At 68.4% G+C, this 56,907-nt stretch carries 47 protein-coding genes, 1 tRNA gene and 1 pseudogene (2 of these 49 only partly in view); 23 read left to right on the top strand and 26 right to left on the bottom strand.

Annotated elements, in window-relative coordinates; all coding sequences use genetic code 11:
* The 6 genes from M5C98_RS07895 to M5C98_RS07920 all read left to right on the top strand — a co-directional run.
* Positions 1-777 carry the final stretch of an ABC transporter substrate-binding protein gene (locus tag M5C98_RS07895; protein ID WP_272552040.1) on the top strand. It extends 843 nt beyond the left edge of the window, so the window shows 777 of its 1,620 coding nt (coding positions 844-1,620); the start codon falls outside the window, past its left edge; it ends in the stop codon at positions 775-777.
* A 37-nt stretch (positions 778-814) separates the two neighbouring features.
* The gene (locus tag M5C98_RS07900) at positions 815-1,771 is read left to right on the top strand and encodes an ABC transporter permease (RefSeq protein ID WP_272552041.1); all 957 of its coding nucleotides are present in this window, start codon (positions 815-817) and stop codon (positions 1,769-1,771) included.
* Between the two features lie 20 nt (positions 1,772-1,791).
* On the top strand, positions 1,792-2,679 hold the full coding sequence (locus M5C98_RS07905) for an ABC transporter permease (protein WP_272552043.1): 888 nt from the start codon (positions 1,792-1,794) through the stop codon (positions 2,677-2,679).
* Positions 2,680-2,681: 2 nt separating this feature from the next.
* Entirely contained in the window at positions 2,682-4,316 is a 1,635-nt protein-coding gene (locus M5C98_RS07910) for an ABC transporter ATP-binding protein (RefSeq protein WP_272552044.1), read from the top strand.
* 30 nt (positions 4,317-4,346) lie between these two features.
* Positions 4,347-5,435 (top strand): tartrate dehydrogenase, encoded by a 1,089-nt coding sequence (locus M5C98_RS07915; RefSeq protein ID WP_272552045.1) that lies wholly within the window; start codon positions 4,347-4,349, stop codon positions 5,433-5,435.
* A gap of 149 nt (positions 5,436-5,584) precedes the next feature.
* The gene (locus tag M5C98_RS07920) at positions 5,585-7,054 is read left to right on the top strand and encodes an NAD-dependent succinate-semialdehyde dehydrogenase (protein ID WP_442867276.1); all 1,470 of its coding nucleotides are present in this window, start codon (positions 5,585-5,587) and stop codon (positions 7,052-7,054) included.
* A gap of 152 nt (positions 7,055-7,206) precedes the next feature.
* Here the strand turns inward: M5C98_RS07920 and M5C98_RS24770 are convergent, their stop codons facing one another.
* Positions 7,207-7,374, bottom strand: coding sequence for a hypothetical protein (locus M5C98_RS24770; RefSeq protein ID WP_442867244.1), 168 nt, complete (start codon positions 7,372-7,374; stop codon positions 7,207-7,209).
* Positions 7,375-7,678: 304 nt separating this feature from the next.
* Between M5C98_RS24770 and M5C98_RS07925 the strand changes: the two genes are divergently transcribed.
* The 3 genes from M5C98_RS07925 (at position 7,679) to M5C98_RS07935 (ending at position 10,451) form a co-directional block, all read left to right on the top strand.
* Complete coding sequence (locus M5C98_RS07925; RefSeq protein WP_272552047.1) at positions 7,679-8,671, top strand: hypothetical protein; 993 nt, start codon at positions 7,679-7,681, stop codon at positions 8,669-8,671.
* A complete protein-coding gene (locus M5C98_RS07930) occupies positions 8,659-9,771 on the top strand; it encodes a hypothetical protein (RefSeq protein ID WP_272552050.1) in 1,113 nt (370 codons plus the stop codon). Before M5C98_RS07925 ends, M5C98_RS07930 begins: the two co-directional genes overlap by 13 nt.
* Positions 9,772-9,941: 170 nt before the next feature.
* Positions 9,942-10,451: a hypothetical protein gene (locus M5C98_RS07935; protein WP_272552051.1), complete on the top strand. Its 510-nt coding sequence runs from the start codon at positions 9,942-9,944 to the stop codon at positions 10,449-10,451.
* 200 nt (positions 10,452-10,651) lie between these two features.
* Here M5C98_RS07935 and M5C98_RS07940 read toward each other — a convergent pair whose 3' ends face one another.
* A complete protein-coding gene (locus tag M5C98_RS07940) occupies positions 10,652-11,203 on the bottom strand; it encodes a putative quinol monooxygenase (RefSeq protein ID WP_272552052.1) in 552 nt (183 codons plus the stop codon).
* Here M5C98_RS07940 and M5C98_RS07945 point away from each other — a divergent pair.
* Both M5C98_RS07945 and M5C98_RS07950 read left to right on the top strand, forming a co-directional pair.
* Positions 11,202-12,116 (top strand): AraC family transcriptional regulator, encoded by a 915-nt coding sequence (locus tag M5C98_RS07945; protein WP_272552053.1) that lies wholly within the window; start codon positions 11,202-11,204, stop codon positions 12,114-12,116. The two genes, M5C98_RS07940 and M5C98_RS07945, sit on opposite strands and share 2 nt — an antisense overlap.
* Before the next feature lie 405 nt (positions 12,117-12,521).
* Positions 12,522-13,067 carry a GNAT family N-acetyltransferase gene (locus M5C98_RS07950; RefSeq protein WP_272552054.1) on the top strand — a complete coding sequence of 182 codons (546 nt, stop codon included), beginning with the start codon at positions 12,522-12,524 and terminating at the stop codon, positions 13,065-13,067.
* 42 nt (positions 13,068-13,109) lie between these two features.
* Here the strand turns inward: M5C98_RS07950 and M5C98_RS07955 are convergent, their stop codons facing one another.
* The gene (locus M5C98_RS07955) at positions 13,110-14,036 is read right to left on the bottom strand and encodes a LysR family transcriptional regulator (RefSeq protein WP_272552055.1); all 927 of its coding nucleotides are present in this window, start codon (positions 14,034-14,036) and stop codon (positions 13,110-13,112) included.
* Positions 14,037-14,200: 164 nt separating this feature from the next.
* Here M5C98_RS07955 and M5C98_RS07960 point away from each other — a divergent pair, with 164 nt between their 5' ends.
* Positions 14,201-15,076: a pirin family protein gene (locus M5C98_RS07960; protein ID WP_272552056.1), complete on the top strand. Its 876-nt coding sequence runs from the start codon at positions 14,201-14,203 to the stop codon at positions 15,074-15,076.
* 56 nt (positions 15,077-15,132) lie between these two features.
* Here M5C98_RS07960 and M5C98_RS07965 read toward each other — a convergent pair whose 3' ends face one another.
* The gene (locus M5C98_RS07965; RefSeq protein WP_272552058.1) at positions 15,133-15,849 is read right to left on the bottom strand and encodes a Crp/Fnr family transcriptional regulator; all 717 of its coding nucleotides are present in this window, start codon (positions 15,847-15,849) and stop codon (positions 15,133-15,135) included.
* Positions 15,850-15,960: 111 nt separating this feature from the next.
* Between M5C98_RS07965 and M5C98_RS07970 the strand changes: the two genes are divergently transcribed.
* The 3 genes and pseudogenes from M5C98_RS07970 to M5C98_RS07980 all read left to right on the top strand — a co-directional run bounded on the left by M5C98_RS07970 (position 15,961) and on the right by M5C98_RS07980 (position 18,288).
* Positions 15,961-16,560, top strand: a complete 600-nt coding sequence (locus tag M5C98_RS07970; RefSeq protein WP_272552060.1) for an HD domain-containing protein — start codon at positions 15,961-15,963, stop codon at positions 16,558-16,560.
* 68 nt (positions 16,561-16,628) lie between these two features.
* Positions 16,629-17,396: pseudogene (locus M5C98_RS07975) on the top strand (class II aldolase/adducin family protein).
* A 13-nt stretch (positions 17,397-17,409) separates the two neighbouring features.
* Positions 17,410-18,288: a bile acid:sodium symporter family protein gene (locus M5C98_RS07980; RefSeq protein WP_272552061.1), complete on the top strand. Its 879-nt coding sequence runs from the start codon at positions 17,410-17,412 to the stop codon at positions 18,286-18,288.
* Between the two features lie 136 nt (positions 18,289-18,424).
* On the opposite strand, the gene M5C98_RS07985 is transcribed toward M5C98_RS07980, so the two are convergent.
* From M5C98_RS07985 to M5C98_RS08020, 8 genes are all read right to left on the bottom strand, one after another.
* Positions 18,425-20,059, bottom strand: a complete 1,635-nt coding sequence (locus tag M5C98_RS07985; protein ID WP_272552062.1) for a methyl-accepting chemotaxis protein — start codon at positions 20,057-20,059, stop codon at positions 18,425-18,427.
* 215 nt (positions 20,060-20,274) lie between these two features.
* Positions 20,275-21,522 carry an MFS transporter gene (locus M5C98_RS07990; protein ID WP_272552063.1) on the bottom strand — a complete coding sequence of 416 codons (1,248 nt, stop codon included), beginning with the start codon at positions 21,520-21,522 and terminating at the stop codon, positions 20,275-20,277.
* A gap of 43 nt (positions 21,523-21,565) precedes the next feature.
* Positions 21,566-22,396, bottom strand: a complete 831-nt coding sequence (locus M5C98_RS07995; protein ID WP_272552064.1) for a putative hydro-lyase — start codon at positions 22,394-22,396, stop codon at positions 21,566-21,568.
* Positions 22,397-22,594: 198 nt separating this feature from the next.
* Positions 22,595-23,503 (bottom strand): LysR family transcriptional regulator, encoded by a 909-nt coding sequence (locus M5C98_RS08000; protein WP_272552065.1) that lies wholly within the window; start codon positions 23,501-23,503, stop codon positions 22,595-22,597.
* Between the two features lie 28 nt (positions 23,504-23,531).
* Positions 23,532-25,259, bottom strand: coding sequence for a phosphoethanolamine transferase (locus M5C98_RS08005; RefSeq protein ID WP_272552066.1), 1,728 nt, complete (start codon positions 25,257-25,259; stop codon positions 23,532-23,534).
* Positions 25,260-25,335: 76 nt separating this feature from the next.
* A complete protein-coding gene (gene fghA, locus M5C98_RS08010) occupies positions 25,336-26,217 on the bottom strand; it encodes an S-formylglutathione hydrolase (RefSeq protein WP_272552068.1) in 882 nt (293 codons plus the stop codon).
* Positions 26,214-27,140, bottom strand: coding sequence for an alpha/beta fold hydrolase (locus tag M5C98_RS08015; RefSeq protein ID WP_272552070.1), 927 nt, complete (start codon positions 27,138-27,140; stop codon positions 26,214-26,216). The genes fghA and M5C98_RS08015 overlap by 4 nt, the downstream gene beginning before the upstream one ends.
* A 32-nt stretch (positions 27,141-27,172) precedes the next feature.
* Entirely contained in the window at positions 27,173-28,279 is a 1,107-nt protein-coding gene (locus M5C98_RS08020) for an S-(hydroxymethyl)glutathione dehydrogenase/class III alcohol dehydrogenase (protein ID WP_272552071.1), read from the bottom strand.
* A gap of 359 nt (positions 28,280-28,638) precedes the next feature.
* On the opposite strand from M5C98_RS08020, the gene M5C98_RS08025 reads away from it, so the two are divergent.
* From M5C98_RS08025 to M5C98_RS08035, 3 genes are all read left to right on the top strand, one after another.
* Positions 28,639-29,622, top strand: coding sequence for a GlxA family transcriptional regulator (locus tag M5C98_RS08025; protein WP_272552072.1), 984 nt, complete (start codon positions 28,639-28,641; stop codon positions 29,620-29,622).
* A gap of 147 nt (positions 29,623-29,769) precedes the next feature.
* Complete coding sequence (locus M5C98_RS08030; RefSeq protein WP_272552074.1) at positions 29,770-33,150, top strand: PAS domain S-box protein; 3,381 nt, start codon at positions 29,770-29,772, stop codon at positions 33,148-33,150.
* 151 nt (positions 33,151-33,301) lie between these two features.
* Complete coding sequence (locus M5C98_RS08035; RefSeq protein ID WP_272552075.1) at positions 33,302-33,508, top strand: hypothetical protein; 207 nt, start codon at positions 33,302-33,304, stop codon at positions 33,506-33,508.
* A 158-nt stretch (positions 33,509-33,666) separates the two neighbouring features.
* Here the strand turns inward: M5C98_RS08035 and M5C98_RS08040 are convergent.
* Positions 33,667-33,743: transfer RNA gene (locus M5C98_RS08040), tRNA-Arg, on the bottom strand.
* A gap of 226 nt (positions 33,744-33,969) precedes the next feature.
* On the opposite strand from M5C98_RS08040, the gene ybaL reads away from it, so the two are divergent.
* Positions 33,970-35,715: a YbaL family putative K(+) efflux transporter gene (gene ybaL / locus M5C98_RS08045; protein WP_272552076.1), complete on the top strand. Its 1,746-nt coding sequence runs from the start codon at positions 33,970-33,972 to the stop codon at positions 35,713-35,715.
* A gap of 152 nt (positions 35,716-35,867) precedes the next feature.
* Here the strand turns inward: ybaL and M5C98_RS08050 are convergent, their stop codons facing one another.
* The 3 genes from M5C98_RS08050 to M5C98_RS08060 all read right to left on the bottom strand — a co-directional run bounded on the left by M5C98_RS08050 (position 35,868) and on the right by M5C98_RS08060 (position 40,875).
* Complete coding sequence (locus M5C98_RS08050) at positions 35,868-37,754, bottom strand: M14 family metallopeptidase (protein ID WP_272552077.1); 1,887 nt, start codon at positions 37,752-37,754, stop codon at positions 35,868-35,870.
* 171 nt (positions 37,755-37,925) lie between these two features.
* A complete protein-coding gene (locus M5C98_RS08055; protein WP_272552078.1) occupies positions 37,926-38,960 on the bottom strand; it encodes an endonuclease/exonuclease/phosphatase family protein in 1,035 nt (344 codons plus the stop codon).
* A gap of 58 nt (positions 38,961-39,018) precedes the next feature.
* Positions 39,019-40,875 carry a DEAD/DEAH box helicase gene (locus tag M5C98_RS08060; protein WP_272552079.1) on the bottom strand — a complete coding sequence of 619 codons (1,857 nt, stop codon included), beginning with the start codon at positions 40,873-40,875 and terminating at the stop codon, positions 39,019-39,021.
* Positions 40,876-41,275: 400 nt separating this feature from the next.
* On the opposite strand from M5C98_RS08060, the gene ettA reads away from it, so the two are divergent.
* Entirely contained in the window at positions 41,276-42,937 is a 1,662-nt protein-coding gene (ettA, locus tag M5C98_RS08065; RefSeq protein ID WP_272552080.1) for an energy-dependent translational throttle protein EttA, read from the top strand.
* A 51-nt stretch (positions 42,938-42,988) separates the two neighbouring features.
* Positions 42,989-45,418, top strand: coding sequence for a DUF1631 family protein (locus M5C98_RS08070; RefSeq protein ID WP_272552081.1), 2,430 nt, complete (start codon positions 42,989-42,991; stop codon positions 45,416-45,418).
* On the opposite strand, the gene M5C98_RS08075 is transcribed toward M5C98_RS08070, so the two are convergent.
* The 10 genes from M5C98_RS08075 to M5C98_RS08120 all read right to left on the bottom strand — a co-directional run bounded on the left by M5C98_RS08075 (position 45,405) and on the right by M5C98_RS08120 (position 56,109).
* Positions 45,405-46,916, bottom strand: a complete 1,512-nt coding sequence (locus tag M5C98_RS08075) for a TAXI family TRAP transporter solute-binding subunit (RefSeq protein WP_272552082.1) — start codon at positions 46,914-46,916, stop codon at positions 45,405-45,407. The genes M5C98_RS08070 and M5C98_RS08075 overlap by 14 nt on opposite strands.
* Complete coding sequence (locus tag M5C98_RS08080) at positions 46,913-47,923, bottom strand: P1 family peptidase (protein WP_272552083.1); 1,011 nt, start codon at positions 47,921-47,923, stop codon at positions 46,913-46,915. The genes M5C98_RS08075 and M5C98_RS08080 overlap by 4 nt, the downstream gene beginning before the upstream one ends.
* Positions 47,924-47,957: 34 nt before the next feature.
* Positions 47,958-48,389 (bottom strand): copper-binding protein, encoded by a 432-nt coding sequence (locus tag M5C98_RS08085; RefSeq protein ID WP_272552084.1) that lies wholly within the window; start codon positions 48,387-48,389, stop codon positions 47,958-47,960.
* Positions 48,386-48,919, bottom strand: a complete 534-nt coding sequence (locus M5C98_RS08090) for a DUF411 domain-containing protein (protein ID WP_272552086.1) — start codon at positions 48,917-48,919, stop codon at positions 48,386-48,388. Before M5C98_RS08090 ends, M5C98_RS08085 begins: the two co-directional genes overlap by 4 nt.
* Before the next feature lie 125 nt (positions 48,920-49,044).
* Positions 49,045-50,460, bottom strand: coding sequence for a multicopper oxidase family protein (locus tag M5C98_RS08095; RefSeq protein ID WP_272552087.1), 1,416 nt, complete (start codon positions 50,458-50,460; stop codon positions 49,045-49,047).
* 1 nt (position 50,461) lies between these two features.
* Complete coding sequence (locus M5C98_RS08100; protein ID WP_272552088.1) at positions 50,462-51,919, bottom strand: TolC family protein; 1,458 nt, start codon at positions 51,917-51,919, stop codon at positions 50,462-50,464.
* Entirely contained in the window at positions 51,916-52,332 is a 417-nt protein-coding gene (locus M5C98_RS08105; RefSeq protein ID WP_272552089.1) for a hypothetical protein, read from the bottom strand. Before M5C98_RS08105 ends, M5C98_RS08100 begins: the two co-directional genes overlap by 4 nt.
* A 94-nt stretch (positions 52,333-52,426) precedes the next feature.
* A complete protein-coding gene (locus M5C98_RS08110) occupies positions 52,427-52,957 on the bottom strand; it encodes a hypothetical protein (RefSeq protein WP_272552090.1) in 531 nt (176 codons plus the stop codon).
* Between the two features lie 67 nt (positions 52,958-53,024).
* Complete coding sequence (locus M5C98_RS08115; protein ID WP_272552091.1) at positions 53,025-53,651, bottom strand: YitT family protein; 627 nt, start codon at positions 53,649-53,651, stop codon at positions 53,025-53,027.
* A gap of 280 nt (positions 53,652-53,931) precedes the next feature.
* Positions 53,932-56,109 carry a heavy metal translocating P-type ATPase gene (locus tag M5C98_RS08120; RefSeq protein ID WP_272552092.1) on the bottom strand — a complete coding sequence of 726 codons (2,178 nt, stop codon included), beginning with the start codon at positions 56,107-56,109 and terminating at the stop codon, positions 53,932-53,934.
* A gap of 78 nt (positions 56,110-56,187) precedes the next feature.
* On the opposite strand from M5C98_RS08120, the gene M5C98_RS08125 reads away from it, so the two are divergent.
* Both M5C98_RS08125 and M5C98_RS08130 read left to right on the top strand, forming a co-directional pair.
* Positions 56,188-56,649, top strand: coding sequence for a MerR family transcriptional regulator (locus M5C98_RS08125; protein ID WP_272552093.1), 462 nt, complete (start codon positions 56,188-56,190; stop codon positions 56,647-56,649).
* A gap of 109 nt (positions 56,650-56,758) precedes the next feature.
* Positions 56,759-56,907: the 5' portion of an MlaE family ABC transporter permease gene (locus M5C98_RS08130; RefSeq protein WP_272552094.1), read on the top strand. 655 nt of this gene lie beyond the right edge of the window; 149 of the gene's 804 nt are visible here — the first part of the coding sequence; its start codon is at positions 56,759-56,761; its stop codon lies off the right edge, out of view.

The raw sequence follows: 56,907 nt of genomic DNA on the forward strand, positions 1-56,907 counted from the left end.
GTGGCACGGGTCAAGGGCACGCCCGGCTATGCCATCTTCACCACGCAGTCGGGCCAGTACTCCGACCTCATCCTGCGCAAGGACATGGGCCCGGGCGCCAACCCCGACTTCATCCTGGCGATGAAGTACCTGTTCGACCGCGAGCAGATGAAAAAGAGCATCGCACTCGACTACGCCGTCATCGCCAACGACCAGCCCATCGACCCCACCAACCGCTTCTACTTCAAGGACCTGCCGCAGCGCGCGTTCGATCTTGACAAGGCCAAGTTCCACCTGCAGAAGTCGGGCGTGACGGGCAAGGTGCCGGTGGTCACCTCGCCGGCCGCCATGTACTCGACCGAAACCGCGCTGCTGCTGCAGCAGTCGGTCCAGCGCATCGGCCTGGACCTGGACATCAAGCGCATGCCGGCCGACGGCTACTGGTCCAACCACTGGCTCAACAGCCCGGTGGGCTTCGGCAACGTGAACCCGCGCCCCAGCGCCGACACCATCCTGACCCAGTTCTTCAAGTCCGACGCGGCCTGGAACGAGTCGCGCTGGAAGAGCCCGCAGTTCGACCAGCTGCTGCTGGCCTCGCGCGCCGAGACCGATCTGGCCAAGCGCCGCCAGATGTACGCCGACATGCAGACCATGATCCACCAGGACGCGGGCATCGGCATTCCGCTGTTCCTGGCCAGCATCGACGGACATTCCACCAAGCTCAAGGGCTTGTCCCCGATTCCGCTGGGCGGCCTGATGGGCTACTCTTTCGCCGAGCACGTCTGGCTCGAAGCCTGACGCCCCGCACGCCCCGAGCACTGGAAGCCGCCGCGCCATGAACCGTGTGATTCTCAAGCTCCTGGTCCAGCGGATCCTGCTGGCGCTGCTGTCCCTGCTGGCGGTCTCGGTGATCGTTTTCTCGATCACCGCCGTGCTGCCGGGCGATGCCGCGCAGGAGCAGCTGGGCCAGGACGCCACGGTCGAGGCCCTCGCCGCGCTGCGCGCCCAGATGGGGCTGGACGTGCCGGCCCCGCTGCGCTACCTGCGCTGGCTGGGCGGCATCGTGCGCGGCGACCTGGGCCAGTCGGTCACCACGCAGATGCCGGTGGGCGAGCTGGTGGCCAGCCGACTGCCCAATTCGCTGCTGCTGGCGGCCGTGACCGCGCTGTTCTCGGTGCCCATCGCGCTCACCCTGGGCATCGCCTCGGCCGTGTGGCGCGGCTCGTGGTTCGACCGCCTGGCCTCGTCGGCGGCGGTGGCCGTGGTGTCCGTGCCCGAGTTCCTGGTGGCCACGCTGGCGGTGCTGGTGTTCGCCGTCAAGCTCAAATGGCTGCCCGCGCTGTCCTATGCGAGCGACATCGAATCGGTGGGGCAGATGCTGCGGGCCTTCGCCATGCCCGTGCTCAGCCTGTGCTGCGTGATCGTCGCGCAAATGATGCGCATGAGCCGCGCCGCCGTCATCGACCAGCTGGAGGCGCCCTACATCGAGATGGTGCGCCTGAAGGGCGCCTCGCCCCTGCGCATGGTCATGGCCCACGCGCTGCCCAACGCCATCGGGCCGATCGCCAACGCCGTGGCGCTGTCGCTGTCGTACCTGCTGGGCGGCGTGATCATCATCGAGACCATCTTCAATTACCCCGGCATCGCCAAGCTCATGGTCGATGGCGTGACCCAGCGCGACATGCCGCTGGTGCAGACCTGCGCCATGATCTTCTGCGCGGGCTACCTGATCCTGGTGACGGCGGCCGACGTGTGCGGCATCCTCGCCAACCCGCGCCTGCGCCACCGCTGACCACACCGAAGGGCCGCCCCATGGATTCCCTGACCCACCCTTCCAGCCCGCCCGGCGCCCCCGCCACGCCGCGCCACCCGGTGCGCCGCTGGCTCTCGGGATTCGGCGTCTCCGGCCTGATCGGCCTGGCGGTGCTGCTGTGCTGGATGCTGGCCGCCCTGGCCGGCCCCGTGCTGCTGCCGGGCCCGCTGCAGGCGGGCGGCGGCTCCGACGTGTTCGCGCCCATCAGCGCCCAACACTGGCTGGGCACCGATTACCTGGGCCGCGACATGCTGGCGCGCGTGATCGACGGCGCGCGCTACACCGTGGGCGTGGCCCTGCTGGCCACCCTGCTGGCCAGCGGCACGGGCACGGCCCTGGCGCTGTTCGCCGCCGCCATGGGCGGCAAGGTGGACACCGTGCTGAGCCGCGCACTGGACACCATCACTGCCATTCCCAGCAAGATGTTCGCGCTGATCCTGGTGGCTGGCTTCGGTTCGTCCGTGGCCATGCTGGTGGCCACGGCGGCGGTCATCTACATCCCGGGCGCCTACCGCATCGCGCGGTCGCTGGCCGTCAACATCAATGCGCTCGACTACGTCACCGTGGCGCGCACGCGCGGCGAGGGCACGCTCTACATCATGCTGCGCGAGATCCTGCCCAACATCGTCGGCCCCATGCTGGCCGACCTGGGGCTGCGCTTCGTGTACGTCGTGCTGCTGCTGGCCGGCCTGAGCTTCCTGGGCCTGGGCATCCAGCCGCCCGCGGCCGACTGGGGGTCGCTCGTGCGCGAGAACATCGGCGCGCTGCCCGACGCCGGCGCCTCGGTCATCGCGCCGGCGCTGGCCATCGCCAGCCTGACCATCGCGGTCAATCTCGTCATCGACAACCTGCCGGGCCGCGCGGCCCGCGAACGCGGAGGGCGTTGAACATGGGGGCATCCGTTGTCGTCAAAGACCTGAGTATCACCGCGGGCGACCAGACGCTGGTCGATGCTCTGAGCTTTCAAATCGCGCCCGGCGAGGTGCTGGCGCTCATCGGCGAATCCGGCTCCGGCAAGACCACCACGGCGCTCGCGCTGATGGGCTATGCACGGCACGGCTGCACCATCTCCGGCGGCAGCGTGCGCATCGGCGACGTCGATGTGCTGCACCTGGCGCCCGCCGCCCAGCGCGCGCTGCGCGGGCGCACCGTGGCCTACATCGCGCAGAGCGCCGCCGCGTCGTTCAACCCCTCGCGCACCATCATGGACCAGGTGGTCGAGCCCACCCGCATCCACGGCAGCATGAAGCGCGCCGAGGCCGAGGCCAAGGCGGTGCAGCTGTTCCGCGAACTCGCGCTGCCCGATCCGGACACCATCGGCGACCGCTACCCCCACCAGGTCTCGGGCGGGCAACTGCAGCGGCTGATGGCCGCCATGGCGCTCATCACCGACCCCGACCTCGTCATCCTCGACGAGCCCACCACCGCGCTGGACGTGACCACGCAGATCGAGGTGCTGCTCGCCTTTCGCCGCGTGGTGCGCGAACGCCGCGCCACCGCCGTCTATGTGAGCCACGACCTCGCCGTGGTGGCGCAAATGGCTGACCACATCCTCGTGCTGCGCAACGGCCAGATGCAGGAGGTGGACACCACCGCGCACATCCTCGCCGCCCCGGCCCACCAGTACACCCGGTGCCTGCTGGCCGCCGCGCGCCCCACGCCGCGCGTGGCCGAGCACTGCCGGGGCGAGGGCGAGCTGCTGCTCGATGTGCGCGACCTGTCCGCCGGCTACGGCCCGACCGACGCCACCGGCCGCCCCGCCGCGCTCATCCTGGAAGACATCAGCTTCAAGCTCTACCGCGGCCAGGCCATCGGCGTCATCGGCGAATCGGGCTCGGGCAAGACCACGCTGGCGCGCGCCATCGCCGGGCTCATCCAGCCCTGGCACGGCACCATGCTGTTCGGCAACTCGGAGCTCAAGACCACGCTGGGTTCCCGCACCAAGGAAGAGCTGCGCCGCATCCAGATCGTGTTCCAGATGGCCGACACGGCCCTCAACCCCTCGCACACCATCGAGCGCATCCTGGCCCGGCCGCTGCAGTTCTACAAAGGCTTGAAGGGCGAGGCGCTGCAGCGGCGCATCCGCGAGCTGCTCGACCTGGTCAAGCTGCCGCACAGCGTGGCGGATCGCCTGCCCGGCGGCCTGTCGGGCGGGCAGAAGCAGCGGGTCAACCTGGCCCGCGCGCTCGCGGCCGACCCCGACCTGATCCTGTGCGACGAGGTGACCTCCGCCCTCGACACCGTCGTGGGCGCCGCCGTGCTCGACCTGATGGCCGAGCTGCGGCGCGAGCTGGGCGTGTCGTACCTCTTCATCAGCCACGACCTGCACACCGTGCGCTCCGTGTGCGACGAGATCGTCGTCATGCAGCATGGCCGCAAACTGGCGCAGGTGGCGCGCGCCGACTACGACCGCGGGCCGCACCACCCGTATTACGAACTGCTGGCGCGCTCGGTGCCCGAGCTGCGCCAGGGCTGGCTGGAGGAGAGGGCCGGCGCACCGGCCGTGCTGGCCGCAGCGGCCTGACAAGAAGGCGATCCCTACCGGAGACACCCCATGCACCCCATCTTCCGCATCGCCGTGATCCCCGGAGACGGCATCGGCAAGGAAGTCATGCCCGAAGGCCTGCGGGCCATCCAGACCGCCGCCGAGCGCTTCGGCTTCGAGCTGGAATGCCGCACCATCGACTGGGCCAGCTGCGACTACTACGCCGCCCACGGAAAAATGATGCCCGACGACTGGAAGGCCCAGCTCGCCGGCGTGGACGCCATCTTCTTCGGCGCCGTCGGCTGGCCCGCCACCGTGCCCGACCACGTGTCCCTGTGGGGCTCGCTGCTCAAGTTCCGCCGCGAGTTCGACCAGTACATCAACCTGCGCCCCGTGCGCCTCTTCGAAGGCGTGCCATGCCCCCTGGCAGGCAGGAAGCCCGGCGACATCGACTACTTCGTCGTGCGCGAGAACACCGAGGGCGAATACACGTCGCTGGGCGGCATCATGTACGAGGGCACCGACCGCGAGATCGTCATCCAGGAATCGGTCTATTCCCGCCACGGCGCCAACCGCCTCTTGAAGTTCGCCTTCGACCTGGCGCAAAGCCGCGCCAAGAAGCACGTCACCCTCGCCACCAAGAGCAACGGCATCGCCATCAGCATGCCCTGGTGGGATGCCCGTGCCGACGACATCGCCAAGGGCTACCCCGAAGTCACGCTGGACAAGCAGCACATCGACATCCTCACCGCGCGCTTCGTGCTGCAGCCCGGGCGCTTCGACGTCGTGGCCGCCACCAACCTGTTCGGCGACATCCTCAGCGACCTGGGGCCGGCCACCACCGGCACCATCGGCCTGGCGCCTTCGGCCAACCTGAACCCCGAACGCACCTTCCCCAGCCTGTTCGAGCCTGTGCACGGCTCGGCGCCGGACATCTACGGCCAAAACATCGCCAACCCGATTGCCATGATCTGGTCGGGCGCGCTGATGCTGGACTTTCTGACGCAAGGCCAGGGCGCGGGAAGGCAAGCGCACGATGCCATCGTGGCGGCGATCGAAGAGGTCATCAAGACCGGGCCGAAGACGCCGGATTTGGGGGGCACAGCCAGCACCACGCAGGTGGGCGAGGCCATCGCCGCGTGCATCGCCAGGCGCTAGCCCATCGGCCCTGCTTCCTATTTGCTATTGAATTTGTAGCACGATGCCCTAGTGTTATATGCGCTGGAGCCCGATTTCATTCAAACCCCTTTTTGCCTCCCTTCCGCCTCCCTTCTGCCTCCTTCCCGGCCCCTCCCATGCCCCTGACCCTGCCCCTGAATCTCCACCGCCCCGACCTGATCCGCAGCGCCAACTTCATCGCCGGGCACTGGCACCCCGGCCCCGGCGCACGGCTGCCCGTGACCGACCCGGCCACCGGCACTGTCATTGCCGAAGTGCCCGACTCCGGCGCCCCCGAGGCCCGGGCCGCGCTGGACGCCGCCCATGCCGCCTTTCCTTCCTGGCGCCAGGTGCCGGCCAAGCAGCGCGCGGCCATCATCAAGCGCTGGAACGATCGGGTGCTGGCCCACCAGGACGACCTGGGCGCCTTGATCTCCCTGGAGCAGGGCAAGCCCCTGGCCGAGGGCAAGGGCGAGGTGGCCTACGCCGCCAGCTACATCGAATGGTTCGGCGAACAGGCCACGCGCATGAACGGCGAGGTCATCCCCGCCCCCGTGCCCGGCCGGCGCATGTTCGCCCTGAAGGAACCCGTGGGGGTGGTGGCCGCCATCACGCCCTGGAACTTCCCCGCCGCGATGATCGCCCGCAAGATCGCCCCGGCCCTGGCCGCCGGCTGCACCGTGGTCTGCAAGCCGGCCGAGGACACGCCCCTCACGTCGCTCGCCCTGGTGCTGCTCGCGCACGAGGCAGGGGTGCCTGCGGGCGTGCTGAACATCGTCACCGCCTCGCGCGAGAAGACGCCCGAGGTGGTGGACGTGTGGCTCGATGATCCGCGCGTGCGCAAGATCACCTTCACCGGCTCCACGCCCGTGGGCAAGCACCTGGCGCGCCGCAGTGCGGACACGCTCAAGAAGCTCTCGCTGGAGCTGGGCGGCAACGCCCCCTTCATCGTGTTCGAGGATGCCGATGTGGACGCCGCCGTGGACGGCTTCATGGCCGCCAAGTTCAGAAACGGCGGCCAGACCTGCGTGTGCCCCAACCGGGTGTTCGTGCACGCGAAGGTCCACGCCGAGTTCGCGCAAAAGCTCACCGCCCGCGTGGCGGCCCTCAAAGTCGGGCCGGCGAGCGACCCCGCCTCGCAGATCGGGCCGATGATCAACGCCCGGGCGGTGGAGAAGATCGAGCGGCACGTGCAGGATGCGGTGGCCAAGGGCGCCAAGGTGCTCACGGGCGGCCAGCGCCTCACCGACCTGGGCGCCACCTACTACGCCCCCACGGTGCTGGAGAACGCCGACGCGACCATGGCCTGCGCGTGCGAGGAGACGTTCGGCCCGGTGGCGCCGCTCACGCGCTTCGAGAGTGAAGAAGAAGTGATCGCGGCCGCCAACGACACGCCGTTCGGGCTGGCCGCGTACTTCTACAGCCAGGACGTGCGGCGCATCTGGCGCGTGGCGGATGCGCTGGAGACGGGGATCGTGGGCATCAACGAAGGGGCGCTGGCGGCGGAGGCGGCGCCGTTCGGGGGCGTGAAGGAGTCGGGCTACGGGCGCGAGGGCTCCACGCACGGGCTGGAGGATTACCTGTACACGAAGTATGTGTGCCAGGGCGGGCTGGGCTGAGGAGGGGCGCTGGGGTGGCGCTTTCGGTGTTGAGCGTTTCCTAAGCAGTGGTTGCAGAGTTGGTCAATTTTTGTGGCTGAATCAGCTCAACTGGCCACCTACCGGTCACCCTCCGGTAAAGCGTCGAGATTGATGACCGATCAATGAGGCTGTTAGCCCCTGTCAGGTCCGAATGGAAAACAGTTCGGCGATTTTGATTGCATTACCGCAATGGTGTCTTCTGATGTATCAAGGCCGCTTCTTATTTGACCGAAGTTTCTGCGCCACGCGTAGATAGTGGCGTCGCTGACCTTGTGCTTGTTGGCGGCCTCGGACACCATCGTGCGATCTGCTTCGCGCAGTATTGCGACTATTTTTATTCCTTGAATCGACTCTTCTTCATGGTGCTCCTCTTCGGGCGGAGGCCATCTTCCTAGCAATCAATGTTTCGGAGAAATGGGGCCGGTCATCTGACCAAGCATCATGGGGCGGCTACACGGCGGTCGACCGATTCACTTATCAAGTACAGGATCGAAGAAGGTACAGAGCGACAGCCGAATAGCGTTGTGCTTAAATTGGGCTAACACTCTACGACAGGCGTAGCTTGCATCCTGACCAGCCGCAGTTGTGGAAAAAGGAGGGGTAGTGGCGGAGACCATCAACATTGGCGAGATTGCATCACGCCTTTCGAAGGACATTTTCAAGCATTTTCTTTGGGCGACGCATCCAAAGACTGACGACAATTTCGAGTGTCTAAACGAAAAACACGTCGGGGAAGGAGGGAAGCCGAAAGCCACGCATCCCGGCGATGTCGTCTTTCACTATCGAGATCCGTATCTCGGGAAAACTGTGTATCTGCATACCGACTTGAAAAGTTATGCAGAAGATTCGATCACATCTACCCGACTAAGGGGCGCATTCAAGTCGTTGTGTATGACGATCGATTGCGCTCGATGTTCCGATTCGTGGAGAGCCAAGTATTCAGTCGATGAGGGCGAGGCCCATGAAGTCCGTGGGCTACTGTTTGTTCACAACCATGATAACGGCTATGACAAACCGTTTTACGACGCTGTAGATAAAGTCAATTTGCAGGCATTGCCGATAGCGCCCGGCACGCAACTGCACTACCTCGGACCTCACGACATTCAGCGGCTTTACAGTGTTGCGAACGACATCATTCGGCTGAAAGGCGAAGGCGAGTTACCGAGTTCTTATACCTTCTACTATCCAGACCTTGTGATGACACGTCGGCAGGGCGACGTGTGGGAGCAGTCTGCAACCGTTGAAACGTTGACGGCACCTTACATCATCATCAAGCATGCCGCCACTGAGGGGCAGTCAGCTGGCTATGTCATCTACTACAACGCGCCTGCGTCCTGCCCAGAAGAGTTTGAATACTTCCTCGACAGTCTGTCCAGATTTCAGATGTTGGAGTCCGGCGAGAGAATCTTGCTACGCGTCACCCATCCAGACGCACCAAATGACCTCAAGTCCGTTTTTCGTATGGCCCAAAAGAAGTACGTGAAGGCTTGGGGTTTTGACCCGGCACGCGAAGCGATCCTTAGTCAGATCCAGATTGAACGGATCACGAGCGTTACCAGCACCTACAACCCGGGAGACATGGGATGGCGGGAATGAAGAAGAGGGCGCATGGCCCATCGCTCTATTACGCGAGCGACAAGAACGTTTTTGATGCACTTAACCAGCACAAGGTAGATACGCCGACTGTCGTAAAGCTGTTTCAACGTCGCAATATCGTGGTTAGCAAGAAGACGCCGAGAGACGAGCTTGCGAAGTACTTTTCCACATTGACACACGACTACTATGATCACAAAGAGATAGCTGGAAGACTCGGTGTGGCAGTGAGGCGGGAGCGCACCACGTCAATGGATGTGTCGGGTGTTGGTGACATCGACGAACTGCATGGTGTCGTTGAGCAGTTGAAGAAAGAAATGGAAGCGAACGGCGACACAGTCCAAGTCAAGCGCGATGGCGACAACATCACCATCCGGGTTCAGTACTCGGAAGTCGACTACAAGCGTAGCGAGTTTTCTCAAGTCCAAGTTCGTGATGGCAGCATTGAGTTCATCAAGTCTGACGCCGGCTATGTTGTGCGCAATACGCAGAACGACTACCTCAATGGAGTTCGGGAAACGTTGCTTGCCAAAGTTGAGAGGGCAACATCTGAGCCCCTGACCAAGGTGTTCGTCGCTCTTTTTGACATTCCGTCGGCCAAGCTGCGTTCCAAGTTCTTTCACGAACTGGCAAGTTCATTGCCAAGCTTTGTGCGACGCGATGTGACGGATGTGTATGTGTTCAAAGCCAAGCCAGAGGCTGAGGACGACGGGGATGAGGACGGCGACGACGATGGCTCAGAGACCCATGTCGAGAGGGTCTTCCTGCGCGGCAGTGGAGTTAGTCGCTCAGAGATACTGAATGAATTACTCGATGAAGAGGACTACTACATAGTCAAGATGGGATGGACTGCGACCGAACTTCTAGGGGAGGGGAACGTCTACGACATCGAGGCTGGGTTTACCGATTCCAAAGACTGCTCGGGCTTCTCTTTCATTTTGAGTGGTGTGTTCCCCTTGGATGAGGGCAAAGTCTCAACAAGACGTCGACCGCCCCACAAGCATGAGACTGATGCCTTGTCGCGTGTGATCGAATCGAAAGCGAGGGACCTTGTAGCTGAGCTTCGGTCGGAGTTTCTTGCTACGCAAGCAAGGAGCGACTAATGCAAACTAGGTACCGGTGGTTTCGGATTCAGCTCCCCGCTCGAGCTCGGGACCTAGCGGCACTTGTAGCCACACGTCCTCTTGAATTGACGTCGGCGTATGGCTTCACGCGCCTACTTGACGGTGTCGGTGGTGCTTTGTACCGATTCCTATGGCGATCGCGAGTTGTAGTGACGAAGCTAGATTCCGAAGGCCTTCCAACTTACGAACAGATAGATAGCGTTAGTTTCACCGACTTTGCACTTGTCGAGATTGACGATCTAACCTTCCTCCGGGTGGAGAACCCGGGGCGGAGTGTTCGCGATTTACTCAACGCGCTTGAAACATTGGTAGGGATGGGTTTCACGGTGAAGCCAGTAACGTTCGACAAGGGGCAACCTACCACTGTATTTAGTTCGGTAGATACTTCCAAACTCGTGGGCTTAAAGGTTGTCGGAGCCGTACTCGCGGACGACTTGGTGGCTCGCATGGAATTCGTGTCTAAAGAAGGAATGGCGGTGGAAAGCATGACCGTGCTTGACGGACTTAAGTACAGAGTCGAGCATGCCGTGTTCGAACTTGTTCTGGGAGGACTAAAAGGTCAAATTGCCTTTGCAGCGAACGGGACTGTAAAGATCAGTGGTCAAGTCGCGCCAAAGCTAGTTAGCTTGGTGGAGAAGGACTTGCACTTTTTCGTCTGAGTAACTTGCGGAGTGGACAGTTCGGCCTATCCACGAGGAACTAGGTTGCCCGTATCCGTGCCAACCAGTCGGCTGGGAGCCAATGACCGCTTGGCACGACAGCAGAGAAGCAGGCCTACTTTTAGCCGAGGACTGCAAGCAGCCTTTCGCTGCCATAGTAGTGGCTGGCAGTCAACCTCACGGCCTGTTAGTCATCCCGCCTACCAATAAGAAAAGTAATCCTTGCTCATCACCACATCCACGCGATGTACCTGGGCCGCCTCAGCAAGGATCGCATTCATCCGCGTCACGTCGCGAAAGATATCGCCCCCTCCGCCATCCACATGCGCCTGCCGCCCCGCCAGATCGGGAAACGCTTCAAAAATCGCAAAGCGTGTTTCCGAAAACCGAACGGCGAACCACGGACCCGTGGCGGGCTCGGCCTCGACGCAGGCCCGGATGTCCCGCAGCATCTGCACCACCGCCTCCTCCTGGCCGGGGCGGGCCTCGATCTCGATGAAGAAGGCCTTGCGGCCCTCAGCGCCTTGTTCTCCCAGCACCTGCACACCCCGGTGCGGTGCGCGGGCATGGTCGGCGGCGGGCGTGTTCTCGTGCGGGGGCAACAGCGGAGTCATGGGTGCCTTTCGGGGTTCAGTGCAATGCAATGACTGTAGGGTCGCGCCCACTCCGTTGCCTGCCCGAAGATCGGCATTCCTTGCCTGATCGTCCAGGCCGGTTGTGCCGGGCCGGCCTTCCTGGCCAGAATGCGCCATGGCGGACGACGAATTGACGCAAGCGGTCTTGCGCTACACAGGCACCACGCACCACCGGACGGGCGGCATCACCGCCACGCCGGTGCACGGCCTGTACCTGGTTCGGCGCGCGGCGCCGAGCGCGTTGGAGCATGCGGTGGAGCAGCCCCTGGTGTGCCTGGTGCTGCAGGGCCGCAAGCGGGTCGCCATGGGCAGCCGCACGGTGTCCTATGCGGCGGGCGACACGATGATCGTCACGGCCAACGTGCCCACGGCAAGCCGCATCAGCCAGGCCAGCATCGCCCAGCCCTATCTGGCCATTGCGCTGGAGCTGGACACCGCCGTGATCACCGATCTGGTCATGGGCTCGCCGGAGTGCCATGCGCCCGCCGCCGTGCCCGACGCGGGGGATGAGGATGATCTGCGCGATGCCGTGCGCCGGCTGGTGCGGCTGCTGGACCGGCCCGAATCGCTCGCGGTGCTAAAGGACGGCTTGATCCGGGAGATCCACCATTGGTTGCTGCGGGGCCGGCAGGGCGCTGCGATCCGCCACCTGGGCTTGCCCGACAGCCACGCGCGCCGCATCGCGCGCGCGGTGGCGATCCTGCGTGCCGAGCCCGCGCAGCCAGTGCCAATCGAGCGCCTGGCGGCGGCGGCCGGCATGAGCCGCTCGGCGTTCCATCTGCACTTTCGGGCGATCACTTCGCTGTCGCCGCTGCAGTTCCAAAAAGCGCTGCGGTTGATGGAGGCGCGGCGGCTGATCCTGTCGCAGGGCAAGAGCATGAGCCAGGTCGCTTTCGAGGTGGGGTACGAGAGTGCCTCGCAGTTCAGCCGCGAATACGTGCGGCTGCATGGTCAGCCGCCGGCGAGGGACAAGCGGCAGGCATCCGACCGGATCGGCACGGCCAGCACCACGGGCATCGCCGGGCGCTAGCCCATCGGTCCTGTGTTCGGTTGCTATTAAATGTGTAGCACAATGCCCTAGTGTTGATTGCGCTGGAGCCCGATTTCATTCGAACCCCTCCTTGGCTCTGCAGCGCTCGCTTCATCGTAAGCCTGTAGCGCCCCGCCTCGGCGTGCCGTGCGGATTGACGGGCACCGCGCAGTCGGAAACTGCAGGATCTGTCTGCACCTTGCCGTTTCGGAAAGGGCGGTTGAATCGTTGGAAGTTCCAGTAAGATGGAAAAGGTTTCCAATTTATTGGAGGAGGGCTGATCGCTGCAAGAACGCTGGCAGGACGTTGGCGCCAGCCGGCAGCGTTGACGTGGCGTATGGCCCGAGGTCCTCGATGGTTTTTTCAACGGCCCTGAAAACACGCCGGCTGATCGGCGCCTTTCCCATGAACCCCACCCAGCCCCCTGACATCCGTCTGATCGATTGCACCGAAGAAGACCATGCGGTCGCCATTCTCGGCATCCTCAACGAGGCCATCGTGCACTCGACGGCGCTGTACGACTACGTGCCCCGCCCGCAGTCTGCAATGGCCACCTGGTTCGCGACGAAGTGCGCCAATGGCTTCCCGGTGGTGGGCGCCGTCGATGGCCGCGGAGAGTTGCTCGGCTTTGCCTCATGGGGCACGTTCAGGGCATTTCCTGCCTACAAGTACACCGTCGAACACAGCGTTTATGTTCACAAGGATTGCCGGGGGCGCGGCCTGGGCGGCGTGCTGATGCGGGCTTTGGTGGACCGCGCCAGGGCGGCGGGCGTTCACGCGATGGTGGGGTGCATCGACGCGGCCAATGAGGGCAGCATCCGGCTGCACCAGCAACTGGGGTTCGTGCACACCGGCACCATGCCGCAGGTGGGATTCAAGTTCGGCCGGTGGCTGGATGCGGCGTTCTATCAACTCACGCTGGAGACGCCGCTCGAGCCAGTGGATGGATAGGCGAACGGGCCAACCGCGCAGCTGAAGGGCGGCGCGCCCCCCTCAAGGGCTGGGCACCTTGTGCGCCGGGTCGCACTGCGGATACTGCCGCAGCCGCTCGATCAGCCACCGCCCGGCCGGCCCGGGCAGCGCATCGCGCCGATAGACGGCCTTCATCTCCAGCAGCGGATCGCCGATCACCCCGGTGTCCACCTGGATTCGCACCAGCCGGCCGGCCTGCAGATCGTCCTCCACCATGGGCAGCGGCATGTGTCCCCAGCCCAGTCCCGCGCGCAGGAAGGCGTGCTTGGCGCCGATGTCCGCCAGGCGCCACACGGTGTCGCCCAGCACGCCGAAGTCGCGGCCGGCGGTGAGGGGCGAGCGGTCGGTGAGGATGAGCTGGACATGGCCTTTGAGCTGCTGGCGCGTCAGCCGGCCCGGCTGCCGGGCCAGCGGCGATCCCGGCGCCGCCACGGTGACCATGGGCACGGCCATGAGCGGCACCTGTTCGAACTCCGGCGGAATGATGGGCAGCGAGCCCATCACACCCACGCGGCAGCGCCCGTCCAGCACCCACTGGGCCGCGGCGCCCAGGGCCTCCACCTGCAGTTGCAGCGTGGTGCCGGGAAAGGCGGTGGCGAAGGCGCCGATGGCGTCGGTCAGGGCCGCCATGGGGAACATGACATCGACCACGACCGACAACTCGGGCTCCAGGCCGGCGGCCATCGAGCGGGCCTCGGCTTTCAGCGTGTCGGCCGCGCGCACGATGTCGCGGGCGCGGCCAGCCAGGGCCTGGCCTTCCGGGGTGAGGGCGGGCAGCCGCGCGGCCCTGGTGAACAGCGTGACGCCGAGTTGCGCCTCCAGCCCGGCGATGGCCTGGCTGACGACCGATTGCGCCCGGCCAACGCGGCGGCCCGCAGCCGAGAAGCTGCCGGTTTCCACGGCGGCCACGAAGATGCGCAGGTGATCCAGGGAGACGCCATCGAGCATGCCAATGTCCTCAGTCCATCGTTAAAACAGATGGATCATATTCAATCAAATAGGCTTCGCAGATGGGGTGCGCGTCCCTACATTGGATGGGTAGCGGCGCCACGGCAACCCCAACGTGGCACCGAAGGAGATTTTTCCGGCCCGTCTTTTCAGGAGCATCCACCATGTCCGCCTTGCTTTCCCCCACCGCCCAGCGAACCATCGTGAGGCGCACCCGCGGCCGTGGCCATGGTCCCATCACCCGGCTGATGAGCCCTGGCGATCTGGGCCAGGTGCTCAAGCCCTTCGTGTTTCTGGATCTGTTCCAGGGCGAATCGTCGTTTGCCGGTGGCATGCCCATTCACCCGCACTCGGGCCTGGCCACCGTCACGGTGGTGACCGAGGGCGACTTTCGCTTCGACGACCCGGCTTCGGGCGAGGGCGAACTGGCCTATGGCGGCGTGGAGTGGATGCGCGCCGGGGGCGGCGTGTGGCACGGCAAGGAGCTTTCGCCGGGTGCCTCGCCGCGCATCGCGGGTTTCCAGCTGTGGCTGGCCTTGCCGCCCGAACTGGAAAATGGCCCGGTGGACAGCCAGTACATCGAGGCCAAGGCCATGCCCGCCAGCGGCCCGGTCACGGTGATCCTTGGCAAATACGCCGGCCTTCGCAGCCCGGTGCGGGCGCCCGAGGGCGTTCACTACCTGCTCGTCACGCTGCAGCCCGGACAGGCATGGACGTATGCGCCGCCTGAGGGGCACGATGCGGCCTGGCTGGCGGTCAGCCACGGGCAACTGGTCGGACCCAACGCGGTGGCCGCTGGCGAGATGGCGGTGTTCGATGCGTCCGGCACGATCGAACTGCAGGCCTCGCAGGAGCGCAGCGCGGTGTTCGTGATCGGGTCCGCCGAGCCGCATCCACACGATCTGGTAACTGGCATGTATTCGGTGCACACCAGCCGGGCGGCCCTGGCGAAGGGCGAGGCAAGCATCCAGGCGCTGGCCGAGCGCATGGCGCTGCAGCCCGCGGGGCAGCAGCGGCGCACGGCGGTGTTCAGCGGCTGATGTGATGGCGCAGCGCTTGGAGTCCGTGTTGCTGGTGGCTGCAAGCGCGTGCCGGCTCAGCCCGCGCCGCCCACGCGTTGCAGCGCTTCCAGGTGCAGCAGTTCGATGCGCCGGTAGCGCAGGCCGATCAGCCCTTCCTGCGCCAGGGCGTTGAGTTCTTTCGACAGGGTCTGCCGCGTCACCCCGAGCATCATGGCCAGCGCCTCTTGCGGCACGGCCACGCTGGGCCGCAGGGTGGCCGACTGGGTGGCGTCGCCGCGCGCCAGGGCCAGCAGGCGGTGCACCACGCGCACGCGCAGCCCGCGCAGGGTGGCGTCTTCCATCATGCTGTACAGGCTCCGCACCCGCGAGGCGAGCAGGGTGGCCATGGCGTTGGCGAACACCGGGTCCGCCATCTGCGCGGCGAAGGCCGCGGGCGGCACCACCAGCAGATCCACCCCAGTGAGCGCCGTGGCGTCGTGCGTGCGTGGCGAGCCGTCGATGAGCGTGATCTCGCCGAACCAGTTGCCCGGCTCCAGCAGCACCAGGATGGCCTCGCGCCCGTCGTCGCGCAGCGTGGAGATCTTGAGGGTGCCGGCCAGCAGGCCGTAGAAACCGCTGCCGGCCGCGCCCACCGGGTCGCCCTGGCGAAACGGCATGGTGCCGCGCTTCCAATGCACCAGCTCCGCCGCGCCCAGCAGCGCGCCGCGCTGCGCGGTAGGCAGGGCGGCGAACCAGGGGTTGCCTTCCATGGTGCGGCGGTGGGCGGTGGAGAGCGGGGGCTGTTGGGGCATGCAGGGCCGGTCGCTGGGCGGGTAAACCAAGGGGTCGAACTGTCAATTATTGGACAGTTGGCAGAACAGGGCGCGCCTACAGTGGCCCGGTTCCCCCACGGAGACAAAACGATGCAGACCCAAAAAAAGGCGACCTTCGTGCGCATGCAGGACAGCACGCGCGAAGACTGGCAGACGATTGGCGGCGAGTTCATGCAGTTCTCGCGCGGCCTGGCGGACCGGGTGGCGGCGCACCTGCGCATTCTGGAGGGCGACTACGGCGGCTTTCCGGTGGACCGCTACACGCATTCGCTGCAGACCGCCACCCGCGCGCTGCGCGATGGCCGCGACGAGGAGTACGTGGTGTGCGCGCTGCTGCACGACATTGGCGACACGCTGGGCTCGTTCAACCACCCCGACATCGCGGCCGCCATCCTGCAACCGTTCGTGAGCGAGGCCAACCACTGGATGGTCAAGCACCACGGCATCTTCCAGGGCCACTATTTCTTTCACCACATCGGGCTGGACCGCGACCTGCGCGACCAGTTCGCGGGGCACCCGCACTACCAGCAGACGGCGGAGTTTTGCGAGCGCTACGACAACCCGGCGTTCGACCCGCATGCCGAGACGCTGCCGCTCGACGCCTTCATGCCGATGCTGCGGCGCGTGCTGGCCCAGCCGCGCCAGAGCCTCTACAAGGCGGCGCTGCAGCCGCAGCCCGCAGCGGCCTGAACACCCGCCGTTTGCCCACCGTTTGCCCGCCGTTTGCCCGCCGTTTGCCCACCACCCAGGAGCCTTGAATGAATGCAGTCACCCCGTCCTAAGTCCGGCAACTCGTCTCCGCCGAAGAGTGGCAGTTGCGCGTCGATCTGGCCGCCTGCTACCGCCTGGTGGCCCTGCACGGCTGGAGCGACCTGGTGTTCACCCACATCAGCGCGCGGGTGCCGGGGCCGGAGCACCACTTTCTCATCAACTCCTACGGCCTGATGTTCGACGAGATTACGGCGTCCAGCCTGGTCAAAGTGGATTCGCAGTGCAACAAGGTGATCGACTCGCCCCACCCGGTGAACCCGGCGGGCTTCGTGATCCACAGCGCGGTGCATGCGGCGCGCGACGACATCCAGTGCGTGCTGCACACCCACACGCGGGCCGGCATCGCCGTGAGTGCGCAAAAGGACGGCGTGCTGCCCATCAGCCAGCAATCGACCTTCGTGCTGGCCTCGCTCGCCTACCACGACTACGAAGGCGTGGCGATCCGCGACGACGAGAAGACGCGCCTGCAGGCCGACCTGGGCCATGCCAACTTTCTCATGCTGCGCAACCACGGCCTGCTGACCTGCGGCAAGACGGTGGCGGATGCGTTCCTGGCCATGTACACGTTCGAATCCACCTGCCAGATCCAGATCGCGGCGCAGTCGGGCGGCGGGGAGCTGACGCGGGTGCACCCGCAGATCGTGGACGGCGTGGGCCATGCGATGAAGGTGCAGACGGGCGGCCTGGGCGGGCAGTTCGTCTGGCCTGCGCTGATCCGCAAGCTCGACCGCACCGACCCGGGCTACCGCGACTGAGCGCGCCGCCGCCATGGACAGCACCCTCATCGTCACGCGTTTTCTGTTCGGCGCGCTGGCGCTCGTCATGTTCGGGCTCGGGCTCACCCTGCGGGTGGCCGACTTCCGGCGGCTGCTGCAAAGCCCCAAGGCCGTGGGCATCGCGCTGGGCCTGCAGGTGATCGGCCTGCCGATCCTGTGCTACGCGATCATCCGCGCCTTCGGGCTGTCGCCCATGTTCGCCATCGGCCTCATGCTGCTGGCAGCGTCGCCGGGCGGCATCTCGGCCAATCTGTTTTCTCATTTGTTCGGCGGCAACGTGGCGATGAACATCTCGCTCACCGCGGTGAACACGCTGCTGTCCATCGTCACGCTGCCCATCATCGCCAATGCGGCCATCGCCCACTTCGCGCAGAGCGGGCAGGTGGTGCCGATCCAGACCGGCAAGCTCCTGGAGGTGATCGCCATCGTGCTGGTGCCGGTGGGGCTGGGCATGGCCGCGGCGGCGCGCTGGCCGGCGTTCGCGGCGCGCATGGAAAAGCCGGTGAAGATCTTCAGCGCGCTGGTGCTGGCGCTGGTGTCCATCCTGTCGATCGCCAAGGAGTGGAGTTCGATTGCCAGCACCTTCGCCGAGATCGGGCCGGCGGTGCTGGTGTTCAATCTGGCGAGCCTGCTGTCCGGCTACTACCTGAGCCGCGCGGCCGGGCTGGACAAGCCGCTGGCCACGGCGGTGAGCTATGAGATCGGCATCCACAACTCGACGCTGGCCATCTTCATCGCATTGAGCGTGCTGGGCAGCTACACGCTGGCGCTGCCCGCGGCCATCTACTCGGTGCTGATGTACATCACGGCGCCGCTGTTCGGTTGGCTGCTGCTTCGCCGCCCGGCGCCTGCGGTGCCGGCTCCGAATTAGAGCGCCTGCGGTGCCGGCTTCACTTTAGGACTTCCTGGAGGGCGGACTCCCGGTAGGGTGCCGGGGCGCACCCCCCCAGGAATCAGCCCCCGCGGGCCGCCGGCGCCGTGACGGCCGGCCCGCGCTGCGGGCCTGGTCAGGCGCGCAGCAGGCGGGTGGAAGGCCGTGGCGAGGCCTTGGGTGCCGGGGCAGGCGTGGGGTGGTGCTCGGCCGCCAGGGCAGCGGCTTCGCCCAGCTGGAACACGGCCAGTGCTTCGCGCAGCACGGCCACCTGAGACGCCATGGCCGACGTGGCGGCGCTGGCTTCTTCCACCATGGCGGCGTTCTGCTGCGTCATCTCGTCCATCTGCGAGACGGCGCGGTTCACCTCTTCGATGCCGGCCGTCTGCTCCACGTTGGCCGAGGCGATGCCTTCCATCAGGCCCGAGATGCGGTGCACGGACTCGACCACTTCGCCCATGGTCTTGCCGGCTTTCTCGACCAGCTCGGAGCCGGTGTGGACCTCGTTGACCGATTCGCTGATGAGCGTCTTGATTTCCTTGGCGGCCGCCGCGCTGCGCTGGGCCAGGCCACGCACTTCGGAGGCCACCACGGCGAAGCCCCGGCCCTGCTCGCCGGCGCGGGCGGCTTCGACCGCGGCGTTCAGCGCGAGGATGTTGGTCTGGAAGGCGATGCCGTCGATCACGCCGATGATCTCGTTGATCTTGCGCGAACTGGCGCTGATGGAGCGCATGGTCTCCACCACCTGGTTCACCACCTGGCCGCCCTGCACGGCGGTCTGGGCGGTGCTGGAGACGTACTGCGCGGCCTGGCGGGCGTTGTCGGCGTTCTGGCGCACGGTGGCGGTCAGCTCTTCCATGCTGGAGGCGGTCTGCTGCAGCGACGAGGCCTGCTGCTCGGTGCGGCGCGACAGGTCGCCATTGCCCTGGGCGATCTCGCTGGCCGCATGGTCGATGGTGCTGGTGGCCTGCTGGATGCGGTGCAGGATGCTGGCGAGCCGGTCGCGCATGAAGCCGATGGCGTACATCAGGCTTTGCTCGTCGCGGGCGCGCAGCGGGATCTCCGCCTGCAGGTCGCCGTCGGCCATGCGCATCGCGGCGCCGGCGGCGGCCCGCGGCTCGCCGCCCACGGAGCGTTCGATGTCGCGCACCACCAGCCCGGTGAGGGCCGAGATCACCAGCCCCAGCAGGGCGAGCAGCCCGATCGCGCGGTACAGCGAGGAGCGGTAGGCCTGTTCGATGTCATCGACATAGTCGCCGGCCACCAGGTCCCAGTTCCAGGGCTTGAAGCGCACCACGTAGCCGATCTTGGGGCTGGGCGTGTCGCTGCCCGGACGCGGCCACCAGTATTCGAGAAACCCGCGGCCCTGGGCGCCAGCGGCGGCGATGTTCACGTAGAGCAGGTTGCCCTTGGCATCCTTGAAGGCAATCATGTTCTTGCCGTTCAGCTCCGCCTTGATGGGGTGCATGGCCATGATGGAATCGGCGCCGATCACGGTGACGTAGCCGTCCTTGCCGTAGCGCTGCGAGGCGATGCGCGCCAGGGCGGCGGCGCGGGCCTCTTCCTGGCTCATCTTGCCGGCCTGGGCCTGCTTTTCGTAATCGCTGATCACGGTCAGGGCCATGTCGGTGATGTCCGAGAGGGCCGATTGCCGTGCCTGGTACTGGATTTGCCGGGTCTGCCACGCGTTCACGAAGGTCAGCGCCAGAAGCCCCAGCAACGCGAGGACCAGCGGGAGCCAGAGCTTTTGCCGCAAGGTCAATTTTTTCATGGAAGGGTCCTTTCAGCAGGGCGCACAGAGGCATTGATATGGATCGCAGTATGGCCGTGAAAACGCCTTCTCCGGCAGTCGGGTCAGCCCTTTTTGTCGGATGTTTGCAACGGCTTGATACATATGCAAGTTACGTGCGCGATCCGCACCCGTGGTTTCTCAATAGCAGAAAAACGATGCCCGTTTTTCTGCTTTCCGCACCGCGCAACGCCGATTCAGTGGGTTGTCTCGCTGTCGGGGCTCAGTTCACGGCCCAGCGTTTCCGGCAAAGCCAGCGCCGCCAGAATCACCAACCCGTAACAAATGGCAGTGATCCATCCGATGGTCTGACCCAATGGCAGCGTGTTGCTCAGCGTGCCGACCAGGGCCGGGCAGATCGCGCCGATGGCGCGGCCGAAGTTGTAGCAAAAGCCCTGGCCCGAGCCCCGCACGTCGCTCGGAAACAGTTCCGACAAAAATGCGCCCATGCCCGAGAAGATGCCCGACAAAAAGAACCCCAGCGGAAACCCCAGCACCAGCATCCAGGCATCCGTGATGGGTATCTGCGTATAGGCCAGCACCAGCGCCATGCCCATGGTGGCGAACAGGATGAAGCAGCGGCGCCGCCCGATCACGTCCGACAGCCAGGCGCTGGTGAGGTAGCCCACGAACGAGCCCGCGATCAGCACCAGCAGGTAGGCGCTGGTGCCCAGCACGGACAGGTGCCGCTCGGTCTTGAGGAACGTCGGCAGCCAGGTGGTGACCGAGTAATAGGCGCCCTGCATGCCCGTGGCCAGAAGGCTGGCCAGCACCGTGGTGCGCAGCAGCGACGGGTGGAAGATGCGCAGGAAGCTGCCCTGCGTTCCACGGGCGCGCGCACGGGCCTGTGCCGCCAGGTACACCGGGGGCTCCTGGATGTTGCGGCGGATGTAGATGATGAGCACCGCGGGCAGGATGCCGATCCAGAACAGCACCTTCCAGGCGATCTCCGGCGGCAGCACCGAGTAAACGCCCCAGAACGCCAGCGCCGAAGCCGCCCAGCCCACGGCCCAGCTGCTTTGAACGAGTCCCGCCGCCTTGCCGCGGTTCTTGGCGGACATGGTTTCCGCGATCAGCACCGAACCCACCGCCCATTCGCCGCCGAAACCGAAGCCCTGCATGGCCCGGGTGAAGAACAGCTGTCCGAACGATTCGGTGAAGCCGCTCAGGAAGGTGAACAGCGTGAACCACAGCACCGTCCACTGCAGCACCCGCACCCGGCCATAGCGGTCGGCCAGCACGCCCGCCGCCCAGCCCCCGATGGCGGAGGTGAGCAGGGCGCCGGTGGCGATGTACCCGGCTTGCGCCTTGGACATGTTCCATGCCACCAGCAGCGTGGGGATCAGGAAGGTGTAGATCATGTAGTCGAAGCCATCGACGCCATAGCCTGCGAAGGTGGCGGCCAGGGTGCGCCGCTCGGTGGGGGAGGTGTGCCGGAGCCACATGGTGAGAAGGTGCTTTCTTTGGAAGGTTTGGGGGGAGGCGGCTTCAGGCGGTGACCAGATCGCGGTTGAGCAGATCGGTGACCAGCATGTGCCCTGGCGCATGGGTGATGCAGAACGCCGGGCGCGCCGCTGCGATGGCCGCCTGCGGTGTCACGCCGCAGGCCCAGAACACGGGCACCTCGTGCGGCTTGACCTCCACGGCGTCTCCGTACTCGGGCCGGGCGAGATCTCGGATGCCGATGAGCGCGGGATCGCCGAAGTGCACGGGTGCGCCATGCACCTGCGGCATGCGCGAGGTGATCTGGATGGCGCGGATGGCGTCCGCTGCCGCCATGGGGCGCATGGAGACCACCAGGGGGCCGCGGAATGCGCCGCTCGGTTCGGTGGGGCGGTCGGTGCGGTACATGGACACGTTGCGGCCTTCGTCCACGTGGCGCAGTCGGATGCCCTCGGCCAGCAGCGCGTGCTCGAACGAGAAGGAGCATCCGATGGCGAAGGTCACGAGGTCGTCGCGCCAGTGGGCGGCAAGATCGGTGGGCTCATCCACCGGCACGCCGTCGCGCCACACGGCGTAGCGGGGCAGGTCGGTGCGGATGTCGATATCCGGCCCCAGCGAGGGCAGGGCGGGCGAGCCGGGCTCGCTGATCGCCAGCACCGGGCAGGCGCGGGGGTTGCGCTCGCAGTAGCGCTGGAACTCGGTGGCCAGCGCTTGCGGAAGGATGGCCAGGTTGACCTGCACGTAGTCGCTGGCCAGGCCGCTCGTGTGGGCCGACAGCAGCCCGGCACGCGCCGCCGCGCGCACTTCATGGGCGGTGGACCTGGCGGTCAATCCGGCGGCAGTGCCGAAAGAGTGGAATGCGGCGTGGGATGGCATCGTCGTGAGTGCCCGGCATGCAGGCTTTATGGTTGCAATGCCGCGGATTCTGAAAGCCGCACGACGGGGAATCCAACGCAAAATTTTGCGTTCAAGTCATCGAAAAAACCGATGACGACCACTGAATTTTCAATATTGCGAAAAGCATGCCCAGGCCATCCGGGCTTTCCCGAATGCGGGTGCACTGGATGGGTGCATTCAGCGCGGCGTGCGCTTTTTTCGTGCGGTCTGGGTGTTGGCGACGTAGGCCTGGGCCGATTCCAGCACCGATTCGGTGATTCCCGATCCGGGGTCTTCGCGGTAGCTGGCATGGATGGGCAGGGCGGTGAGCGTGCACGAGGCCCGCAAAATGTGCAGCGGCATGCGGTGCGACAGCCGCTGCGTCACGGCGCGCGGCAGCACGGCAATGCCGAACCCTGCCTCCACGAGTTGCAGCATGGCCGAAATCGACGAGATGGCGTGCATGCGCGGCACAGCAACGCCCGATTCCTGGAACAGCTGCAGCAGGCTCTGGTGCGGGTGCGAGCCCTTTTGGAACGTGATGAGGTCGTGCTGCGCCAGCCGCTGCAGGTCGTACCGCCCCGCGGAGTGCAGGGTGCGGTGCCCGACGAACACCAGTTCCAGCGGGGGCATGATCCGCGTGCGCACCGCGGTGTCGGTGGCGGGCAGCGACGTGAACACCAGGTCCTGCGCCCCGCGCCGCACCTGGTCCACCAGCACGGGCGAGGTTTCCACGGTGAGTTCCAGTTCGAAGTCGGGGCGGGTCTTGCGCATCTCCTGCAGCCAGCCGGTGAGCCAGCTGTGCACGACCGATTCGATGGCCCCGATGCGCAGCGCCATCGGCGCATGCGGGCTGGTGCCCAGCTCTTCCTTCACCTGCCGCTGCAGCTCCAGCAGCCGAACGGCCAGCAATTGAAAGCGTTGCCCGGCGGCGGTGAGGCGGAAAACGCGTTCGCGCCTGTCGAGCAGGATCGCCCCCAGCTCTTCTTCCAGCGCGGCGATGCGGCTGGACAGGGCCGACTGCGTGATGTGCAGCTTTTCGGCGGCCCGCGTGATGCTCTTGAGCGAGGCAGCCCAGTGGAAGGCTTCGACAAACCGCAGATTCATGGGCGCGATTGTCGCCGCAGGTGCGTGCTCAAACCGGTGCGATGGTGCCGCGGCAGGCGGCGAACATGTCCTTCGATCCCTCGTAAACGCTGGTCTGCACGTCCATCAGCCCGAGGATGGAGTGAAAGTAGTTGTCGTGCGAGATGCGCCGCTCGCCCAGGTCTTTTTGCAGGCAGGCGGTGGCCGTGCCGGTGCGCGATTGCATGGCGGGCGACAGCCAGGTGATCCAGGGCACATGCTTTTGCACATCGGGCGCGATGGCGTAGGGCATGCCGTGCAGGTAGATGTTGTTCTCGCCCAGCGATTCGCCGTGGTCGGCCACGTACATCATCGCGGTCTGCGCGGTGCCGGACTGCGCTGCCAGCCACTGGATGGTGGCGTTGAGGAAATGGTCGGTGGACACGATGCTGTTGTCATACGCGTTGACCACCTCCTGCCGCTGGCATTCCTGCAGCGCCGAGGTCCGGCATTCGGGCTGGAAGGGCTTTTGCGAAGGCAACGACCGCTTGAAGTAGGCCGGGCCGTGGCTGCCCATCTGGTGCAGCACCACCACCGTGCCGCGCGCCCGCTGCTCGGCCGGCAGTGCCGCGATGCGTGCGTCCAGGCCCTTGAGCATCACGTCGTCCAGGCACTCCTTGCCGTCGGCACACCACTGGGGGTCGTCGGGTTTGGCCGAGGTGCTGGCTTCGGCCACGCGGTCGCACACGCCTTTGCAACCGGACTGGTTGTCCACCCACAGCACGGCCAGGCCGGCGTGCTGCAGCACGTCCAGCAGCCCTTCGGAGCGGATGTGGCTCGACTCGTAGGCGGTGCGCCCCAGATTGGAGAACATGCAGGGCACGGATGCCGCGGTGCTGGTGCCGCAGGACCAGGCGTTGCGGGCGCTGGCGAGGTCGTTGCGCGCGGACAGCTCGGGCGTCGTCGGGCGGCCGTAGCCGTTGAGACCGAAATTGCCGCTGCGCCCGGTCTCGCCCAGCACCAGCACCAGCAGCGGCGGTTTGGCTTGGGCCGCATACGAAGCGCCCAGTCTGGCGTCCTGCCCCAGCGGCATCAGCGGGCCGGTGTCGCGGCGCAAGGGACGCGCAGCGGCATTGCCCACGGCGTAGATGCTGTTCAGGGGGTTGACCAGATAGCGAAGCTGCGTGTGGTTGCGCATGGCGGAGGAGAAATCCTGGAACACCACGAAGACCGCACTGGCGGCCAGGGCCAGCGAGCCGAGCAAGAGCAGCCCGTGGAACACGATCTGCCGGGTCCAGCCCAACGGTTTCACAGGGGTGCGTGCCAGCCACCAAAGGGGCGGGCCCCCCAGTGCCGCGACGGTGAGCGGCAGGCGCCAGTCGAGCAGGTCGGCGGCTTCGCGGGGATCGGTCTGCAGCACGTTGGTCACCATGCCGGTGTCGATCACGATCCCGTAGGCCATCATGAAATAGGTGCCGAACGCGGCCGCCAGCACGGCAATGCCAAGCACCGGCTTGAGCAGGCGCCCCCAGGCCAGCAGGCCCAGCACGGCGGCATTGGCAGCCGCCACGGCCACCATGAACATGAGCACGAAGCCCCAGGCACGCAGCCCGCCCGACTCGTTCAGGCCGAGCACGACTTTCCACAGGTGCACGTTGCAAACGGTCGCCAGCCAGAGGCTGGCCAGCGCGATGACCGCGGCGGGATGCCACGGCCGCCGCGCCGTGGCCAGGGCGAGGATGGATTCGTTGCGGGGGGCGGTAATAACCCGCAACGGTGGCTGCAATATGTCAGGCATGGCGCGGATTCTTTTCCGCGCGCCTTAAGTCAAGATTAAGGGCCTCCTTCGGCTGCAGGCCCCCGCCGCCGGGGCCTCAGATGGCCGTATTTCCGGCGTCCAAGACGCTGGCGTGGTGCGCCAGATGGTCGGCCATGAAGGTCTGGATGAAGTAGTACCCATGGTCGTACCCCTCGTGGCGGCGCAGGGTGAGCGGCTGGCCGATGGCTTGGCACGCTGCCTCGAACCGCTCGGGGTGTAGCTGCTCGGCAAGGAATTTGTCGCCCAGCCCCTGGTCGATCAGGATGCCGGCCGGGTAGGGCGCCAGTGGCTGGTTTTCCATGAGCACCGTGGCGTCATGCTCGCCCCAGGCCGTGCGGTCCGCACCCAGATAGCCGGTGAACGCCCGCTCGCCCCAGGGGCACTGCGTGGGCGCGCAGATCGGCGCGAAGGCCGAAAGTGACCGGAACCGGCCAGGATGGCGCAGCGCCAGCGTCAGCGCGCCATGGCCTCCCATCGAGTGGCCGAAGATACCCAGGCGGTCCAGGTTGATCGGCAAATGCCGGCCCAGCAGGGGCAGCAGCTCTTGCACCAGATAGCTTTCCATGCGCCAGTGCGTGCGCCACGGGGCTTCGGTCGCATCGAGGTAAAAGCCTGCGCCGATGCCGAAGTCCCAGCGGGCCGTGGCGTCCGGCAGGGCCTCCACCGCAGCGCCGCGGGGGCTGGTGTCGGGCGCGATCAGCGCCAGGCGCAGCTCCGCGGCCCGGCGCTGCGCCCCCGCCTTGACCATGAAGGTCTCTTCGTTGCACGTCAGCCCGGCCAGGTACAGCACCGCGGGCACCGGCCCGTGGTCCGCCTGTGGCGGCAGGTACACCGAGAACTTCATCGGCAGGCCGATCTCGGCGGAGTCGTGTTGATAAAAGCGCTGCGTGCCGCCGAAGCTCCGGTGTTCCGACAGGGTTTGGAGAGGATGGGTCATGGCGTAGGGGGTGAGGAAGGCGTGGCGTGGACCAGTTCGAGCACCGCATCGGCAAAGGCTTGCGGCGCCTCCTGCGGCAGGTTGTGGCCGGCGCCGGGCACCCAACGGTGGGCGCGCGGGCCGGTGAACTTCGCGGCATGGGCCGAGGCATCGGCTGGCGGGCGAACCCCGTCGTCGAGGCCATCGAAGGTGATGGCCGGCACGCGGATGGCCGGCAGCGCCGCCAGGCGCGATTCGATCCCGGCATAGGCCGGATCGCCCGTGACCAGGCCGAAGCGGTGGCGGTACGAATGGATCACCACGTCCACGAAGTCGGGGTTGTCGAAGGCTGCTGCGCTGCGCTCGAACGCGGCGTCGTCAAACGCCCAGACGGGCGACCACGACCGCCACAGCAGGCGGGTGATGGCCCGCCGGTCTTTCACCAGGCCGGCCTGGCCGCGGGCACTGTGAAAGTAGAACTGATACCAAAGGCGTTGCTCGTTGGCCGGCGTGTCGGGCTCCATGGCCCGGCCGATGTCCTGGATGTTGTAGCTGTTGAGCGAGACCAGTCCCGCACACCGCTCGGGCCACAGCGCCGCGACCACGCAGGCCGCGCGCCCGCCCCAGTCGTAGCCCGCCAGCACCGCGCGGTCGATCGCCAGCGCATCCAGCAGCGCCAGCAGGTCCGCGCCCAGTGCCGCCTGCTCGCCCGAGCGCGGCGTGTCTTCGCTCAGAAACCGCGTGGGGCCGTAGCCCCGCAGGAACGGCACCACCACCCGGCAGCCCTGTGCGGCCAGCCGCGGCGCGACCTCGGCGTAGGCATGGATGTCGTAGGGAAAGCCGTGCAGCAGCACGACGGGCGGCCCCTGGGCGGGGCCGGCCTCGAAATAGGCGACGTCGAGCACGCCGGCTTCGATCCGGCGCAGGGGCTCCATGCGGTCCATGGCGGGCACCGTTGGGTTTGGCCGCGGGCCGGTCAGTAGATGACCACGCCGCGAATCGATTCGCCGCGCTTCATCAGGTCGAACCCGTGGTTGATGTCGGCCAGGGGCATGGTGTGGGTGATCAGGCTGTCGATGTCGATCTTGCCTTCCATGTACCAGTCCACGATCTTGGGCACGTCGGTGCGGCCGCGTGCGCCTCCGAAGGCCGAACCTTCCCACTTGCGGCCCGTGACGAGCTGGAAGGGGCGCGTGCTGATCTCGGCGCCGGCCTCGGCCACGCCGATGATGATGCTGCGGCCCCAGCCCTTGTGCGTGCACTCCAGCGCCTGGCGCATCACCTTGGTGTTGCCGATGCATTCGAAGGAGTAGTCCGCCCCGCCGTCGGTCAGCTGCACGATGGCGTCCACCACGTTCTCCACCTCGTTCGGGTTGATGAAGTGCGTCATGCCGAACTGGCGCGCCATGTCCTGGCGGGCGGGGTTGATGTCCACGCCGATGATCTTGTCCGCGCCCACCATCTTGGCGCCCTGGATCACGTTCAGGCCGATGCCGCCCAGGCCGAACACCACCACGTTCGCGCCGGCTTCCACCTTGGCGGTGAACAGCACCGCCCCGATGCCGGTGGTCACGCCGCAGCCGATGTAGCAGACCTTGTCGAACGGGGCATCCTCGCGGATCTTGGCCAGCGAGATCTCGGGGGCCACGGTGTAGTTGCTGAACGTGCTCGTGCCCATGTAGTGGAAGATGGGCTGGCCGTCGATGCTGAAGCGGCTGGTGGCGTCGGGCATCAGCCCCTTGCCCTGCGTGCCGCGGATCAGCTGGCACAGGTTGGTCTTGCGCGACAGGCAGAATTTGCACTGGCGGCATTCGGGCGTGTACAGCGGAATGACATGGTCGCCCTTCTTGAGCGTGGTCACGCCCGGCCCCACGTCCACCACGATGCCCGCGCCCTCGTGGCCCAGGATGGCGGGAAAGATCCCTTCCGGATCGGCGCCCGACAGGGTGTAGTAGTCGGTGTGGCAAATGCCGGTGGCCTTGATCTCGACCAGCACCTCGCCGAATTTGGGGCCCTGCAGGTCCACGGTTTCGATGGTGAGGGGTTCTCCGGCTTTCCAGGCGACGGCGGCTTGGGTTTTCATGGGAAGGGGCTCCTGTCAGTGGGTGGTTCGGTGGCTCGCAAGGGGGCGGCGCCGCGCCGCCATCGGCCGGCGGGCGCGGCGGCACGTCGGGCGGCTGCAGCAGTCTTTCTAGCAGATGCGGCAGGGCCGCCGCGTTTCATGGCCGGATCGTCCGGCGACAATCGCTGCGCCTGCCCGGCCCGGGCGGCACCCGCACGGTCCTGCGTGCCGGTGCCGCGAGCGTAAAAGCGTTTGGGCCCGCTTCGCCACGCGCAGCGCTGCCCCCGGCCGTGTTTGGCCGCCGTGCCGGGCATCTTGGCCGCTGGAGCGGGTCGTGCCGCCTGCCGTCGTTTCATTCCTTGGTTTTTCTGTCCCGTCGCATGTCCGCTCCCTACACCGTCGATATCGTCGTCTATCCCGGCTTCAAGGCCCTGGAGGCGATCGGCCCCATGTCGGTCTTCGACTATGCCAACGTGCACCTGGCGCGGCGCGGCCAGCCGCCGGGCTATGCGGTGTCGGTGGCGGCTGAAGGGCTGGGCGATGTGCCTTCCGACACGGCCATGTCGCTGCGGGCCACGCGCCAGCTGGGGCAGGGGCCCGATCCGCACATCGCCCTGGTGGTGGGCTCGCGCGACATCGAGACGGCGCTGGCCGCGTCCCCCGGCGTGGTGGCGTGGGCGGCGGCGACCGCGCCACGGGTGCGGCACATGGTGGCGCTGTGTTCGGGCAGTTTCTTTTTGGGCGCCGCCGGCCTGCTGGATGGCGCGCAGGCGGCCACGCACTGGAGCGTGGCCGATCTGCTGCAGCGCCGTTTTCCGGCCGTGCGCGTGGATGCCGACGCGATCTACGTGCGCAGCGGCAACCTGTGGACCTCGGCCGGGGTCACCGCCGGCATCGACCTGGCGCTGGCCCTGGTGGAGGAGGACTTCGGCCGCACGCTGGCGCTGGAGGTGGCGCGCGACCTGGTGATGTACCTGAAGCGCCCCGGCGGGCAATCGCAGTTCAGCATGCACCTGGCCAGCCAGGGCACGCGCCATCCGGGCATTCGCGAGGTGCAGGCGTGGGTGCTGTCGCACCTGGCCGAGCCCCTGCCGCTGCAGCAACTCGCCTCGCGGGCCGCCATGAGCGAGCGCAACTTCCGCCGCGTGTTCCTGCAAGAGTGTGGGCAAAGCCCCTCGGACTTCATCGAAACGGCCCGGCTCGAAGGCGCACGCCGGCTGTTGGAGGAAGAAAACGGCCTGCCGCTCAAAACCGTGGCGGCGCGTGTGGGCTTTCGGTCGGACGAGCCGCTGCGCCGGCTGTTCCTGCGCCGCCTGGGGATCACCCCGCAGGCCTACCGCGAGCGGTTCGGCGGGCCGGGTTGAGCGCCTGTCAGGCAGCCGGGTTGACCCTCGGGTCTTTTGGAAAAAAGGCATGATGCAAGGCCGAGCAGCGCTTGGGGACCGCCGGCGCCGGCGGGCCTGACTGCCCATTGACACCCAACGAGCGAGCGATTCAAAGGTTTTCTCCCGATGCACATCGTCCCCGGCCCAGCCACCGCCGGCCCTGCCGACCCCTTGCGTCGCCGCCCCGACGCGCGAGCGATCGCCGAATTCGATTGGTCCCTGACCCCCCTGGGGCCCATCGACCAGTGGCCGCAGGCCGTGCAGGCCGCCCTCGCGCAGTGGAGCGACGGCGGCGGCGCATCGGCATCCCCGCCGGATACCGACATCCGCAACCGCCAGATCCTGGACAGTGCCATCGACTACGCCATCATCGCGTTCGATCTGCAAGGCAAGGTCACGCGGTGGAACGAAGGCGCCCGCCGCGTGCTGGGATGGACCGAGCCCGAAATGCTGGGCCACGATGCCGCGCGGATCTTCACGCCCGAAGACCGTGCCGCACACCGCATGGAGACCGAGATGCAGTCCGCGCTGACCCGGGGCGTGGGCACCGACGAGCGTTGGCACGTGCGCAAATCCGGCGAGCGTTTCTGGGCCAATGGCGAGATGACGCCGATCCGCGATGGCGACGGCACGCCCATCGGCTTCGTGAAGGTGCTGCGCGATCGCACCGAGCAGCACCGCGCGGCCGAGGCCCTGCGCCAATCCGAAGAACGCCTGCACCGTGCCCAGGAGGCGGGCGGCGTGGGCACGTTCTCCCTCGAACTGGCGACCGACCTGCTGTACGGCACGCGCCAGTTCTATCGCATCTTCGGCGTTCCCGAAGCCGAGACCATTCCGGCCAAGGCGCTGGAGGCGCTGGTGATCCCGGAGGACGCCGAGGTGCGCTCCGCTCGGGAAACCCGCAACAGCGAATCGGCCCCGCTGGATGTGGAGTACCGCATCCGCCGCGCCACCGATGGCGCCCTGCGCTGGATCGCCCGCAAGGCCGAATTCGTGCGCGGCCCGGACGGGGTGATCGTTCGCATGGTGGGCGTGGTGCAGGACATCACCGACCGCAAGGCGGCGCTGCAGGCGGTGGCCGACAGCGCAGCGGAGTTCCGCACCTTTGCCCAGTCGCTGCCGAGCCACGTGTGGACCGCCCGAAGCGATGGCCAACTCGATTGGTTCAACAACCGGGTGTACGAATACAGCCAAGCCGAGCCCGGCGACCTGGATGGCGATGGCTGGACCCGCCTCGTGCACCCCGAAGATCTGCCTGCGGTGTCCCAGCTGTGGCAGGCGAGCGTTGCCTCTGGCGAGCAGTACGAAACCGAGTTCCGCATCCAGCGCTCGGACGGCGCGATGCGCTGGCACCTGGTGCGGGCGCTGCCTTTGCGCACGGGCGGCGGGGCCATCAGCCGGTGGATCGGCACCAGCACCGACATTCATGAACAGAAGCTGGTGCAGGCCGAAAGCGTGCGCGACCGCAACCGCTTGTGGGCGCTCTCGCGCGAACTCATGCTGGTGTGCGACTTCCAGGGGTTGATCGCCGCGGTCAATCCCGCCGCCACGCGCCTCCTGGGTTGGGAAAGGACGCAAATGGCCGGCCACGCCGTGGCCGAATTCATCCACCCCGAAGATGCCGAGGGCATGGCTGACGAGCTTGCCGGACTCGCGGCCGGCGCACCCACGCGGGTGTTCGAAAACCGCTGGCGCAAGGAAGACGGCAGCTACCGCCTGCTGAGCTGGACCGCGGTCCCCGAGGAGGGCCTGGTCCATGCCGTGGCGCGCGATGTGACGCGCGAGCGCACAGCCGAAGAGGCGCTGCGCCAGTCGCAAAAGCTCGAAGCCATCGGCCAGCTCACGGGCGGCGTCGCACACGATTTCAACAACGTTCTGGCGGTCATCCGCACGTCGATCGACCTGTTGCGGCGCGTGCAGCTGACCGACGAGCGCCGCCACCGCTTCATGGAGTCGATCTCCAACGCGGTGACGCGGGCCACCAAGCTCACGGGCCAGCTGTTGGCTTTTGCGCGCCGCCAGGCGCTGCAGCCGACGGTGTTCGATGCCGGGCACAACACCCGCGCGGTCAGCGACATGATCGCCAGCCTGGCGGGCGCGCGCATCGAGATCGAGCTGAACCTGGCGGAGACGGCCTGCTTCGTGCACGCCGACCCGAGCCAGTTCGACACCGCCCTGGTGAACCTCGCCGTCAATGCCCGCGACGCCATGCAGGGCAGCGGAAAGCTCACCATTGAGGTGCGGGCTGTCTCCGAGATCCCCGCGCTGCAGTCACAGCCCGCGGTGCCGGGCCAGTTCGTGGCGGTGTCGATCATCGACAGCGGCACGGGCATTTCGCCGGAGCACCTCACGCAGATTTTCGAACCCTTCTTCACCACCAAGGGCGTGGGGCACGGAACGGGCCTGGGCCTGTCGCAGGTGTTCGGCTTCGCCAAGCAGTCCGGCGGCGACATCCGCGTGGAAAGCACGCTGGGGCAGGGCAGCCGTTTCACCCTGTACCTGCCCCGCGCCGCGCGCCCGGGCTACGACCAGCAAACCTCCGAGGGCGACGACCGGCTGGCCCTGGGCAATGGTGGCTGTGTGCTGGTGGTGGAGGACAACGCCGAGGTGTCCGCCTCGGTCGAGCAGACGCTGCACGAACTGGGCTACACCACCGTAGTGACCTCCAGCGGCGAGAAGGCGCTCGAAGCCTTGAAGGCGGGCCCTGGCCGCTTCGTGGCCGTGTTCTCGGACGTCGTCATGGCGGGCATGAGCGGCATCGAACTGGGCCGCGAAATCCGCCAGCGCTACGGTGCGGCCCTGCCCATCGTGCTGTCCAGCGGCTACAGCTACGTGCTGGCGCAAAGTCCCGACCACGGCTTCACGCTGCTGCCCAAGCCCTACTCGCTGGACGAACTCGCGCAGGTGCTGCACGACAGCATCCACCGCGGCGCAGACGCCGTGCGGCCCCGCCGCCGCAAGGTGCGCGCGGCGCTGCCGCCATCGGCCGCGGCCGATGCCGCGCAGTCGGAATTGCTGCGCCAGGCCGAACTCGAATCCATGCGCATCCTGGACACCGATGAAGAGGCCGCCTTCGACGAGTTCGCGCGGCTGGCAGCGGGCCTGTGCCAGACGCCCATCGCGCTCGTCTCGCTGGTGGATACCGAGCGCCAGTGGTTCAAGGCCAAAGTCGGACTGGCCGCGAAACAGACGCCGCGCGAGTATTCCTTTTGCTCGCACGCCATCCAGGTGCCGGAAAGCGTGATGATCGTGAGCGACACCTCGCGGGACGAACGCTTTGCCAACAATCCGCTGGTGACGGGCGAGCCCAACATCAAGTTCTACGCGGGTGCGCCTCTCATCACCTCGACGGGGCAGGCGCTTGGAACCTTGTGCGTGATCGACCGGGTTCCGCGCGAGCTGGAAGCCCGGCAGGTGGAGATGCTGCAGTTTCTGGCCGCCCAACTGGTCGAACGCCTGGAGGCCCGCCGCGCCGCGCTGAATGAAACCGCTGCGCCACCCCCGTAGAGCCGATGATGCCGATCAGGATGGCGGGAGGGCGGGGCGTTGGTGTCGGACAGCGCCTACGCCTGCCTGCCGGACCTTCCCACGCCCGGGCCCACCGCGCGGGCGCCCAATGGCAGCCTCAGACGACCGGTCTGTTTTTGGAGGGTTCACCATGTTTTCAAACCCAGCTGTTTTCTCGCCGCTGCGTTTCGGCGAAAGCGCCCCTTCTGTGCAGATGGGCGAGTTCGGGGGCTTTGGCCGCCAATGGCAACAGGGCGACGGCGCCATGGACGCGGACGGACAGGAGGCCTTTGGCTCTGCCACCCGTGAGTTCCAGTACGGCGACAGTTGCCGATTCGAAACCCAGGCCCAAGGCTGAGCGTCGGATTTCTAGATAAAAATTCCCTGCGCGCTCTACGAATCGAGCGCGCGGGCTGCTCGCACCGGATGCATGCTTATCCGGTGCCGCACTGGCCTCCAGTGAAAAAAACGGGCTTATTCCATGGCCCTCCAGCGCCCTATGGAAAGCATCCCTTATGGCCTGCCCGGAGGGACTCGAACCCCCGACCTATTGCTTAGAAGGCAATTGCTCTATCCGGTTGAGCTACGGGCAGACAGAAAAAGAAAAGACGCGGAGCCTTCAGGCTCCCGCAGCACGGTCAGACGCTGTGTGGCCCATCGAGGCGATGGCGAGCGGGTCCGTGCAAGGCGTGAATGATACCTGCCCGCGCAAGGCTTCCAGTCGTTTTGGGCACCCACGATTTTTGCGGCAACGGGGGCCTTGCGGGTATAACGCAATGGCAGGTGTCCATCGGGTGCACCTGCTTCTCCCTCCACTCCATGCCGCACAGCCTCTCACTCATCAACACCATCGCCGCGGCGCTGGGCCTGGCGCTCGTGCTGGGCTTCATCGCGACGCGCATGCGCCTGCCGGCCCTGGTGGGCTATTTGCTCGCGGGCGTGGTGATCGGCCCCTTCACCCCGGGTTTCGTGGCCGATGGCGAGATGGCCAGCCAGCTGGCGGAGATCGGGGTGATGCTGCTGATGTTCGGCGTGGGGCTGCATTTTTCGCTCGGAGACCTGCTGGCGGTGCGCAAGATCGCCGTGCCCGGGGCGCTGGTGCAGATGGCGGTGGCCACGCTGCTGGGCATGGGCCTGGCGCTGTGGTGGGGCTGGGGCCTGGGCGGGGCGCTGGTGTTCGGCCTGGCCCTGTCGGTGGCCAGCACCGTGGTGCTTTTGCGGGCGCTGGAGACGCTGGGCATCCTGGATTCGTACACCGGCCGCATCGCCGTCGGGTGGCTGGTGGTGGAGGACCTGGCCATGGTGCTGGTCCTGGTGCTGCTGCCGCCGCTGGCGCAGTGGCTGAACGGCACCGCCGGGGCCGGCAGCACGAACGAGTTGTGGAAGACGCTGGGCTGGACCATCGCGCAGGTGGGCGGCTTCGTCGCGTTAATGCTGGTGGTGGGGCGCCGGGTGTTTCCATGGATTCTGTGGCAGGTGGCGCGCACCGGTTCGCGCGAGCTGTTCACGCTGTGCGTGGTGGCGGCGGCGGTGGGCATCGCGTTCGGCTCGGCAGCGCTCTTCGGCGTGTCGTTTGCGCTCGGCGCGTTCTTTGCCGGCATGGTGATGCGCGAGTCGGAGTTCAGCCACCGCGCCGCCCAGGAGTCGCTGCCGCTGCGCGATGCGTTCGCGGTGCTGTTCTTCGTCTCCGTGGGCATGCTGTTCAACCCCTGGGTGCTGGTGGAGCGGCCCTTCCAGGTGCTGGCTGTGGTGGCCATCATCATCCTGGGCAAGACGCTTGCGGCGGCGGCTCTGGTACTGGCTTTCCGGTATCCGCTCAACACGGCGCTCACGGTGTCGGCCAGCCTGGCGCAGATCGGCGAGTTTTCCTTCATCCTGGTGGGCCTGGGCGCATCGCTGGGGCTGTTGCCGCCGGAAGGGGCCAGCCTGGTGCTGGCCGGTGCGCTCATATCGATTGCCGTCAACCCGCTGCTGTTCCACGCCATCGCGCCGCTGCAGGACTGGCTGCGCGCCCGATCGGCCCTGGCGCGGCGGCTGGAGCAGCGCGACGACCCGCTGGCGGAGCTGCCGCTGACCACGCACCGCCGGTATCTCGCGCGCCAGGTGGTGCTGGTCGGTTATGGCCGCGTGGGCCGGCGCATCGCGGCGGCGCTGTCGGAGAGCGACATTCCCTTCGTCGTGGCCGAGCAGAACCGCGATCTGGTGGAGACGCTGCGCAACAGTGGCATGGCGGCGGTGTACGGCGATGCGGTGGAGCCGGCCGTGCTGATCCAGGCGCACATCGCCCGCGCGCACATGCTGGTGATCGCGACGCCCAACACCATCGACGTGCGCCAGATCATCGCGACGGCGCGCACGCTCAATCCGGAGATCGAAACCGTGGTCCGCAGCCACAACGAGGCCGAGGCGAAGCTGCTGGAGCAGGAAGAGGGCGTGGCCAAGGTCTTCCTCGGCGAGGAAGCGCTGGCCGCCGCGATGACCTCGCACGTCCTCGGCCGTGCCGGCGAGCGCCAGGCCGAGGTGACGGCGCCCGGCGCGCTGGACGAGCGGCCCGCATCGGTTTGAATGAAAAAGGCCTCCAGCGCATATTCTTCTAAGGCGATTTGCTATTGTTTTTATAGCATTTCACAGGCTTTGCCCATGAGGCCCTTGCCTCCAGGCCGGCCATCAGGCCCAGGGTAGAACGGCCAGCGCTGGGGCGGGCGCCCCAGCCGCCCTCAATCGGCTTCTTCGAACACCAGCGACGGCGTGGCCATGACCCGGGCCGTGTCGCCCAGCGCCGGGATCAGGTGGTTGGCGAAGTAGCTGTTCTGCGTGTCGGGCTCCAGCGCCGCGACGGCCAGGTTGGCCATGGGCTGGTTCAGCGGCACGTAGTAGCTGCCTTCGGGCACGTCGATGGCGGTGCGCACGGTGGTCACGCGCACGCGCGTGATGTCCTGCTGGCCGGCGATGGTGCCGCGCACGTCCTGGCGCACACCTTCTTCGCGACTGGTTTCCTGGTAGCTGTCGCTCAGCAGCGAGCCCGGCTCGGCCACACGCATGACCTGCAGCCCGAGCAGCTTGAGCCGCTCCGCTGCCTGTCCCGCCGTGGGGGACAGCCAGTAGCCGCAAGGACGGGGGCGCGAGGCCACGGTGCGCAGTTCGAGCGACGAGTTCCAGTCCACGCGCACGGTGCGGTCCGCACCCGTTTCGGGGTCGAGCATGACGAGGTCGCGCTGGGTGGCGGTCGGCGCCGCCTCGATGGCGACCTGCCCGCGGCAAGCCTGCGCGGCGGTGTCGCGCACCACGAACGAACGCACCTGCTCAAGGTTGCCGGCGCGCTCGGCCGTGCTGCGCAGCGCGCTCGACAGGGCGGTCACCTGGGCGTGCACCCGGCGCTGGATGTCCAGCCGCCCGATGCCCACGCCCCGCGTTTCCACGAGCATGCTGACGGCATTCTTGAGGCCGTTCACGTTGCGGCCGGTGTCGGGCTGCGTGCCGCCCATGGAGACGCGGCGGTCCTGCGGATCGGTGGAGGTCGTGTAGTAGGACTCGCTGGTCAGGCCCTGGCTTTGCAGCGCGGCCGCCATGGGCGGGTAGTACCACTCGCGCGCTGCCTTGGTCAAAAACTCCGGCACGTTGGCCGTGGTGGCGTATTGCAGCAGCGCGTCGTACTTCTGGATGGCGCCGAACTTCTCCAGAAAGCGGCCGGCCACGGTGTATTCATGCGCGTCGAGCACGGCGATGGGGCGGTAGTCCCGCGTGAGGCGCGCCAGGGCCTGCGCCTCAGGCGTGTTCAGCAGCAGGTGGTCGCGGTTCATGTCCGTGCCGTTGGCGGTGGCGCGGGTACCCGCCTCGGCGCCGTCCGGGTTGGCCCGCGGCACCACGACCACGTTGATGCGGTCCAGCAGCGGCTCCAGCAGGCCCTGCGACAGCTCGCGTGCCATCACCAGCAGGGCTTCGCTGCCCGCGGGTTCGTCGCCATGCTGCTGGCCGATGAGCAGGACCGTGGGCTTGCCGCTGGCGTCCAGGCTGGCGATGTCGGTGTTGGGGGCGTGCGTGAGCACCAGGGCCTGCAGGGGCGTGCCGCGCTGCGACATGCCCAGGTCGAGTACCGTGGCTTTGGTTGCACCTTGCGGGGTGGAGGCGAGTTGCCGCAGCCACTGGGCGGCTTCTGCGTTGGTGGTGAAGGCACGGCGCCCGTCGGCCAGGCCGGGGGTGTCGTAATGCACCGCCGGCGCGGGGAAGCGGGCGGCCACCGCGGCGCTGTAGGGCAGGTCGGCCGGGGGCGCGGCCGCGGCGGGTGCGGCGCCGGCAGCAGGCTCTGCGCTGGGAATGATGGGCGTGGAGAGGACCGGGGAGGTGATCACCTCGGCGCGCTGCGTGCCCAGCGGCGGTGGCACCACGCGCGCGGCCTGGGGGCGGGGGGCTGCCGGCACGGTGGCTTTGGGCGGCGCGGAAGACGGCCAGGGCGGCAACGGGGTGCTGCTGCATGCCGCCAGCAGGGCCGAGGCGAGAACCGTGCTGCCAATCCACACGGTGCGCGGCTTCAAGGGCCCCGCGCCGGCAGGGCCGGCCGATGGAGGCGACGAAAGGGCACGGAGGTGGGAGGGGGGCTGTTTCATGGTCTGTGGTCCGGCCGAGGGGCCTGCTATGACGGGCTGCGCCGATGTTACCCGGCGTTGCACACGGGGCCTGTCGGTCAAACACGCGGCTCTGCCGTGTTTTCATGGATGGCCCCGGTCGTGCGGCCCGGCTGGTGCGCGACGGAGGAGGCGGGCGCCGTCAGGGCGCCGTCAAGGCACAGCGGGCGCCGGCAGGCGCAGCAATGCGCGGACGAAGCCGTGGTCGGAGCGCGTGCGGTCGCGCCCTTCGTGCAGGTGGTCGTTGAAGTAGTCCACCCGCCGCACGTCGCCAAGGCGCATGCCGGATCGGGCGTTGGGCACGAACTCCTCGCTGACCAGAATCTGGTCCAGCACCGCCGGCATGCCCTGGTGGATGTGCGAGTAGGCCACGTCCTTTTTGAGAGCGGCATCGCCTTGCACGTCGTAGGCGTTGTACAGCGCCACATCGCGCGCACTGCGGTCGTAGGCGACCTCGGTGGTCGCGCAGATGAGCTGAGTTGTCACGCTGTCGGGCGTGTCGTTGAAGTCGCCCAGCAGCACCAGCGGCACGTCGGTGCGCTGCAGCAGGTCCACGACGAGGCAGCGCAGCGCCGCCGCTTCCACGCCGCGCATGATGAGCGAGCGCAGCGACGCGAGGGCCGCCACCTTGCGGTCGTCGCGGTCTTCCAGCGGCTGCCCGAGGGCGTCGAGCAGGAATTTGGGGCGTTTGGATTTGAGGTGCGCGGTGACCACGTTCACGGTCTGGCCGTGCTTCATGCGCAGCGTGGCCAGCAAGGGCGGGCGTTCGAATTGGTGGTGCGTGCCCAGGCCGGGCACATCGACCGCCAGCGCGGGCGGAAACTCGCCGATCGAGCGCACCGATTCGACGCGCAGCCGCGTGGCGAGCCCGACGCGCGGCGTGCCCTGGGCACCTTGCAAAGCCCCGGCGTTTTCGGCGCCGGGCACGCTCACGAAGTCGTAGCGCAGGCCGCTGCGGCCAATGGCCGTCTGAAAGGCCTGTTCGTCCCACACCTCTTGCACCGCCAGCACATCGGCGTTGAGCGCCCGAAAGCGCCCGCCGAGCCAATCGGCCTTGCGCTCGAACTCGGCCTGGGTGTAGGCATCCTGGTTGGGATAAAACACCCGCCCGGGAAGGGCGAGGTTCAGTGTGTTGCAGGTGGACACCAGCAAGGTGTCCATGGGCTGCGCGGGATCGGCAGGGCGCATGCGTTCCTCAAAAACGGGCCGCTGAACTGCTGCTGCCGGGCACGGAAGGGATCAGTGCTCAGCGGCCGTAGCCGCCACCGCCACTCCGGGGGCCGCCACGCGAGCCGCCGCCGGAATTGCCGCGGCTACCGCCGCCGCCACCACCGCCATAGCCGCCACCACCACCACCGCCACCGCTGCGGTAGCCACCGCCACCGCCGCGACGGCCGGAGCCGGCCATGCTGTCCACGCTGGTGCGCATCGGGTCGGGCTGGCCGCCGCCTGCGCCGGCATGGCGGGGCGCGCCGAGATGGCCGCCCGTCTGGGTGCCCAGGTGGGCGTTTTCGCGGCGTGGCTGGCCGTCGTCGGAGCGGTTGCCACCGCCGCCGTTGCCACCACCGTTGCCGCCGCCGTAGCCACCGCCACCGGCATTCCCGCCGCCGGGACCGCGGCCGCCGCGGCCGGCCGCCTGCGGGCCGGGACCCCGGGGATTGCCGCCAGGACCGCCTGCGCGCGGGCCGTTGCCGCCACGGCCGCGTGGGCCGCCGCCTTCACCGGCAGCAGCCCGTGGGCCGCCACCTGCACGTGCGCCACCGCCCGCGGGCTTGCCGCCGCGGTCGCCACCACCACCACCGCCACCACCTTGGGAGGCCTTGTTGGTGCGGATGCGGTCCATCATTTCACTGCGGGCGGCCTTGGCGGCAGCCTGCATCACATCGCGGCTCGGGGGCTTGCCCGCGCCGCCCCAGATCGTCTGGCGGCCCATGGCGATGGGCTCGGCCTTCTCGCCTGGCTCGGGACCGAAGCCCTCCAGGATCTGAACCGGAATCTCCTGCTTGGTGAAGCGTTCGATGTCCATCATGAAGCCTTCTTCGTCCATGCAGACCAGGCTCACGGCCTGGCCGCTGGCGCCCGCGCGGCCGGTGCGGCCGATGCGGTGGACATAGTCTTCCGACACGTTCGGGATTTCGTAGTTGACGACGTGCGGCAGCTCGTCGATGTCGATGCCGCGGGCCGCGATGTCGGTGGCCACCAGCGCGCGGATGTCACCGCTCTTGAAGCCGGCCAGGGCCTGCGTGCGGGCGCTCTGGCTCTTGTTGCCATGCAGCGCCATGGCGTTGACGCCGTTCTTGGTCAGGAACTCGGCCACGTTGTTGGCGCCGAACTTGGTGCGGGTGAACACCAGCACCTGGCTCCAGTCGTGCTCCTGGATGATGTGCAGCAGCACCTGCTTTTTCTTGCCGCGGCCCACGGGATGGATCACCTGCGTGATGCGCTGCACCGTGGTGTTGCGCGGCGTGACCTGGATGCTCTGCGGGTTCTTGAGCAGCGTGTTGGCCAGCTCGCGGATCTCGTCGCTGAACGTGGCCGAGAACAGCAGGCTCTGCTTGTCCTTGGGCACCAGCGCGATGATCTTCTTCACGTCGTGGATGAAACCCATGTCCAGCATGCGGTCGGCTTCGTCCAGCACCAGGATCTCGACCGTGGACAGGTCCAGGAAGCCCTGCTGCTGCAGGTCCAGCAGGCGGCCAGGGGTGGCGACCAGCACGTCCACGCCGCGCTTGATGCGGTCGATCTGCGGGTTCATGCCCACGCCGCCGAAGACGACGGTGGACGAAATGTCGACGTATTTGCCGTACTCGCGCACGGATTCCTCGACCTGGGCGGCGAGTTCGCGGGTGGGCGTGAGCACCAGGGCGCGAACGCCCTTGCCGCCGAACTTGCTCTTGGGTGCCGTGCCCTGCGACAGGCGGTGCAGCATGGGCAGGGTGAAGGCGGCGGTCTTGCCGGTGCCGGTCTGTGCGCCGGCGAGCAGGTCGTGTCCCTCGAGCACGGCGGGGATGGCCTGTGCCTGGATGGGGGTCGGGGTTTCGTAACCCTGTTCGTGCACGGCCTTCAGAATGGCTGGGGCCAGATTCAGTTCGTCAAAGTTCATTCAAGGAAACGCCCTGTCCGGGCGCTGGGGGCATCGGCCTGTCGCAGGACCCATGTCGGGGCTGCGGCCAGTCAAGGCAGATGGGATTCACGAATGGGAGCCAGAACGCCGCATGGCGGCCTCATCGTCCCCAGCAGGTTGCTGAGGCCACCGATCACTGGAGCCGGTGGCTGGGCGCTATTGTGGCACGAGATGCCCGCCAGCAGTCCAGCCTTTACGAAGGCAGCGGTCGCGCAGCGTGCCGTTGCGCAAACTGTCGCTTGGGCACCGCGTTGCGGGGTTGCCGAAAGCGCCGGTGCCAAAGCATCCGATAATCGCGCTGAACGCGCTTTTCCGGCTGGCCTCCCTGGCCGCTCGTGCACCTCCGGCAGCGCAGCCCCCATCTAAGGAAAGAAAGCCAATGGCCCAATACGTGTATTCGATGAACCGCGTCAGCAAGACCGTGCCGCCGAAGCGGCAGATCTTGAAAGACATTTCCCTGTCGTTCTTCCCTGGCGCCAAGATCGGCGTGCTCGGCCTGAACGGTTCGGGCAAATCCACGCTGCTCAAGATCATGGCGGGCGTGGACAAGGAAATCGAAGGCGAAGCCATTCCGATGCCCGGCCTGACCATCGGCTATCTGGAGCAGGAACCCAAGCTGAATGCCGAGCACACCGTGCGCGAGAGCGTGGAAGAGTCGATGGGCGCGGTCTTCGCGGCCAAGGCGCGGCTGGAAGAGGTCTATGTGGCCTACGGCGCCGAAGACGCCGACTTCGACGCGCTGGCCGCCGAGCAGGCCGAGCTGGAGGCGATCATCGCCACTGCCGGCACCGACTCCGAGCACCAGCTGGAAATCGCCGCCGACGCCTTGCGCCTGCCGGCCTGGGACGCCAAGATCGGCCTGCTGTCCGGTGGCGAAAAGCGCCGCGTGGCCCTGTGCCGCCTGCTGCTGTCCAAGCCCGACATGCTGCTGCTCGACGAACCCACCAACCACTTGGACGCTGAATCGGTCGAGTGGCTGGAAGTGTTCCTCAAGCGCTTTTCCGGCACCGTCGTGGCCATCACCCATGATCGCTACTTCCTCGACAACGCCGCCGAATGGATTCTGGAGCTGGACCGCGGCCGCGGCATTCCATGGAAGGGCAACTACAGCACCTGGCTGGAGCAAAAGGGCGACCGCCTGGCGCAGGAGCAAAAGAGCGAAGAAGCCCATGCCAAGGCCCTGAAGAAGGAGCTGGAGTGGTCGCGCCAGAACCCGAAGGCCCGCCAGGCCAAGAGCAAGTCTCGCCTGGCCCGCTTCGAAGAACTGAGCGATTTCGAATACCAGCGCCGCAACGAAACGCAGGAAATCTTCATCCCCGTGGCCGAGCGCCTGGGCCAGCAGGTGTTCGAGTTCCACAACGTGAGCAAGTCCTTCGGCGACCGCGTGCTGATCGACAACCTGAGCTTCACGGTTCCCCCGGGCGCCATCGTCGGCATCATCGGCCCGAACGGTGCCGGCAAGTCCACGCTGTTCAAGCTGCTGGCCGGCCGCGAGCAGCCGGACAGCGGCCATGTGGTGGTGGGCTCCACCGTCAAGATGGCGTTCGTGGACCAGCACCGCGACGTGCTGGAAAACGACAAGACCGTGTGGGAAGACATCTCCGGCGGCCTGGACATTCTCAATGTCGGCAAATTCCAGATGGCCAGCCGCGCCTATGCCGGCCGGTTCAACTTCAATGGCTCGGACCAGCAAAAGAAGGTCGGCAGCCTGTCGGGTGGCGAGCGCGGGCGCCTGCACCTGGCCAAGACGCTGATCGCGGGCGGCAACGTCTTGCTGCTGGACGAACCCTCCAACGACCTGGACGTGGAAACCCTGCGGGCCCTGGAAGACGCGCTGCTGGAATATGCCGGCACCGTGCTGGTGATCAGCCATGACCGCTGGTTCCTGGACCGGATCGCCACGCACATCCTGGCCGCCGAAGGCGACAGCCAGTGGGTTTTCTTTGACGGAAACTATCAGGAATACGAAGCCGACAAGAAAAAACGCCTGGGCGAAGAAGGCGCGAAGCCCAAGCGCATGCGTTACAAGGCACTCAAGTAAGCAACAACCCGTTAGGATCGTCGCTGCTGTCGCTTTTCCCCGCCCGCCACCATGTCCCTGCCCGCGTCCCGGTCCAGAACGGTCTTTCGTGCCTGCGTCGTCAACGCGGTGCGGCAGGGCGAGGCGTTGATGGGCCGGCTGACCAGCGTCACCCAGGGGGCGCTGGCCAGCGATGAATCGACCGAGCGCAACATTCAGCAGCGCACGCTGCTGGCCGATGCGCTGCGGCTGATCAAGCAGCACGAGGACACCCTGGCCAAGGCCTACCCCATGGCCTTGCTGGAGGTGTTTGCCGAGGGGCCTTCCACGCCACGCGCGCGGCCCGGCGATGAAACGGGCATGGACTTCGGCGAGCTGTCGCTCATGGACGAGTCCGAGGTGCTGGCCCAGGTCGAGCTGTCGCGGGCCCAGCAGATCGCGGTGCACGCCACCGAGGCCACGCTGGCCGAACTCAACACCCTGGTCAGCTCTGCCCAGGGCCTGCAGCGCGTGCAGCCCGAGCGCAATCCGCTGCGCCCCGAGAACTACATCCGCGCCCTGCAGCAGGTGGTGGGCGACACGGGCGTGTCCGCCGAGATCCGCCAGGTGTGGATGGCGCACATGCGCAAGGTGCTGGGCGACGAACTGGTGGCCGTTTACAAGGCCGCAGCGCAGAGCCTGCGCGACAACGGCATCGCCCCCGTGGGCTATGCGGTGGTGGGGCAGGCGGGCCAGTCGGCGGGGCGTGCCACCGGCTATGGCGGTGCGGGGCACCCCAGCAGCCATGGCGGCGGCTACGGGCCGGCGTCTTTGCACGGCGGCCCGATGAGCAGCTACGGCAGCGCGCACACCAGCCTGTATGCGAGCCAATACGCCAGCCAGTACGGCGCGCCCGGCGGCATGGGTGGCGGTGGAGCGGCATCGATGGGCATGCCGCTCGCCCCGGAAGCCGAAGAGGCCCTGCTGACCGTGGGCATGCTCCGGCAGATGCTCGCCAGTTCGGGCGACGCCCTCGCTTATGGCGTGGCGCCTGCCGCCGCCTTCGGCGCCGGGCCGTCCCAGCAGGCCGTTTGGGCCGAGGCCCGCGGCGGCGGCCCGGCCAGTTCGCAGATGGGCGCTGGCGGATCGGATTATTTCCCGCCCAGCTCGGCCGCAGCGGCCGAAGCGATGGAAGACATCGCGCAGCTCGAGCGCCTGGTGGGCCGACTGGCGGGTAGCCAGCCGGCGGCACTGGGCGCCTGGAGCGGTGGGGCGATGGCTACCCCTGCGCCGGTCCATGGCGTGGCGCCCGTGGTGGCACCCGCGCCTCCGTCCCCGTCGCGCACCGCCACCGAAGTGGTGAGCCGCATGATGGACAACATCGCGCAGGACAGCCGGTTGCCCCAGCCGATCCAGCGCGCCGTGCAGAACCTGCGGCCCGCCATCAAGCAACTGGTGCGGCACGACCGCCGGTTCTTCACCGATGAAAAACACCCCGCGCGCCGCCTGCTCGACGAGCTGACGCAGCGCGCGCTGGACTTCGAATCCGAGTCCGACCCCCGCTTCGACCGTTTCATGCGGCTCGTGGACGAAGCAGTGAGCCACCTGGCCAGCAGCGAAAGCCAGGACGCCGATACCTTCGCCACCGTGCTGACCGCGCTGGAGTCGGCCTGGGCCTCGCAGGAGCGCCAGTTGCGCGAGGCCCAGGAGGCCGAGCGGCAGGCCGCCCTGCGCGTGCAGCGGCGCGAGGCGCTGTCCAAGCGGATCGCGGCCGACATCCGCGCGCTGGCGGGGGCCGCCCAGGTGCCGCAGGACATCCTCGATTTCGCGGCCGGCCCATGGGCCGACGTGGTGGCGCTCGCGCAGATGGACGACCCCGGCAGTGCCGATGGCGACCCCGGCGGCTACCTGGCCCTGGTGCCCGAGTTGTTCTGGATCGCCCAGCCCGAGGTGGCTGCGGCCGAGCCCGAGCGGCTGGGCGGCACCGTCACGCGCATGCTGGGCACCATCCGCCAGGGCCTGGACAGCGTGGGCCATGCCGAGGCCATGGCCGGTGCCGTGCTGGAACGCATCGCCGGCCTGCACCAGGCGGCGATGGAGCGCGTGGCCAGCCGGGCGCTGCAGCCGGCGGGTGCGCTCTCCGACGAGCCGGACGGCATGGAAACCATCGTGCCGCCGGAATCCCTCTACGGCTCGCTGCACGAACCCGGCGTGGCGCAAGAGGGGGGAGAGGCCTCCGCCGTCGGCCCGGAGGCCACCGACGACTTCCCCCTGGGTAGCTGGGTCGAGCTGATCACCAACCAGCGCGCCGTGCACACGCAACTGACGTGGTCCAGCCCGCACCACACCCTGTTCCTGTTCACCGCGGCCGACGGCAGCACGCAGTCGATGACACGGCGCATGCGCGACAAGCTGACGGCCGAAGGGGCCTTGCGGGTGCTGCCGGGGCCACCGCCCTCGGTGGTGGCTGCCCATGGCCGCGCGCAGCGCGGCAAGGGCGCCAAGCCGATCAGGCCGCGCTAGGCTCCGGCTTGGGGCGCACGGCGTCCCCCCGGCCTTCGCTAGCCGCACCGCCGTCGCCCACCCTCTGCGTGCCACCGGGCAGGCCTTCTGTGGCTGCCACTGTAGGCGCCGGCTCCGCACCCAGCCCCGTACCTGCCCCGGTAACTGGCCCCGCGCGCAGCTTTCGGCGCACCAGATGGATGTGGTTGCGCAGCGCGTACAGCTCGTCGGCATACGACAGCGGCACGCTCACCTTTTCCACCTGCGCCTCCAGCCGGTCCAGGGCCTCGTGCAGCGCCTGGGGCTCGGATTGTCCGGCGTCCATTTCGTCTTCGATCTCGCGCAGGCGGCCATACCAGCGGAACACGCGCGAGCGCACGCGGAACTGGTACAGCGGCGGCACCACGCGCGACAGCGGCAGCATGGCGGCCAGCAAGATGCCCAGCACCAGCCACATGCGCTCGATCAGGTTGGCCAGCCAGAAGGGCAGGTAGCGCTGCAGCAGCGGCGCGGGCTCGTTGATGGCGCGCTCGCCCTCGGCAGCGATCGGCAGCTCGCTGTGGCGGGTGCTCGGAAACTCCCGCGCCCGGTTGAACCAGCCCGCGCTGCCATGCAGGGACTGCGCGTTCTGCGCGAACAGCTGCAGCAGCGCCGGGTGCGTGCCCTCGCGCGCCAGCAGCGACGTGGTGGAGGCCACCAGCCGCACATCGGCAGGCGGCACGTTGCCGGCCAGGTCCACCACGCCGCGCGGCAGCGTGACGGGCGTGAGGAACGGAAAGCGCCGTCCGTAGGCCTCGTGCTGCGGAAAGTCCATGAGCCGCACGCCCGGCGTCTGCAGCAGCATCTGCACCATGAGCGACTGCGGCGCGGATGCGAACACCAGCGCATCGAGCCGGCCCGCGAGGAACTCCACCGTGGCCGGCGTCTGCCCCAGCTCGGACAGCCGCAGCGCCCGGGGCTCCATGCGGTTGGCCTCCAGCAGCTTTTCCATCAGCGTGGGCACGCCGCTGCCCGCGGTGCCCACGTTCACGCGCAGGCCGCGCAACTGCGCCAGGCTGTCGAGCCGGCCGCTCTTGACCACCCGGCGCGCGGCCTCGGTGCGGTAGAAGATCCACACCGGTTCCACGAACAGGCTGCCCAGCGATTCCAGGGTGCCCGAGTCTTCGGGCCGCAGCTCGCCGGTGCCGCCCTGCACGAAGGCCAGGTCGGCCTCGCCGCTGCGCAGCAATTGCAGGTTGGCGGACGAGCCTTCCGTCTCGCGCAGCACCACCTCGATGCCGTCGGCCGCCAAGGCCTTCTGGTAGCGCTGGCCGAAGTCGGCATAGGCGCTCTGCGCGGGCCCGGTGGCCAGGGTGACGCGTTTCGGGGGCGCGGGCTGCAGCCACCAGTAGGCCAGCACCAGCAGCCCCACCGCCAGGAAGGCGAGCGGCCCGGCGGACAGGATCAGGTCGCGCAGGTTCAGCAGCGCCGTGTGCACCCGGCGCGTGACGGTGCGGGAGCGGGCGGCGAGGGCGTTCATCGGCCGAGGTCCGCCGCGCTCGGCAGGTACAGCCCTTCGTGGGTGGTGAGGGACTGCGCGGCCTGCACGGCGCGCAGCGTGGCGCGGGCCACGGCCTCGGCCGCCATGGTGGCCAGCACCAGCATGCCCGCGTGGCGGCCCGTGGCGCCGGTGGCCAGGGTGAACAGCGTGTCGCCGTCCAGCTGGGTGTGTACGGGGTTGATGCTGCGCGCCAGCCCGTCGTGGCCCGACACCGCCAGGCGATGGGCCTGGGCCTTGGTCAGCACCGCGTCGGTGGCGATCACGCCGATGGTGGTGTTGGTGCCGGGCAGCACGGGCTCGGGCGGCACCCCGCCCAGCAGCGCGCGGCGCGTGTCCATCAGCCGCTGGCCGTCTTCCGAGCGCGCGCCGGCCACGGGCCGGGCGGTGTGCGGGTCGATCACGTCGCCCACGGCGTTGCAGGCGATGAGCGCGCCCACGGTGATGCCGTCCAGCGACACCGAGGCCGTGCCGATGCCGCCCTTCATCGCGCGCCCGATGCCGAAGAGCTTGCCCACTGCGGCCCCGGTGCCCGCGCCCACGTTGCCCTCCGCCGGGTCGTTGCGCGACGCGGCAGCGCAGGCGGCATAGCCGGCCGCGGCGTCGGGGCGGATGCGCATGTCGCCCACCAGCAGGTCGAACAGCACGGCCGCCGGCACGATGGGCAGGCGGCCCACGGCCACATCCAGCCCCACGCCGCGTTCCTCCAGCCAGCGCACGGCGCCGGTGGCGGCCTCCAGGCCCCAGGCGCTGCCGCCGGCCAGCACGACGGCATGCACCTTCTCGACCAGGTTGGAGGGCGCGAGCAGGTCGGTCTCGCGCGTGCCCGGCGCGGCGCCGCGCACATCGACGCCGCCCACGGCGCCCTCGCGCGCCAGGATGGCGGTGCAGCCCGTGGGGCGGCGGGCGTCGGTGTAGTGGCCGACCTCGATGCCCGCCACGCGGGTGATGCTGCCAGCGTCGCTGGCCGAACGGGATGCTGCGGTCATATGGGCGGCGATTATGGCGCCGCGCGGGGGGGCTTCAGCGCACGGCCTCGATGCGGGTGATGACGAGCGCGCCGCGCTGGCTCTCGGCATGAAAGCGCACCGGTGTGCCGGGCGCGAGCGGCACGTCCGGCGCCGGGTCCTGCAGGCGGAACACCATGGTCATGGGCGGCATGGCGAGGTTCTTCAGTTCGCCGTGGCGCAGCGTGAGCTTGCCGGCCGCCGGGTCCCAGCGCACGACTTCGCCCCGTGCCAGTTCGGTGTCCGGCGCCGGGGCCGCCGCATCGGGCTCCGATGGCGTGCCCGGCAAGGCCGTGGCTTCGGCGTGGGCGGTGGCGGCCGGGGCGGCGGCATGCCCGGCATGCCCCGACGGGCCGTGCGAGGAGGCTTGCGCGGGGACGGTGCCCGCCAGCGCGAGGGCGATGGCGGCGACGGCGGCGATGGTGGGGAGCGCGGGGCGGCGTGTCATGCGGGCTCCTTTTTTAGGGGGTAGTGGCTGAAGACGCGGGTGCTGCCCCCGCCGTGCGCCACCAGCAGCACGTCGTAGGCGTCCTGCCGGCCGCCGTAGAAGGCACCGTCCATGCCCGGCGATCCCACCGGCATGCCGGGCACGGCCAGGCCCAGGGCCTTGGGTTTTTCGCGCAGCAGGCGCTGCACGTCCGCGGCCGGCACATGGCCCTCGATCAGGTAGCCGCCGACCAGCGCCGTGTGGCACGAGCCCAGCTTTTGCGGCAGGCCCAGGCGGCTGCGCACTGCGGCGTTGCCGCTCTCGTGCACCGTGGCGCGAAAGCCGTTGGCCTGCATGTGGTCCACCCAGTCCTGGCAGCAGCCGCAGCTGGGGTCCTTCCAGACTTCGATGGCGATGGGTGGCGGCGCGGCCGCGAAGGCCGGCCAGGGCAGGGCGGCGGCAGCGCCCCAGGCGGCGATGCCTTGCAGGGCGCGGCGGCGCGCGGCCAGCGGGGTCGGGGTGCCGCCAGCGGCGGAAGGGGTCAGGGGCATGGCAGGTTCCTTTCGGTGGGTTGGGGTGTCCACCCGGGTTTCAAGTAAAAAACGGCTCCGGCGCATATTTTTCTAGGGCATATTGCTATTAAATTGGTAGCAATAGAGGGTGACGGCATGGCCGGTCAGTGGGCGTGGCCGGTGCCGCCGGGGCCCGGCTTGCGGACGGTGGCGGCCCCGGCCCGGGACGCGGTGGAGGCGGCAGGGGCCGTCGGGGCCACCGGCGCGGGCGGCAGGTCCGCCGCGGCGCCCCGCCATTCCCACGCCTGCGTGCCGGGCGGCTGCACGTAGTCGCCCGAGTCGCGCCAGTCGCCGGCGGCCAGGTGCTCGCGCACCTTGAGCACGCTGAACATGCCGCCCATCTCCAGCGGGCCGTAGGGGCCGGTGCCGGTCATCATGGGCAGGGTGTTCTCGGGCAGCGGCATTTCCATGGCGCCCATGTCGGCCATGCCGCGCTCGCCCATCACCATGTAGTCGGGCACGATCTTCTGGATCTTGGCCACCAGCCCCCGGTGGTCCACGCCGATCATGGTGGGCACGTCGTGGCCCATGGCGCCCATGGTGTGGTGGCTCTTGTGGCAGTGCACGGCCCAGTCGCCGGGCTCGTCGGCAACGAACTCGATCTGCCGCATCTGGCCCACGGCGATGTCGGTGGTCACCTCGGGCCAGCGGGCGCCGGGGGGCACCGCGCCGCCGTCCGTGCCGGTCACCTCGAACTCGTGGCCGTGGATGTGGATGGGGTGGTTGGTCATGGTGAGGTTGCCCACGCGCACCCGCACCCGCTCGCCGCGCCGCGCCACCAGCGGGTCGATGCCCGGGAACACGCGGCTGTTCCAGGCCCAGATGTTGAAGTCGGTCATCTCGTTCACGCGCGGCGTGCGCGTGCCGGCCTCCACGGCGAAGGCGTTCAGCAAAAAGGCGTAGTCGCGGTCGGCCGGGGCGATGAGGGGGTGGCGCCCGTGCGCATCCAGCCGCGGGTGGGTGATCCACAGGCCCATCAGGCCCATGGCCATCTGCGTCATCTCGTCGGCATGCGGGTGGTACATGAAGGTGCCCGGGCGCCGTGCGGTGAACTCGTACACGAAGGTCTTGCCCGCGGGAATGGCCGGCTGGTTCAGGCCCGAGACGCCGTCCATGCCGTTGGGCAGTCGCTGGCCGTGCCAGTGCACGCTGGTGTGCTCGGGCAGGCGGTTGGTGACGAAGATGCGCACGCGGTCGCCCTCGACCACCTCGATCGTGGGTCCGGGGCTCTGCCCGTTGTAGCCCCACAGGTTGACCACGAAGCCGGGTGCGAACTCGCGCACCACGGGCTCGGCGACCAGGTGGAATTCCTTCACGCCGGCGTTCATGCGCCAGGGCAGGCTCCAGCCGTTCAGGGTGACCACAGGGCGGAACGGGCGCCCGGTGGGCGGCGATGGCGGCACGGCGGTATCGGCCGATCCGTGCTGGGGGATCTCGGGCAGCGCGGCCAGGGCGGCGCGGCCCACGGAGGCGGCGGCCACGGCGGTGGCGGCGCCGGAGAAGAAATGGCGGCGTTTCATGTCAGTGGCCTTGGGGTTCGGGGTTGGCGGCGCGGCCGGCGGCGGCACCGGGCAGGGCGGCGGATGCGATGCCGCTGGAGCTGTTGCCGGAGGTTCCGGCCAGGGCCCGTTGCAGGTCGGCCTCGGCGAGCCAGAAGTCGCGCTGGGCCTGCAGCGCATCGGCCACGGCCTGACTGCTGGCGCGGGCCTCGGCGAGCATCTGCCAGACGCTGGCGAGCATGCCGTTGTAGCGCAGGGTGGTTTCCTCGCTGATGAAGCGGCGCAGCGGCACGACCGCGTCGCGCTGCTGGCGCGCCAGGTCGTAGGCGGTGCGGTAGCCCAGCCAGGCGGTGCGCGCCTCGGCGCGGGCGCGCAGGGCCACGTCCTGCAGCTGCGCCGCGCTCTGCAGCGTGCGGCCCCGGGCCTGGGAGCGCGCGGCGCCGCCCCAGTCGAACAGGGGCACGGCCAGTTCCACCTCCCAGCCGCGCTTGACGTCGGCGTGGCCGGTGTCCTGCTCGGTCGTGGTGTTGCGGGTGTAGGCCAGGCCGATGTCGCCGGCCCAGGGCGCCACGCCGGCAAAGCCCTCGGTGTTGGCCACGCGGTCCAGTTCGAGCCGTGCGGCGCGCACATCGAGCCGTTCGCGCAGCGCCCGGGCCTCGATGCCTTCGCTGGCCTCGGGCTCTACCGGCAGGTCGGGCAGCCGGTCGGGCAGCGTGTAGTGCGCGTCCGCGCCCCACAGGCCCATCAGCCGCGACAGTTGCTCGCGCTCGGTGGCGGCGGCCAGCCGCGCGCGGGCCAGCTGGGCGGCGCTGTCGGTCCACAGCGCCTGTTCGCGGGCCTGCTGCAGGCGGCTCCAGTTGCCGACGCGGGCCATGCGGCGCGCCAATTCGGCACCGGCGTCGGCCGCCTCGTGCATGCGCTCCTGCGTGGCGGCCACCTGCTCGGCCGCCACGGCGCGCAGCCAGGCGCGCCGCGTGTCGAAGGCCAGGCGCACCACGTCCTGCGCGGCGTCCAGCGTGGCCTGCTCCATCTGCTGGCCCTGCCAGCGCGTGCGCCAGGGCAGGGTGACGAGGTCGATCAGGCCCAGGCCCAGCGTGCGCTCGATCTCGCGCTCGTGCCCGCTGCGAAAGCGGCCCAGCGTGAGCGTGGGGTTGGGCAGGGTGAGCGCCTGCACACGCTGCGCATCGGCCACGCCCAGGGCGGCCAGGCGCGCCTGCAGGCCGGGGTTGCGCCACAGCGCGATGCGCACGGCGGCATCGGCCTGCAGTGGCTGGGCGAGCCACTGCGCGACGGCGGCATCGGCCTGCTGGCGTGCGGTGGGGTCGCTGGAGGGCAGCGCGGGGGCGGCCACGCCGGCAGTGCGCCCGTCGGCCAGGGCCTGCACCTGGCCGCGCAGGCCATCGGGCGAGACGCTGGCGCAGCCGGCCAGCAGGAGGCAGGCGGTCAGCGCGCACAGGGTGGCAGAGCGGGGCGCGTTCATGGTGCGCTCCCGGCCGGTGGTGGTAGGGGGGAGTGGTGATGTTGATGTGCCTTATGGCCGCTCTGGCTCGGCGCTGCCGCAGCGGTGGCCTTGGCATCGGCTGGCTCCGGCGCTGCGGCCGGGGCGGCCTGGGCGCTCGGGCCGCCCTGGCGCGCTTCCCACGCCACGATGTCGGCATGGCCGCGCGGCGTGGCTGCCACGGCGGCATGCGCGTCGCGCCAGGCCACCGACCCGGGCTCGACCGGCGGCGAGGTGATCGCAACGCCGCGGTGGATCAACGCACTGGCAGGTGCCAGCGGGTCCGATGCGGGCAGGGGCGTCTGGGCCATGGCATTCCATGGCGGCGACAGCGCGGCGGCGATCCATGCACCGCGCAGTAGCGAACGAACGAAAAAAGGCGAGGGGGCGCGCACGGCGATCTCCTGAGCAAAGGCGGAACCAGCGACCGCCAACCCGCGCTGCCTTGGAGGCTCGCGCGGATGGCGGACGCACTTCGGGCGTCAGGGCTCAGGAAATGGGTGGCTTGATGGCCGGCGCGGCCAGGGCGCTGGCAAAGCGGCGCTCCGCCAGGGGCAGGGGCGCACGCGGCAGCGCGGCGCGCGCGGGGTCCGCCAGCGCGGGCGCCAGCATGGCCGAGTGGCAGATGCCGCAGGCCGAGCATCCGCCTTCATGCGCATGGCCGCTGGTGTGCGCAGACGCATCGCCCGCAGCGCCGTGGCCTGCATCGGCCGCGCCGGCCGGTGCGGCGGCGGCCTCGCCATGGCAGGGCGGCAAAGAGGGGGAGGTGGCTGGCGCCTGTGCCTGCGCGGCGTGCAGGGGGTGTGCCGGGGAAGGATCAGGGGTTGCCGAGTGCGTTGGGCTGTCGCCGTGGTCTGCACCGGACAGGCCGTGGGGCAGTTCCTGGAAGGTGTCCTGAAGCAGCTCGACCGGGGCGTGCATCGCATGCATCGCCATGCCCGCCGCCGGCAGCATGCCGGCCGCCATGGCATTGCCCGTCAGGCCCCGCAGGGCCATGAGCACGATGAGAAAGAGGAACATGCCGCGGCGCATAAGGGGCAATGATAGCCCTGGGGTGCCGAGCGTTCCGTGCCGCAGCCTGCGCTGGCTACATGGCCATGTAGCGGCCCGGGCGGTGGTTCATCGCCACGACCAGGTTGAGCGCCATCGTGCCCGCGATGGACCAGAGAACCCGGCTGGGCTCGACCGTGAACAAGGCCAGCAGCACGATGCAGCAGTCCACCGCCATCTGGACCTTGCCCGCCCGCCAGTCGTAGCGGTCCTGCAGGTACAGCGCCAGGATGCCCATGCCGCCCAGGCTGCATCGGTGCCGGAACAGCACCAGGAACCCCGCGCCCGTGATGAGCCCGCCCGCCACCGCGGCGTACAGGGGCTGCAGCGCGACGAATTGCATCAGGCCCGGCTGGGCCTCGGTCAGCACCGACAGCAGCACCACGGCCACGAAAGTCTTCAAGGTGAAGCTGCGTCCCATCTTGCGCCAGGCCAGCCAGTAGAACGGCAGGTTGAGCAGAAAGAAGAGCTTGCCGAAGCCCATGTCCGTCGCGTAGTGCAACAGAAAGGCCAGGCCCGCCGTGCCGCCGGTGAGCAGCCCGGCGCTGCCGAAAAACCCGACGCCCACCGAGATGAGCAGCACCCCCGTGAACAGGGCCGCCGTGTCTTCGGTGGCGGAGTGGGGAACGATGATCGGCTGGGATGTCGGGTTGGGGGTGCTCATGCGGGAAGTGGCGGCGTGGCCTCGGACCAGGGCAGTTCGTGGGATCGAGGTCCGGCGCCGGTAAAAAAAGGTGGGCGGATTCTAGGACGGGTCAAACCTGGGATTACCCCATGGGCGGCCCCCGCCCGCGCACGAATGTGCGAAGCGCGACCTCACGATTGCGAAAGGTCCGGCGCGCCCCGCAGGAAGGCCGCCGGCCGGCATTCCCACATGCCGGCCGGCGGTTTTCAGGAAATACGGTGGAACATGGCCCATGCCGCCGTATCGATTGCGCTGGCTGCTATTTTTTCGATAGCGATTCGCTGCGCAGCATGCGCAGGCCGTTCGCCACCACCAGCAGGCTGGCGCCCATGTCGGCGAACACGGCCATCCACATGGTGGCGTGGCCCGCCAGCGCCAGGCCGAAGAACACCGCCTTGATGCCCAGCGCCAGCACGATGTTCTGCATCAGCACGGCATGCGTGCGGCGCGACAGGCGCACGGTCTCGGCCACGCGGCGCAGGTCGTCGTTCATGATGACCACGTCGGCCGTCTCCATCGCCACGTCGGTGCCGGCGCCGCCCATGGCGAAGCCGATGTCGGCCTTGGCCAGGGCCGGCGCGTCGTTGATGCCGTCGCCCGCCATGGCCGTCATGCCGTGCTTTTGCTGCAGCGCGGCGATGGCCGACAGCTTCTGCTCGGGCAGCAGGCCCGCCTGCACCTCGTCGATGCCGGCCTCGCGCGCGGCCGCCTGGGCCGCCGCGGCGTGGTCGCCGGTGAGCATCACGGGCACGATGCCCAGTGCGCGCAGGTCCGCCACGGCCTGCGCCGACTGCGGGCGCAGCGTGTCGGCCACGGCGAACAGCGCCCGCACGGCCTGGCCGTCGGCCAGCAGCGTGACGCTGCGGCCCTGGGCCTCGTGCGCGGCGGCGGCGGCCTCCACGGCATCGGTCCACAGGCCTTTTTCCTGGGCCAGCCGGCGGTTGCCCAGCAGCCAGGTGGCGCCGGCGATGCGCGCCTGCACGCCGCGCCCGGGCAGGGCGGTGAAATCCTCCACCTCGGGAATGCCGGCCGGCGTGCCGAGCCCGGCCGCGATCGCCTTCGACACGGGGTGGTCCGAACGCCCGGCCAGCGCCGCCGCCACATCCTCGGCGCCATCGCTGCCGAACGCCTCGCGGCCCACCAGCACGGGGCGGCCGGCGGTCACGGTGCCGGTCTTGTCGAAGGCCACGGCGCGCACGCCGCGGGCCAGCTCCAGCCAGTTGCCGCCCTTGATGAGAATGCCGCGCCGGGCCCCGGCGGCCAGGCCGCTCACCACGGTGACGGGCGTGGCCAGCACCAGTGCGCAGGGGCAGGCGATCACCAGCAGCACCAGGGCGCGGTAGATCGCGTCCAGCCAGGTCCAGTCGAACAGCAGCGGGGCGCCGATGGCCACGGCGACCGCCATGGCGAACACGGCGGGCGTGTACACGGCGGCGAAGCGGTCCACGAAGCGTTGGGTGGGCGCCCGCGCGCTCTGGGCCTGCTCCACCGCGCGGATGATGCGGTCCAGCGTGGTCTGGCCGGCTGCGGCCGTCACGCGGAACTCCAGTTCCGACTGCGCATTGAGCGTGCCGGCGTACACCGGGTCGCCCGGGGCCTTGTCCACGGCCAGGCTCTCGCCCGTCACGCTGGATTCGTCGACCGCGCTGCGGCCGGTGGTCACCACGCCGTCCAGCGGCACGCGGCCCCCGGGGCGGATGCGCACGGTGCTGTCCACGGCCACCTCGGCGGCGGGCACGGTGCGCCACTGGCCGTCCGGGCCGCGCACGTCGGCCTGGTCGGGGCTGAGCGCCAGCAGGGCGCCGATGGCGTCGCGGGCGCGGCCCACGGCGCGGTCCTCGATGCGCTCGGCCAGGGCATAGAGCGCCATCACCATGGCCGCCTCGGGCCACTGGCCGATCAGGAACGCGCCGGTCACGGCCACCGCCATCAGCGCGCTGATGCCGAGCTGGCCGCGCATCAGCGAGCGCAGGCCGCTGCGGTAGATGCCCAGTCCCGCCAGCAGGATGGCCACCGCGGCGACCGCCATGCCCGCCACGCGCCAAGGCGTGGTGTCCGGCCCCAGCAGATGCAGCAGCTCGGCGCCGGTGGCCGCCACCAGAGCGGCGGCAAGGCGCCCCCAGCCGGGCAGGGCGCCATGGTCGTGCCCGTCGTGGTCGCCACCGGCTTCGTGCCCTTGGTCGCCGTGCGCTTGGCTCCCGGCGGCGGCGCTTTTCGTATCGGCGCGGGCGGCCTGGGGCGCGGCCGTCGAGCAGCCGCCACCGCAGCAGGACACGTCGATTCGGGGGCCGCCCCCCGGTTTGGCGGTGGCCGTGGCGGTTGCGTTTGCGGTTGCAGTGGCCGAGGCAGACGCCGCGGGTGCGGCGCCGTGGCTGTGGCCTGCGTGGTCATGGCCGTCGTGGCTGGCATGGGAGGGGTCGTGGCTGTGTTTTGTCATGGTTTTCCTGAACTTCGGGGATGGCGCAACGCCGCCGTGCCATGATTGAAAACCTTGAAGCCGCTCGAAGGTCAAGCCATGTCTGCCCAAAGCCCCTGCCACCGTATCGGAGATGTCGCCCGCCTGTCGGGCGTGCCCGCCGCCAACATCCGCTATTACGAGAAGGAAGGCCTGCTGCCCCAGCAGGCCCGCGCCGACAACCGCTACCGCCTGTACAGCGCGGACGAAGTGCACCGCCTGCGCTTCATCCGCCTGTGCCGGGCCATGGACATGTCGCTGGACGAGGTGCGCACCCTGCTCGCCCTGGACCACCACGGCGCGGCGGCCGACCACGCCGCCTGTGACACCCTGGACGAGCACCTGCAGCACGTGCGCACCCGGCTGCAGGAGCTGCGCACGCTGGAGGAAGAGCTGCTGTCCCTGCGCGGCCGCTGCGACGGCACCGAGGCCGGCCGCTGCCGCGTGATTGAGGCGCTGCACGCCCGCGCCGACGCCGAAACCGTGCCGCCGCCCGCGCCGGCGGCCAAGCGGCATGTATGACCCACGGTTCGCGTTGCAATGAAATTGATAGCTAACTGCCCTAGTGGAATATGCGCTGGAGGCCATTTTTGTTACGCATCGCCGCAGGCCCGTCCACTATGATGGCCGCATGATCGCCGGCCTGCCATCCCCCTCGCTGATCGACCGCATCTGGCGCACCGCGCGGGGCTGGGCGGTGGCCTGGTGGCGCATCGTGCACCTGGGTTCGGTGGCGCTGGTGCTCGTGCTCTCGCCGTCCAGCTACGGGCGCGCCACGCG

The organism is Acidovorax sp. NCPPB 3576, from assembly GCF_028473605.1.
GTDB lineage: Bacteria > Pseudomonadota > Gammaproteobacteria > Burkholderiales > Burkholderiaceae_C > Paracidovorax.

Excerpts from the sequence above, each read along its gene's own strand:
- M5C98_RS07900 (WP_272552041.1), top strand. The coding sequence starts at position 815 with ATGAACCGTGTGATTCTCAAGCTCCTGGTCCAGCGGATCCTGCTGGCG.
- M5C98_RS07905 (WP_272552043.1), top strand. The coding sequence starts at position 1,792 with ATGGATTCCCTGACCCACCCTTCCAGCCCGCCCGGCGCCCCCGCCACG.
- M5C98_RS07910 (WP_272552044.1), top strand. The coding sequence starts at position 2,682 with ATGGGGGCATCCGTTGTCGTCAAAGACCTGAGTATCACCGCGGGCGAC.
- M5C98_RS07915 (WP_272552045.1), top strand. The coding sequence starts at position 4,347 with ATGCACCCCATCTTCCGCATCGCCGTGATCCCCGGAGACGGCATCGGC.
- M5C98_RS24770 (WP_442867244.1), bottom strand. The coding sequence starts at position 7,374 with ATGGTGTCCGAGGCCGCCAACAAGCACAAGGTCAGCGACGCCACTATC.
- M5C98_RS07930 (WP_272552050.1), top strand. The coding sequence starts at position 8,659 with ATGGCGGGAATGAAGAAGAGGGCGCATGGCCCATCGCTCTATTACGCG.
- M5C98_RS07945 (WP_272552053.1), top strand. The coding sequence starts at position 11,202 with ATGGCGGACGACGAATTGACGCAAGCGGTCTTGCGCTACACAGGCACC.
- M5C98_RS07940 (WP_272552052.1), bottom strand. The coding sequence starts at position 11,203 with ATGGCGCATTCTGGCCAGGAAGGCCGGCCCGGCACAACCGGCCTGGAC.
- M5C98_RS07950 (WP_272552054.1), top strand. The coding sequence starts at position 12,522 with ATGAACCCCACCCAGCCCCCTGACATCCGTCTGATCGATTGCACCGAA.
- M5C98_RS07955 (WP_272552055.1), bottom strand. The coding sequence starts at position 14,036 with ATGCTCGATGGCGTCTCCCTGGATCACCTGCGCATCTTCGTGGCCGCC.
- M5C98_RS07960 (WP_272552056.1), top strand. The coding sequence starts at position 14,201 with ATGTCCGCCTTGCTTTCCCCCACCGCCCAGCGAACCATCGTGAGGCGC.
- M5C98_RS07965 (WP_272552058.1), bottom strand. The coding sequence starts at position 15,849 with ATGCCCCAACAGCCCCCGCTCTCCACCGCCCACCGCCGCACCATGGAA.
- M5C98_RS07970 (WP_272552060.1), top strand. The coding sequence starts at position 15,961 with ATGCAGACCCAAAAAAAGGCGACCTTCGTGCGCATGCAGGACAGCACG.
- M5C98_RS07980 (WP_272552061.1), top strand. The coding sequence starts at position 17,410 with ATGGACAGCACCCTCATCGTCACGCGTTTTCTGTTCGGCGCGCTGGCG.
- M5C98_RS07985 (WP_272552062.1), bottom strand. The coding sequence starts at position 20,059 with ATGAAAAAATTGACCTTGCGGCAAAAGCTCTGGCTCCCGCTGGTCCTC.
- M5C98_RS07990 (WP_272552063.1), bottom strand. The coding sequence starts at position 21,522 with ATGTGGCTCCGGCACACCTCCCCCACCGAGCGGCGCACCCTGGCCGCC.
- M5C98_RS07995 (WP_272552064.1), bottom strand. The coding sequence starts at position 22,396 with ATGCCATCCCACGCCGCATTCCACTCTTTCGGCACTGCCGCCGGATTG.
- M5C98_RS08000 (WP_272552065.1), bottom strand. The coding sequence starts at position 23,503 with ATGAATCTGCGGTTTGTCGAAGCCTTCCACTGGGCTGCCTCGCTCAAG.
- M5C98_RS08005 (WP_272552066.1), bottom strand. The coding sequence starts at position 25,259 with ATGCCTGACATATTGCAGCCACCGTTGCGGGTTATTACCGCCCCCCGC.
- fghA (WP_272552068.1), bottom strand. The coding sequence starts at position 26,217 with ATGACCCATCCTCTCCAAACCCTGTCGGAACACCGGAGCTTCGGCGGC.
- M5C98_RS08015 (WP_272552070.1), bottom strand. The coding sequence starts at position 27,140 with ATGGACCGCATGGAGCCCCTGCGCCGGATCGAAGCCGGCGTGCTCGAC.
- M5C98_RS08020 (WP_272552071.1), bottom strand. The coding sequence starts at position 28,279 with ATGAAAACCCAAGCCGCCGTCGCCTGGAAAGCCGGAGAACCCCTCACC.
- M5C98_RS08025 (WP_272552072.1), top strand. The coding sequence starts at position 28,639 with ATGTCCGCTCCCTACACCGTCGATATCGTCGTCTATCCCGGCTTCAAG.
- M5C98_RS08030 (WP_272552074.1), top strand. The coding sequence starts at position 29,770 with ATGCACATCGTCCCCGGCCCAGCCACCGCCGGCCCTGCCGACCCCTTG.
- M5C98_RS08035 (WP_272552075.1), top strand. The coding sequence starts at position 33,302 with ATGTTTTCAAACCCAGCTGTTTTCTCGCCGCTGCGTTTCGGCGAAAGC.
- ybaL (WP_272552076.1), top strand. The coding sequence starts at position 33,970 with ATGCCGCACAGCCTCTCACTCATCAACACCATCGCCGCGGCGCTGGGC.
- M5C98_RS08050 (WP_272552077.1), bottom strand. The coding sequence starts at position 37,754 with ATGAAACAGCCCCCCTCCCACCTCCGTGCCCTTTCGTCGCCTCCATCG.
- M5C98_RS08055 (WP_272552078.1), bottom strand. The coding sequence starts at position 38,960 with ATGCGCCCTGCCGATCCCGCGCAGCCCATGGACACCTTGCTGGTGTCC.
- M5C98_RS08060 (WP_272552079.1), bottom strand. The coding sequence starts at position 40,875 with ATGAACTTTGACGAACTGAATCTGGCCCCAGCCATTCTGAAGGCCGTG.
- ettA (WP_272552080.1), top strand. The coding sequence starts at position 41,276 with ATGGCCCAATACGTGTATTCGATGAACCGCGTCAGCAAGACCGTGCCG.
- M5C98_RS08070 (WP_272552081.1), top strand. The coding sequence starts at position 42,989 with ATGTCCCTGCCCGCGTCCCGGTCCAGAACGGTCTTTCGTGCCTGCGTC.
- M5C98_RS08075 (WP_272552082.1), bottom strand. The coding sequence starts at position 46,916 with ATGAACGCCCTCGCCGCCCGCTCCCGCACCGTCACGCGCCGGGTGCAC.
- M5C98_RS08080 (WP_272552083.1), bottom strand. The coding sequence starts at position 47,923 with ATGACCGCAGCATCCCGTTCGGCCAGCGACGCTGGCAGCATCACCCGC.
- M5C98_RS08085 (WP_272552084.1), bottom strand. The coding sequence starts at position 48,389 with ATGACACGCCGCCCCGCGCTCCCCACCATCGCCGCCGTCGCCGCCATC.
- M5C98_RS08090 (WP_272552086.1), bottom strand. The coding sequence starts at position 48,919 with ATGCCCCTGACCCCTTCCGCCGCTGGCGGCACCCCGACCCCGCTGGCC.
- M5C98_RS08095 (WP_272552087.1), bottom strand. The coding sequence starts at position 50,460 with ATGAAACGCCGCCATTTCTTCTCCGGCGCCGCCACCGCCGTGGCCGCC.
- M5C98_RS08100 (WP_272552088.1), bottom strand. The coding sequence starts at position 51,919 with ATGAACGCGCCCCGCTCTGCCACCCTGTGCGCGCTGACCGCCTGCCTC.
- M5C98_RS08110 (WP_272552090.1), bottom strand. The coding sequence starts at position 52,957 with ATGTTCCTCTTTCTCATCGTGCTCATGGCCCTGCGGGGCCTGACGGGC.
- M5C98_RS08115 (WP_272552091.1), bottom strand. The coding sequence starts at position 53,651 with ATGAGCACCCCCAACCCGACATCCCAGCCGATCATCGTTCCCCACTCC.
- M5C98_RS08120 (WP_272552092.1), bottom strand. The coding sequence starts at position 56,109 with ATGACAAAACACAGCCACGACCCCTCCCATGCCAGCCACGACGGCCAT.
- M5C98_RS08125 (WP_272552093.1), top strand. The coding sequence starts at position 56,188 with ATGTCTGCCCAAAGCCCCTGCCACCGTATCGGAGATGTCGCCCGCCTG.